Source organism: Pseudomonas sp. B34(2017), assembly GCF_002112915.1.
In the GTDB taxonomy this organism is placed as follows: Bacteria; Pseudomonadota; Gammaproteobacteria; order Pseudomonadales; family Pseudomonadaceae; genus Aquipseudomonas; species Aquipseudomonas pharyngis.
This window is the reverse complement of sequence record NZ_NEJA01000001.1, coordinates 735,161-791,140: the sequence shown is the minus strand read 5'-3', so window position 1 is coordinate 791,140 and position 55,980 is coordinate 735,161. Positions and strand designations below refer to the sequence as shown.

The 55,980-nt window shown below is 61.3% G+C and carries 53 protein-coding genes (2 of these 53 only partly in view); 33 read left to right on the top strand and 20 right to left on the bottom strand.

The window, feature by feature from the left end:
* Together CAF80_RS03830 and CAF80_RS03825 are read right to left on the bottom strand one after the other, a co-directional pair.
* Positions 1-476 carry the 5' portion of a TIGR02285 family protein gene (locus CAF80_RS03830; protein WP_170844890.1) on the bottom strand. It extends 418 nt beyond the left edge of the window, so the window shows 476 of its 894 coding nt (coding positions 1-476); it begins with the start codon at positions 474-476; its stop codon lies beyond the left edge, outside the window.
* Positions 477-489: 13 nt separating this feature from the next.
* Positions 490-1,689, bottom strand: coding sequence for a CaiB/BaiF CoA-transferase family protein (locus CAF80_RS03825; protein WP_039769570.1), 1,200 nt, complete (start codon positions 1,687-1,689; stop codon positions 490-492).
* 146 nt (positions 1,690-1,835) lie between these two features.
* Between CAF80_RS03825 and CAF80_RS03820 the strand changes: the two genes are divergently transcribed.
* From CAF80_RS03820 to CAF80_RS03805, 4 genes are all read left to right on the top strand, one after another.
* On the top strand, positions 1,836-2,378 hold the full coding sequence (locus CAF80_RS03820) for a YaeQ family protein (RefSeq protein ID WP_064593644.1): 543 nt from the start codon (positions 1,836-1,838) through the stop codon (positions 2,376-2,378).
* Positions 2,379-2,432: 54 nt separating this feature from the next.
* The gene (gene recJ / locus CAF80_RS03815) at positions 2,433-4,142 is read left to right on the top strand and encodes a single-stranded-DNA-specific exonuclease RecJ (RefSeq protein ID WP_039769572.1); all 1,710 of its coding nucleotides are present in this window, start codon (positions 2,433-2,435) and stop codon (positions 4,140-4,142) included.
* A gap of 224 nt (positions 4,143-4,366) precedes the next feature.
* Positions 4,367-5,473 carry an NADH:flavin oxidoreductase/NADH oxidase gene (locus tag CAF80_RS03810; RefSeq protein WP_039769573.1) on the top strand — a complete coding sequence of 369 codons (1,107 nt, stop codon included), beginning with the start codon at positions 4,367-4,369 and terminating at the stop codon, positions 5,471-5,473.
* A gap of 88 nt (positions 5,474-5,561) precedes the next feature.
* Positions 5,562-6,095, top strand: a complete 534-nt coding sequence (locus tag CAF80_RS03805; protein WP_085666859.1) for a GNAT family N-acetyltransferase — start codon at positions 5,562-5,564, stop codon at positions 6,093-6,095.
* A 12-nt stretch (positions 6,096-6,107) separates the two neighbouring features.
* Here CAF80_RS03805 and CAF80_RS03800 read toward each other — a convergent pair whose 3' ends face one another.
* Positions 6,108-7,736: a glucan biosynthesis protein D gene (locus CAF80_RS03800; RefSeq protein WP_085666858.1), complete on the bottom strand. Its 1,629-nt coding sequence runs from the start codon at positions 7,734-7,736 to the stop codon at positions 6,108-6,110.
* Positions 7,737-8,140: 404 nt separating this feature from the next.
* Between CAF80_RS03800 and CAF80_RS03795 the strand changes: the two genes are divergently transcribed.
* On the top strand, positions 8,141-8,326 hold the full coding sequence (locus tag CAF80_RS03795) for a hypothetical protein (RefSeq protein ID WP_085647767.1): 186 nt from the start codon (positions 8,141-8,143) through the stop codon (positions 8,324-8,326).
* Positions 8,327-8,336: 10 nt separating this feature from the next.
* Here the strand turns inward: CAF80_RS03795 and CAF80_RS03790 are convergent, their stop codons facing one another.
* Together CAF80_RS03790 and CAF80_RS03785 are read right to left on the bottom strand one after the other, a co-directional pair.
* The gene (locus tag CAF80_RS03790; RefSeq protein ID WP_085611443.1) at positions 8,337-8,540 is read right to left on the bottom strand and encodes a hypothetical protein; all 204 of its coding nucleotides are present in this window, start codon (positions 8,538-8,540) and stop codon (positions 8,337-8,339) included.
* Positions 8,541-8,640: 100 nt separating this feature from the next.
* Positions 8,641-9,147: a Bro-N domain-containing protein gene (locus tag CAF80_RS03785; protein ID WP_085666857.1), complete on the bottom strand. Its 507-nt coding sequence runs from the start codon at positions 9,145-9,147 to the stop codon at positions 8,641-8,643.
* A gap of 488 nt (positions 9,148-9,635) precedes the next feature.
* Between CAF80_RS03785 and CAF80_RS03780 the strand changes: the two genes are divergently transcribed.
* Both CAF80_RS03780 and CAF80_RS03775 read left to right on the top strand, forming a co-directional pair.
* Positions 9,636-10,217 (top strand): ComF family protein, encoded by a 582-nt coding sequence (locus tag CAF80_RS03780; RefSeq protein ID WP_085666856.1) that lies wholly within the window; start codon positions 9,636-9,638, stop codon positions 10,215-10,217.
* 5 nt (positions 10,218-10,222) lie between these two features.
* Positions 10,223-10,780, top strand: coding sequence for a hypothetical protein (locus tag CAF80_RS03775; protein WP_039769587.1), 558 nt, complete (start codon positions 10,223-10,225; stop codon positions 10,778-10,780).
* A gap of 58 nt (positions 10,781-10,838) precedes the next feature.
* Here the strand turns inward: CAF80_RS03775 and CAF80_RS03770 are convergent, their stop codons facing one another.
* From CAF80_RS03770 to CAF80_RS03735, 8 genes are all read right to left on the bottom strand, one after another.
* Positions 10,839-12,323 (bottom strand): APC family permease, encoded by a 1,485-nt coding sequence (locus CAF80_RS03770; protein ID WP_085666855.1) that lies wholly within the window; start codon positions 12,321-12,323, stop codon positions 10,839-10,841.
* Between the two features lie 212 nt (positions 12,324-12,535).
* On the bottom strand, positions 12,536-13,960 hold the full coding sequence (locus CAF80_RS03765) for a gamma-aminobutyraldehyde dehydrogenase (RefSeq protein ID WP_085666854.1): 1,425 nt from the start codon (positions 13,958-13,960) through the stop codon (positions 12,536-12,538).
* Positions 13,961-14,010: 50 nt separating this feature from the next.
* Complete coding sequence (locus CAF80_RS03760; RefSeq protein WP_074691237.1) at positions 14,011-14,820, bottom strand: ABC transporter permease; 810 nt, start codon at positions 14,818-14,820, stop codon at positions 14,011-14,013.
* Complete coding sequence (locus CAF80_RS03755; protein ID WP_039769593.1) at positions 14,810-15,745, bottom strand: ABC transporter permease; 936 nt, start codon at positions 15,743-15,745, stop codon at positions 14,810-14,812. The genes CAF80_RS03760 and CAF80_RS03755 overlap by 11 nt, the downstream gene beginning before the upstream one ends.
* A gap of 1 nt (position 15,746) precedes the next feature.
* Complete coding sequence (locus CAF80_RS03750; protein WP_074691239.1) at positions 15,747-16,784, bottom strand: ABC transporter ATP-binding protein; 1,038 nt, start codon at positions 16,782-16,784, stop codon at positions 15,747-15,749.
* Between the two features lie 212 nt (positions 16,785-16,996).
* Positions 16,997-18,148 (bottom strand): putative ABC transporter substrate-binding protein YdcS, encoded by a 1,152-nt coding sequence (gene ydcS, locus CAF80_RS03745; protein ID WP_039769598.1) that lies wholly within the window; start codon positions 18,146-18,148, stop codon positions 16,997-16,999.
* Between the two features lie 111 nt (positions 18,149-18,259).
* A complete protein-coding gene (locus tag CAF80_RS03740) occupies positions 18,260-19,747 on the bottom strand; it encodes a gamma-aminobutyraldehyde dehydrogenase (RefSeq protein WP_085666853.1) in 1,488 nt (495 codons plus the stop codon).
* A 99-nt stretch (positions 19,748-19,846) separates the two neighbouring features.
* On the bottom strand, positions 19,847-20,761 hold the full coding sequence (locus CAF80_RS03735; RefSeq protein WP_007954670.1) for a LysR family transcriptional regulator: 915 nt from the start codon (positions 20,759-20,761) through the stop codon (positions 19,847-19,849).
* Between the two features lie 176 nt (positions 20,762-20,937).
* Here CAF80_RS03735 and CAF80_RS03730 point away from each other — a divergent pair, with 176 nt between their 5' ends.
* From CAF80_RS03730 to CAF80_RS03660, 15 genes are all read left to right on the top strand, one after another.
* Positions 20,938-21,660: a tellurite resistance TerB family protein gene (locus tag CAF80_RS03730; protein WP_074691245.1), complete on the top strand. Its 723-nt coding sequence runs from the start codon at positions 20,938-20,940 to the stop codon at positions 21,658-21,660.
* Between the two features lie 259 nt (positions 21,661-21,919).
* Positions 21,920-23,542, top strand: a complete 1,623-nt coding sequence (locus CAF80_RS03725) for a methyl-accepting chemotaxis protein (RefSeq protein ID WP_085666852.1) — start codon at positions 21,920-21,922, stop codon at positions 23,540-23,542.
* On the top strand, positions 23,542-24,078 hold the full coding sequence (locus tag CAF80_RS03720) for a chemotaxis protein CheW (RefSeq protein WP_074691249.1): 537 nt from the start codon (positions 23,542-23,544) through the stop codon (positions 24,076-24,078). The genes CAF80_RS03725 and CAF80_RS03720 overlap by 1 nt, the downstream gene beginning before the upstream one ends.
* Complete coding sequence (locus CAF80_RS03715; RefSeq protein ID WP_085666851.1) at positions 24,075-25,352, top strand: protein-glutamate O-methyltransferase CheR; 1,278 nt, start codon at positions 24,075-24,077, stop codon at positions 25,350-25,352. Before CAF80_RS03720 ends, CAF80_RS03715 begins: the two co-directional genes overlap by 4 nt.
* Positions 25,349-26,032: a chemotaxis protein CheW gene (locus tag CAF80_RS03710; protein ID WP_007954679.1), complete on the top strand. Its 684-nt coding sequence runs from the start codon at positions 25,349-25,351 to the stop codon at positions 26,030-26,032. Before CAF80_RS03715 ends, CAF80_RS03710 begins: the two co-directional genes overlap by 4 nt.
* On the top strand, positions 26,029-28,323 hold the full coding sequence (locus tag CAF80_RS03705) for a hybrid sensor histidine kinase/response regulator (protein ID WP_039769609.1): 2,295 nt from the start codon (positions 26,029-26,031) through the stop codon (positions 28,321-28,323). The genes CAF80_RS03710 and CAF80_RS03705 overlap by 4 nt, the downstream gene beginning before the upstream one ends.
* Positions 28,320-29,330 (top strand): chemotaxis response regulator protein-glutamate methylesterase, encoded by a 1,011-nt coding sequence (locus CAF80_RS03700; protein ID WP_074691255.1) that lies wholly within the window; start codon positions 28,320-28,322, stop codon positions 29,328-29,330. The genes CAF80_RS03705 and CAF80_RS03700 overlap by 4 nt, the downstream gene beginning before the upstream one ends.
* A gap of 48 nt (positions 29,331-29,378) precedes the next feature.
* Positions 29,379-30,380, top strand: a complete 1,002-nt coding sequence (locus CAF80_RS03695) for a PleD family two-component system response regulator (protein WP_039769610.1) — start codon at positions 29,379-29,381, stop codon at positions 30,378-30,380.
* A 106-nt stretch (positions 30,381-30,486) separates the two neighbouring features.
* A protein-coding gene (gene prfB / locus CAF80_RS03690) for a peptide chain release factor 2 (protein WP_102621447.1) occupies positions 30,487-31,582 on the top strand; the annotation gives its coding sequence in 2 pieces (ribosomal slippage) (positions 30,487-30,558 and positions 30,560-31,582; 1,095 coding nt in all).
* Positions 31,583-31,651: 69 nt separating this feature from the next.
* Positions 31,652-33,154, top strand: a complete 1,503-nt coding sequence (gene lysS, locus CAF80_RS03685) for a lysine--tRNA ligase (protein ID WP_039769614.1) — start codon at positions 31,652-31,654, stop codon at positions 33,152-33,154.
* Positions 33,155-33,272: 118 nt separating this feature from the next.
* Entirely contained in the window at positions 33,273-33,977 is a 705-nt protein-coding gene (locus tag CAF80_RS03680; protein ID WP_011332647.1) for a TetR/AcrR family transcriptional regulator, read from the top strand.
* Between the two features lie 145 nt (positions 33,978-34,122).
* Complete coding sequence (locus CAF80_RS03675; RefSeq protein WP_064593709.1) at positions 34,123-34,677, top strand: hypothetical protein; 555 nt, start codon at positions 34,123-34,125, stop codon at positions 34,675-34,677.
* Between the two features lie 33 nt (positions 34,678-34,710).
* Complete coding sequence (locus CAF80_RS03670; protein WP_039769617.1) at positions 34,711-35,988, top strand: flavohemoglobin expression-modulating QEGLA motif protein; 1,278 nt, start codon at positions 34,711-34,713, stop codon at positions 35,986-35,988.
* 165 nt (positions 35,989-36,153) lie between these two features.
* Positions 36,154-37,068 (top strand): alpha/beta hydrolase, encoded by a 915-nt coding sequence (locus tag CAF80_RS03665; RefSeq protein WP_007954702.1) that lies wholly within the window; start codon positions 36,154-36,156, stop codon positions 37,066-37,068.
* Positions 37,065-37,394: a hypothetical protein gene (locus tag CAF80_RS03660; RefSeq protein WP_074691261.1), complete on the top strand. Its 330-nt coding sequence runs from the start codon at positions 37,065-37,067 to the stop codon at positions 37,392-37,394. Before CAF80_RS03665 ends, CAF80_RS03660 begins: the two co-directional genes overlap by 4 nt.
* 67 nt (positions 37,395-37,461) lie before the next feature.
* On the opposite strand, the gene CAF80_RS03655 is transcribed toward CAF80_RS03660, so the two are convergent.
* The 3 genes from CAF80_RS03655 to CAF80_RS03645 form a co-directional block, all read right to left on the bottom strand.
* Positions 37,462-38,256, bottom strand: coding sequence for an OmpA family protein (locus CAF80_RS03655; protein ID WP_074691263.1), 795 nt, complete (start codon positions 38,254-38,256; stop codon positions 37,462-37,464).
* Between the two features lie 55 nt (positions 38,257-38,311).
* Positions 38,312-38,716, bottom strand: coding sequence for a DUF4398 domain-containing protein (locus CAF80_RS03650; RefSeq protein WP_011332653.1), 405 nt, complete (start codon positions 38,714-38,716; stop codon positions 38,312-38,314).
* 365 nt (positions 38,717-39,081) lie between these two features.
* On the bottom strand, positions 39,082-39,426 hold the full coding sequence (locus CAF80_RS03645; RefSeq protein ID WP_011332654.1) for a hypothetical protein: 345 nt from the start codon (positions 39,424-39,426) through the stop codon (positions 39,082-39,084).
* A gap of 214 nt (positions 39,427-39,640) precedes the next feature.
* Between CAF80_RS03645 and ppc the strand changes: the two genes are divergently transcribed.
* The 7 genes from ppc to CAF80_RS03610 all read left to right on the top strand — a co-directional run bounded on the left by ppc (position 39,641) and on the right by CAF80_RS03610 (position 46,884).
* A complete protein-coding gene (ppc, locus tag CAF80_RS03640; RefSeq protein ID WP_074691433.1) occupies positions 39,641-42,271 on the top strand; it encodes a phosphoenolpyruvate carboxylase in 2,631 nt (876 codons plus the stop codon).
* A 288-nt stretch (positions 42,272-42,559) separates the two neighbouring features.
* Positions 42,560-43,210, top strand: coding sequence for an adenylate kinase (gene adk / locus CAF80_RS03635; protein WP_064593717.1), 651 nt, complete (start codon positions 42,560-42,562; stop codon positions 43,208-43,210).
* A 95-nt stretch (positions 43,211-43,305) separates the two neighbouring features.
* Complete coding sequence (gene tsaB, locus CAF80_RS03630) at positions 43,306-43,980, top strand: tRNA (adenosine(37)-N6)-threonylcarbamoyltransferase complex dimerization subunit type 1 TsaB (RefSeq protein WP_074691266.1); 675 nt, start codon at positions 43,306-43,308, stop codon at positions 43,978-43,980.
* 172 nt (positions 43,981-44,152) lie between these two features.
* Positions 44,153-44,461, top strand: coding sequence for a hypothetical protein (locus CAF80_RS03625; protein ID WP_007954720.1), 309 nt, complete (start codon positions 44,153-44,155; stop codon positions 44,459-44,461).
* Positions 44,461-45,321, top strand: a complete 861-nt coding sequence (locus tag CAF80_RS03620; RefSeq protein WP_039769627.1) for a DUF72 domain-containing protein — start codon at positions 44,461-44,463, stop codon at positions 45,319-45,321. Before CAF80_RS03625 ends, CAF80_RS03620 begins: the two co-directional genes overlap by 1 nt.
* Positions 45,322-45,352: 31 nt before the next feature.
* Entirely contained in the window at positions 45,353-46,189 is an 837-nt protein-coding gene (locus CAF80_RS03615) for an oxaloacetate decarboxylase (RefSeq protein WP_074691268.1), read from the top strand.
* Between the two features lie 2 nt (positions 46,190-46,191).
* Positions 46,192-46,884: an extensin family protein gene (locus CAF80_RS03610; protein WP_074691270.1), complete on the top strand. Its 693-nt coding sequence runs from the start codon at positions 46,192-46,194 to the stop codon at positions 46,882-46,884.
* 4 nt (positions 46,885-46,888) lie between these two features.
* On the opposite strand, the gene CAF80_RS03605 is transcribed toward CAF80_RS03610, so the two are convergent.
* Positions 46,889-47,503, bottom strand: a complete 615-nt coding sequence (locus CAF80_RS03605) for an energy transducer TonB (protein WP_074691272.1) — start codon at positions 47,501-47,503, stop codon at positions 46,889-46,891.
* Between the two features lie 93 nt (positions 47,504-47,596).
* Between CAF80_RS03605 and CAF80_RS03600 the strand changes: the two genes are divergently transcribed.
* On the top strand, positions 47,597-48,379 hold the full coding sequence (locus CAF80_RS03600; protein WP_074691274.1) for a class I SAM-dependent methyltransferase: 783 nt from the start codon (positions 47,597-47,599) through the stop codon (positions 48,377-48,379).
* 45 nt (positions 48,380-48,424) lie between these two features.
* Here CAF80_RS03600 and CAF80_RS03595 read toward each other — a convergent pair whose 3' ends face one another.
* Complete coding sequence (locus CAF80_RS03595; protein WP_074691276.1) at positions 48,425-49,060, bottom strand: TetR/AcrR family transcriptional regulator; 636 nt, start codon at positions 49,058-49,060, stop codon at positions 48,425-48,427.
* Between the two features lie 94 nt (positions 49,061-49,154).
* Here CAF80_RS03595 and CAF80_RS03590 point away from each other — a divergent pair, with 94 nt between their 5' ends.
* The 3 genes from CAF80_RS03590 (at position 49,155) to CAF80_RS03580 (ending at position 55,219) form a co-directional block, all read left to right on the top strand.
* Complete coding sequence (locus CAF80_RS03590; RefSeq protein WP_074691278.1) at positions 49,155-50,255, top strand: efflux RND transporter periplasmic adaptor subunit; 1,101 nt, start codon at positions 49,155-49,157, stop codon at positions 50,253-50,255.
* A 6-nt stretch (positions 50,256-50,261) separates the two neighbouring features.
* Positions 50,262-53,330: an efflux RND transporter permease subunit gene (locus CAF80_RS03585; RefSeq protein ID WP_074691280.1), complete on the top strand. Its 3,069-nt coding sequence runs from the start codon at positions 50,262-50,264 to the stop codon at positions 53,328-53,330.
* A gap of 494 nt (positions 53,331-53,824) precedes the next feature.
* Positions 53,825-55,219 carry a Fic family protein gene (locus CAF80_RS03580; protein WP_074691282.1) on the top strand — a complete coding sequence of 465 codons (1,395 nt, stop codon included), beginning with the start codon at positions 53,825-53,827 and terminating at the stop codon, positions 55,217-55,219.
* On the opposite strand, the gene CAF80_RS03575 is transcribed toward CAF80_RS03580, so the two are convergent.
* A complete protein-coding gene (locus tag CAF80_RS03575; RefSeq protein ID WP_011332665.1) occupies positions 55,216-55,905 on the bottom strand; it encodes a DUF4197 domain-containing protein in 690 nt (229 codons plus the stop codon). The genes CAF80_RS03580 and CAF80_RS03575 overlap by 4 nt on opposite strands.
* A gap of 24 nt (positions 55,906-55,929) precedes the next feature.
* Positions 55,930-55,980: the 3' end of a YbaY family lipoprotein gene (locus CAF80_RS03570; RefSeq protein ID WP_039769644.1), read on the bottom strand. Its footprint extends 348 nt past the window's final position; only the last 51 of its 399 coding nucleotides appear in the window; the start codon falls outside the window, past its right edge; the stop codon is at positions 55,930-55,932.

The following is a 55,980-nucleotide window of genomic DNA, read 5'->3' as shown; positions in this document are numbered from 1 at the left end:
GCTACCACGCCGACTTTTCGCTCGCCGTTGGCCAGAAATGCCGACAGATCGACTTCATCTTCGACCAGAAACGGCTCCAGCACTTCGCGATCTCTCTGACGCACCACTAGGCCATTGCTGACAGCACGAAACGCGGGAATGGAGAAGGCGATCCATTGCGCCCTCTCCTTGTTCCAGATCAGCGACGGATCGCAGGCGAAGGGATGTTCATGAAGCATTTGAATGCCACGGGCGCGATTGACCCGCAGCAAGGTGTGTTCGTATTGCGGCATGCCGGCAATCAGCATCGGCATCAATTGATCGATAACGCCCTGGCCCTTTTTCGGGCCTTCGAAAATCGTCAGCGGCGGCAGGTCGCGCAACAGCCAGATCAGCGTCGGTTTGGCCTGCGCCCACGCCGGCAGCACCAGCAGGAACAGCAGGCCGAACAACCGCCAGGTCCACCAATGGTGGGCGCGGTTCGAGGCCGAGGGCATCAGGGGCTTCAGCTCAGATGGCTCCGTCTTCGCGCAACCGGGCGATCTGCTTCTCGTCGTAGCCAAGATCGTGGAGTACCTGCGCATTGTGCTCACCGAGCTGCGGTCCGACCCATTCGGACGTGCCGGGTGTCTCAGAGAGTTTTGGCACGATGCCCGGCATCTTGAAAGGTTTGCCGTCCGGCAGTTTGGCGTGGAGGAACATTTCCCGGGCCAGGTACTGCGGATCGTTGAACATGTCTTCGGCGCTGAAGATCCGGCTGGCCGGCACTTCGGCCTGATTCAGCAGATCCAGCACGGTTTGCAGCGGCAGCGACTTGACCCAGCGGTCGATCACCCCGTACAACTCATCGCGGCGAGTATCGCGCCCGTCATTGCTGGCCAGCGCCGGGTCATTGGCCAGATCTTCACGGCCGATGATCAGCATGAAGCGCTTGAAGATCGCATCGCCGTTGGCGCCGATCTGCACGTGTTTGCCGTCGGCACTGGTGTGAATCGACGACGGGGTGATGCCCGGCATGATGTTACCGGTGCGCTCACGAATGAAGCCGAAGACATCGAACTCCGGCACCATGCTTTCCATCATGGCGAAGATCGCTTCGTACAGCGCCACATCGACCACCTGGCCGAGGCCGCCGTTGACCTCGCGATGACGCAAGGCCATCAACGCGCCGATCACGCCCCACAAAGCCGCAATCGAATCGCCGATGGAAATCCCGGTGCGTACCGGCGGGCGGTCTTCGAAACCGGTGATGTAGCGCAGGCCGCCCATGGATTCGCCGACCGCACCGAAACCTGGCTGATCTTTCATTGGCCCGGTCTGGCCGAAACCGGACAGGCGCACCATCACTAGTTTCGGGTTCAGCGCGTGCAGGGTTTCCCAGCCCAGGCCGAGTTTTTCCAGCACGCCGGGGCGGAAGTTCTCGATCAGGATGTCGGCTTCACCCAGCAGTTTTTTCAGGATCGCCAGGCCATCGGGGTGTTTCAGGTTCAGCGTCAGGGACTTTTTGTTGCGCGCCTGGACGAACCACCACAACGAGGTGCCTTCGTACAGCTTGCGCCATTTGCGCAATGGATCACCGCCGTCCGGCGATTCGATCTTGATCACTTCGGCGCCGAACTCGCCGCAGATGCGCGAAGCAAACGGCCCGGCAATCAAAGTACCCAATTCAATGACTTTCAGACCGCTGAGCGGTTTGTTGGCGAACGGCATGCGAGATCCTGTAGGACAAGGCTGAGCAGATACAGCGTTTTAACATAGCCGGCTGTCAGTCGCGCAAGGTTGATCGCCATCAATTCGTGGATTGCCTACAGCATCGGTTAGACTTGCCGACTTTCCTCGTATCAAGAAGCCCGTTCATGGCCCAGCCGTCCACTACCTACAAATTCGAACTGAACCTCACCGACCTTGACCGCAGCGTCTACGAGAACGTGAAGCAGACCATCGCCCGCCATCCTTCGGAAACCGAAGAACGCATGACCGTGCGGCTGTTGGCCTACGCGCTCTGGTACAACGAGCAACTGTCGTTCGGGCGTGGTCTGTCGGACGTGGATGAACCTGCGCTGTGGGAAAAGAGCCTGGACGACCGCGTCCTGCACTGGATCGAAGTCGGCCAGCCGGATGCCGATCGCCTGACCTGGTGCTCGCGCCGCACCGAACGCACCAGCCTGCTGGCCTACGGCAGCCTGCGCGTCTGGGAAGGCAAGGTGATTCCGGCGATCAAGAACCTGAAGAACGTCAACATTGCCGCTGTTCCGCAGGAAGTGCTGGAAACCCTGGCCAAGGACATGCCCCGCGTCATCAAGTGGGACGTGATGATCAGCGAAGGCACGATCTTCGTCACCGACGACCGTGGCCAGCACGAAGTCCAGCTCAGCTGGCTGCAAGGCGAGCGCGGTTAAGTCCGCGCTACTCCCGAAAAATCCCACGTATCCAAGAGAAGCTCCTGTCACCCCATGCGTATCGATCCTCGCCCGTTGCCCGCCACTCTGCCGTTTCTCGGTGAACTGCCACCGCTACTGACCCGCCTGTACGCGGCGCGGGGCGTGCAGTCCGAGGCGGAGCTGGACAAGAGCCTGGCGCGGCTGATTCCGTTCCAGCAGCTCAAAGGGATCGATGCGGCGGTCGATCTGCTGGTGACGGCGCTGGAGCAGCGTCAGCGGATCCTGATCGTCGGCGACTTTGACGCCGACGGCGCGACGGCCAGCACCGTGGGCGTGCTCGGTCTGCGCCTGCTGGGCGCGGCGCACGTCGATTATCTGGTGCCCAACCGCTTCGAATACGGCTACGGCCTGACCCCGGAAATCGTCGAAGTCGCAATGACCCGCGAGCCGCAGCTGCTGATCACCGTCGACAACGGTATTTCCAGCGTTGAAGGTGTCGCGGCCGCGAAGCGCCATGGCCTGAAGGTCTTGATTACTGACCACCACTTGCCCGGCGATGAACTGCCGCAAGCTGATGCACTGGTCAATCCGAACCAGCCCGGCTGCGAGTTTCCGAGCAAGGCGCTGGCCGGGGTCGGGGTGATTTTCTATGTGTTGATGGCCTTGCGCGCACGCCTGCGCAGCCTCGGCTGGTACGAGAGCAAACCGCAACCGAACATCGGCGAACTGCTGGATCTGGTGGCGCTGGGCAGCGTTGCCGACGTGGTGCCGCTGGATGCCAACAACCGGATTCTGGTGCACCAGGGCCTGGAACGAATTCGCGCCGGACGTGCGCGGCCGGGGATCAAGGCGATCCTGGAAGTGGCCAAGCGTGAAGCTTCGCGCATTACGTCTACCGACCTCGGTTTTATCGTCGGCCCGCGTCTGAACGCGGCGGGGCGTCTGGATGACATGAGCCTGGGCATCGAATGCCTGCTGACCCACGACCCTGCGCTGGCGCGGGAAATGGCCGCACAACTGGACGGCATGAATCAGGACCGCAAATCCATCGAGCAAGGCATGCAGCGCGAAGCGCTGGCCCAGCTCAAGGACTTGCCGGTCGAGTCGATGCCGTTCGGTTTGTGCCTGTTCGATCCGGAATGGCATCAGGGTGTCATCGGTATTCTGGCGTCGCGGATGAAGGAGCGTTATTTCCGCCCGACCATCGCCTTCGCCGATGCCGGTGACGGTCTGCTCAAGGGCTCTGGGCGTTCGGTTCAGGGCTTTCATATTCGTGATGCGCTGAGTGTGGTGGCAGCGCAGCATCCGGACCTGATCAGCAAGTATGGCGGCCACGCGATGGCGGCTGGCCTGACTTTGCCGCAGGAGAATTTTCCGTTGTTCGCCGAGGCATTTGACGCCGAGGTGCGCAGGCAGCTTCGTGAAGAAGACCTGACCGGGCGCCTGCTGTCGGACGGCACGCTGGCGGTCGAGGAGTTTCATCTGGAACTGGCTCGGGCCCTGCGTCACGCCGGGCCGTGGGGCCAGCATTTCCCGGAGCCGCTGTTTCATGGTGTGTTCCAGTTGGTCGAGCAGCGAGTGGTCGGCGAGCGGCACCTTAAAGTGGTGCTGAAAACCGAATGCGGCTCGGTGAAGCTGGATGGCATCGCCTTCGGCATCGATCGCGATATCTGGCCGAACCCGACAATCAAATGGGTCGAACTGGCGTACAAGCTCGATCTGAACGAGTTTCGCGGCAATGAAACCGTGCAACTGATGATTGCCCACATCGAACCGCGTTGACGCCTTCGCGAGCAAGCTCGCGCAGGCGGACTTACATACACAGAATTACTCTGAACCCTCCCTCATCCCCGGATGTCGACTAGGCTCTAAGCACTGCTTGATTGGCCTTGTGACGTCTTGTCGAATTTTTTGCCCGCGGGGGCGGGTGCTGCACCTTTTTCCTGTCACTCGTCGACTTTTCAAACAGAACCCTGGAGCCTGCCCACTGATTTGAGAGGTGCCCCATGAGTCTGCTGCTTGAACCCTTTACCCTTCGCCAACTGACCCTGCCCAACCGCATCGCCGTGTCGCCCATGTGCCAGTACTCCAGCGTCGATGGCCTGGCCAACGACTGGCATCTGGTGCACCTCGGCAGCCGTGCCGTGGGCGGCGCTGGCCTGGTATTCACCGAAGCCACGGCAATCACGGCCGACGGGCGGATCACCGCCGAAGACCTGGGCCTGTGGAACGACGAACAGATCGCACCACTGCAACGCATCACCCGTTTCATCACCGCCCAAGGTGCAGTGGCCGGCATTCAACTGGCCCACGCCGGGCGCAAGGCCAGCACCCACCGGCCGTGGATCGGCAAGCACGGAAGCGTCAAACCGGAGGACGGTGGCTGGACGCCGGTCGGGCCTTCGCCGATTGCCTTTGACCCGCAACACACCCAGCCGAAACAACTGGATGAAGGGCAGATCGCCCAGGTCATTCAGGACTTCGTGGCCGCAGCCAAACGCGCGCTGACCGCCGGTTTCAGTGTGGTCGAGGTGCATGCGGCGCACGGTTATCTGTTGCACCAGTTTCTGTCACCGCTGAGCAACCAACGCCGTGATCAATACGGCGGTTCGTTCGAAAACCGCATTCGTCTGGTGCTGCAAGTGACCGAGGCGGTGCGCGCGGTGTGGCCGGAAGAATTGCCGGTGTTTGTGCGCCTTTCGGCTACCGACTGGGTCGAGGACGGCTGGAATCCGGATGAAACAGTGGAGCTGGCGCGACGCCTGAAAGCCTTGGGGGCTGATTTGATCGATGTGTCATCGGGCGGCACGGCAGCCAACGCGGAAATCCCCGTGGGTCCGGGATATCAGACGCGCTTCGCCGAACGGGTACGCAAGGAGTCAGGCATCGCCACCGGCACCGTGGGCATGATTACCGAGCCGGCCCAGGCCGAGCACATCCTGCGGACCTGTCAGGCCGACATCATCTTCCTCGCCCGTGAGCTGCTGCGTGATCCGTACTGGCCGCTGCACGCCGACGATGACCTGGGCGGGCGCAAAGCGGTGTGGCCGGCGCAGTATCAACGTGCGACCCATCGTGATCAGCCGATTCATGAGTCTGATCTGCGGGATTGATCCGACCTGTCGCAGCGCCTATAAAACCCGCCATTGAAAAGGCGGGTTTTTTCTTGCCTATCGTTTGGAATGCAAAGGAATGGATCGCATGTTGATCGAACGAGAGTTGACGGAATCCGACTTGCCGCTGCTGGCGTTGATCGACCGCAGTGAACTGGTCGAGGAGTGTTATCGCGTGGAAAACGGTGAGTTGATTCTGTATACGGCGCGTTTCGACATGCGCGGGTGGCCCGAAGGGGAGGCGGAGGAGAATGCGCGGGTATTGGAAAAATGCTGGCGCAGCGGCGGTTGGCTACACGGGCTTTTCGATGGGGAGACACTGGTGGCAGCGGTGGTTGTGGATAACCGGGTTATTCACAATCAGGGCCTGAAGATGCGGCAGTTGAAGTTTCTGCACATCAGCCGTGCCTGGCGCGGGCAGGGATTGGGCGGGCGATTGTTTGCACTGGCTTGCGAGCATGGCCGAGAGGTCGGCGCCGAGGCGTTGTACGTCTCGGCGACCGAGTCGCGCAATACCGTGGAGTTTTATCAGCGCCAGGGCTGCTGGTTGCTGAAGCAACCGGATCCCGAGCTGTTTGATCTGGAACCCCACGATATTCACTTGTACTGCCCGTTGGCCTGACGGCTCAACGCATCAAGGGTACTTGCGCTTGTCCGGCGCCGGCGGGAAGTACTGGTACAACCAGGTCTCGCTCAGCGTGCGGTCATTGGTGCGTATGAACAGTCGCAGCTCAACTGGCTCCACGCTGTCATTGGTCGGGTACCAGTCGAACAGGATCCGGTAACCCTTGATGTCATCCAGCACCAGCACGCTGAAGTCTTGTACCTTGCCGTTGGAGCAAGTCACCACCGGTTCGATCCCGGTGCCCTGCGGCAGGCGATCCAGGCCGCCACCGGTGAAGTCCACGGCAAAACGACGGGCCCAGACCGGCGGGTAATGCTCACCCGGTGCCCAACCCTCGACAAATCCACCCATGCCCGAACGGGTCGCATGCACCCGCGCCAGCGGCGTACCGACCGGCGGCAGGGCACTCCAGTAGAGCTTGTAGCCGTAGTTCAGCGAATCCCCGGCGGCTACCGGTTTCTTCGGCGTCCAGAACGCAACGATGTTGTCCAGGGTTTCGCCGGTTGTAGGAATTTCCAGCAGATCGATAGAGCCTTCGCCCCACGCGGTTGTAGGTTCTACCCACAGGCTCGGACGTTTGCTGTACCAGTCGACGGTGTCCTGATAGTTGGCGAATTCGTGGTCGGTCTGCACCAGACCGAACCCTTTCGGATCGGTGTCGGCGAAGGCGTTGAATTGCAGGGTCGCCGGGTTGTTCAGCGGGCGGCAGATCCACTCGCCGTTGCCGCGCCACATGGCCAGACGATCCGAGTCATGAATTTGCGGGTGAATGGTGTCGCACATCCGGCGCTCGTGGGTGCCGCAGCTGAACATGCTGGTCATCGGCGCGATGCCCAGTTGTTCGATGGCGGTGCGGGCGTTGATGTGGGCGTCGACTTCCATCACCACGCGCTCAGCCTGGCAATCGATGTCGAAGCGATAGGCGCCGGTCGCGCTCGGCGAGTCGAGCAGGGCGTAGACCACAAAGCGGGTCGCGTTCTGATCCGGAGTTTCGAACCAGAATTTGGTGAAGTCGGGGAATTCTTCGCGTTTCTTGGCGTAGGTGTCGACGGCCAGGCCACGGGCGGAGAGGCCATATTGGCCAGTGGCATCCACCGCGCGGAAGTAGCTGGCGCCGAGGAACGACACCACGTCATGCCGATCCAGTTCCGGCGCCTTGAACAGCTTGAAGCCGGCAAAACCCAGGTCGCCCTTGAGCTGCTGGGTGTCGACCGAAGTGTTTTCATAGTTGAACAACTGAGGGCGGAAATGCACCTCGCGGGCCGTGCGGGTCTTGGGATCGACGCTGTACATGCGCACCGGCTGACGGAAACCCATGCCGACGTGGAAGAACTGCACATCGAGCTGACCCTTGTTTTCCTTCCACAGCGAATGCTCGCCGTCATAGCGGATCGCATTGAAGTTCTGCGGGGTCATGGTCGCCAGGGTCGGCGGCAGCACCTGTTTGGTGTCCTGATACGCGCTGCCGGCCAGTTGCTTGGCCTGGCGCTTCAGCGTGTCAAAGTCGAAGGCCTGTGCTTCACCGTCGGCGGCACCGCCAGAGGCGGCCCAGGCGCGTGCGGCGAGCAGGCCGGAGGCGGAAAGGCCGGTGTAAGCCGCAATGGCCATGGACGCTTTGAGCAAATTCCTGCGGTGCATAAATACAACCTGTCGTGGACAATCCCGCGCCGTTCCTGGCACGTACTGGATCAGAAATTACGGTTCGGACAAGCCTTCGGCCAAACGCTACGGACTAGTAACAGATGCCCGCTAGCTTAATCGGTTCGCCGATTTTGCAAAATTCATTGATAGCACGGCGACAGCGTCTCAATGAAACAAGACGTTACGGTTATTTATCTCACAGACTTTTCTGATTTATAGGGCATATCTGCTTTTTTCGACTAATTACTCTAAAAACAGCTTTTCAGCGCCGATTTAATTTCTATTCTATGGGCATCGCCGGTCACGACCCATCCGACCGGCAGGGCTCAAATCGCTGCTTAAAGGAGCAGGGCGATGCGGTTTTCGAGAAATTTCTGACGTACTGGAAAAGGACATCGTCCATGACAAAAGGACAAGGCATCACCGAAATGTTGGGCATCTTTCCCTGCCTCTCCAACGTCCGGCGAAGACGCCGGCTCAGTCCCGACGAACTGAAACTGGTGGAGCGTTACCGGGAGTTGTCGGAGAGCGACCGGATTGCGATGCGGTATCTGGTGGATGCGATGAGGAGTGTTTCGCGGTTTTGAAACAGGAGGTTCACCGTGAAAGCCATTTGGCTTTCACGGTGGCCAGATCAATCAACTTACCCGCGTCAGCGTCGGCGATGCCGACATGGATTGCGTGCAGATGCTCGGCAACCGCACATTGTTTGACGAGTTTTTGCAGGTAGTCTTCAGCAAAATTCTCGTCACTCGGGATGATTTCGAGAATGGGCTGAAGTGCGGGGATGGCGTTGCGCATCAGTTAGGGACTCGCTCAGAAATGTGTCGAGGTTGATGGTGAACATTGAAGGGGCTGACTCTTGAGTCCGCCCCTTTTTTCATTGGGCCAAGTGAGGCCGTCAGCTACATGTCCCCGATACCTGATAGGGCTGCTGACTGAGCACCAACTCCGGCATATCACGCCATTTCACCCAAGCCTGTTGTTGCCAGTGCAACAGCGGCACGGTGACGCCTGCCCAATGCACCGAGCTCAGGCTAGGGCAGTTTTCCGCTGTTGCTGAGCTGGTTTCCCGCAGGATGGGAATCACCTCATTGCTCAGCCATTGTCGAAGGTTGCGGTTTTCCGGGATGAAATGGTGGACGAGCAGCGCGTACATGCCGGATTCGCTGACCATCGGTGTCTCGACAACTTTGCCGTACTTGCGCAGCCGAACGGTGTGGCGTTGGTCGGGGTCGAGTTTGAGCGTGACGCGTGGGTTCAAGGGATGGCCCATCATGCGGCCCAGATCTTGAGCGCAGAACCAGGCTTGATGATCAAGCAGGAGGGCGTGGAGGAAGCGGTTGTGGCGGGTGAAAACCGTAGGGATAAAGTGCGTCTGGGTCTCTGGTGAATTTGGCGCGTGCATAGTCAATTTCTACTCCATGTTGAAATGAGAGCCGCCACTAATCCTTCGACAGATTTGGGTGGCGAACCGTGCGGCGTTCGAAGTCGGAACATTCTCGATCAACATGGAAGCCGAGAGGCCCGCGCCACACGGTCCGCCATAACGCGAATCCGAAAGGCAAAAAAGCCTCGGTTTCTATGGAGGACGCAGTTGCGCCATGTTGATGATGTACCGGCTTCGACCCCGGGCCGCTGATTGGGCAGCGACGGGGTAAAGCCTATCGGTCAGGCGCTAGCGGCGCCAAGTCTACGCTGTGGACGCGTAGCGTAGGAAATGTGGCTTCTTCTTGAAGCCTGCATCTGTAGGAATTTCCTGTTTTTGTAAGGCGGTCAGCCAGACTGCACCTGAAGCGTGATTTTTCCTTTATTTATTTGAATCTAAGGCATCCCCCAGGTGCTCGGCCCTTGGTCTCAGGGCTTAAAGGATTTTTGTGAATAATGGAGAATTCAATGAAGGTGTCCCTCAAACAGATCAACGGCCCGTGGGATCAGGGATGGGTGTTGGACAAGCACATGGTAAGTAGTACCTTTCTCGGCAACGATGATCGCGGAAACCCTTGTTTCGATAATCAGCGCACAGAGATTGGTCAGGCGACCTACCAGCTCAAATACCAGAAGGATTGGACTCAGGTCGGCCCACTGGCCCAAGCGGTAGCGACAAATGTGTTCCCTATGTTGGATCAAGTAGGATTTGTGCTGCCCATGCCTGCTTCAAATATCCGTCAGCGACAACCGGTAACTGAGGTCGCTCTGGAGTTGGGACGAATTGTCGGGCGGCCGGTTTTTTCGGATTTGCTTCGAAAGGCGACTACGGGAAAGTCGCTGAAGGATCTGCACTCCAAAGCAGAAAAGGTTGCTGCGATTGGAAACAGTTTCAGCGTCAATGACGAAATTACGACAGAGGGATGCTGGAATTTTTTGGTCGTAGATGATTTGTTTGACAGCGGAGCGTCGATGGACGCGGCTTGTGCTGTCTTGCGTGAATATCCGAAGGTGGGGAAGATCTACGTAGCGGCGCTAACCTGGAAGTGAATTCAATGACGACTGTATTTATTGCTGGCTCTATCAATATCAAGAACCTTGATCCGAAGGTTAAGGAGCGTATCAGTAATATCGTTGCGTCTGAATTCGATGTGGTCGTTGGTGATGCAGGTGGTGCCGATACCTCCATTCAGGAATATCTGCTGAGTCTTGAGCGATCCAAAACTACAGTGTTCTGTAGTGGTCCCGCACCGCGGAACAACCTCGGACAGTGGCCCGCCAGAACAGTGGACTCCAAACACTCCAAAGGATCGAGGGCCTTCTTCACTGAGAAAGACGTGGTGATGGCCGAAGCCGCTGACTACGGCTTGATGATATGGGATGCGAAGAGCACCGGTACGCTCAGCAACGTCATAGAACTGTTGTCGAGAAAGAAGAAGTCCCTTGTCTTCGTCAACAAGGAGAAGGAATTCAAAGTGGTGGGAGACGTCAATCAGCTCGAAGAGTTGATTGCATTCATGTCTGACCACGCCAAGCAAAAAGCCAACGAAAAAATCAAACTGTTCGATCGTATTTCCTCGCTGAAATACGATCAGTCCGAGCTTTTCTTTTGATGTTTTGCGTCGGCTTTCTTGAACCCCGGCACTCTATCGGTGCCGGGGCCAAAATTTTTTAGCGACTCACCTTCCAGGCATCCCCAGCCGGCGCCTTCCCATGGTCATACGGCTTGCCAATCCACATGTAAACCAGCCCCAGCCCAATCACGATCGCCGTGCTCAGCACCATCGCGTAGTTGATGTACCACGCTGCATCCGGTGTGCGGGGCCAGGCCATGTTGATGATTGCGCCGACGCCGTAGACCAGCGCGCCGATGTTCACCGGCCAGCCCCAGGCGCCGAGGGTGAATTTGCCGCTGGGTTTCCAGCCTTTGCTGCGGGCGTACAGGGCGGCGAGGACGATCATCTGGAATGCGAGGTAGATGCCGATGGCGGCGAAGCTGACGATGGTCGCCACGGCGTCTTGCAGGAAGAAGCCGAGGGCGATGATCAGGCCGGGCAGGACGCCGGACACGAACAGCGCGGCAACCGGCACCTGGGTCGTAGGAGAAATCTTTTTGAGCAGTCGGCTGCCGATGACCATTTCATCGCGAGCGTAGGAATACAGCAGACGACTCGCCGCAGCTTGCAAGCTGATGACGCAGGAGATGAAGGAAATCATCACCACGCCCATCACCACTTTCGAGCCGACCGGGCCGAAGGCGTTGTTGAGGATGGTGGTGACCGGGTCCTTGTCGGTGCCGTTGATCACCGCTTGCATGTCCGGCACGGCGAGGATCAGCGCCAGGCAAGCGAACATCGCTGCGATGCCGCCGATGTAGATGGTCATGCGCATGGCCACCGGGATTTTCTTGCTCGGGTTCGGGGTTTCTTCGGCTACATCACCGCAGGCCTCGAAGCCGTAGTAGAGGAACATCCCCGCCAGCGACGCGGTGAGGAAGGCCGGCAGGTAGGAGCCGTCGACGCTGATATCGAAAGTGTTGAACAGCACGCTGATCGGCTGGTGACGCTCGAAAATCAGCAGGTACACGCCGACGATCACCGCGCCCACCAGTTCGCAGAGGAAGCCGAACATGGCGATCCGCGCCAGCACTTTGGTGCCGCTGAGGTTCACCAGTGTGGCGAACAGCGTCAGCACCAGGGCGATGACGATGTTGGTGTTGTTACTCGGCTCAAAACCCAGCATGGCGGCGAGGTACGGGCCGGCACCGACTGCCACGGCGGCGATGGTCACGCACAGGGCGATGGAGTAGATCCAGCCGACCATCCATGCCCATTTCTTGCCCACCAAGCGACGCGCCCAAGGATAAACGCCGCCGGAAATCGGGAACTGCGACACCACTTCGCCGAAGATCAGGCACACCAGCAATTGACCGCAACCGACCAGCAAATAGGCCCAGAACATCGGCGGCCCGCGAGCGGCCAGGCACAGGCCGAACAGGGTATAAACCCCTACGACCGGCGACAGATAAGTGAAGCCCAGCGCGAAGTTTTCCCACAGGCTCATGCTGCGGTTGAAGTTGGAGGTGTAGCCCAGTTGACGCAGTTGTTCGGCATCGCTGTCGGCAACGGCGGCTGAGAGATCGGGTGATGCACTCATGTGTGTTTGCTCCGTGAAATCGGCAGATTTCGGATGGCCGAAACCGTGGCGGTGCCTGGTGAGCGCCGCCCGGATCGGTAGTTATTGTTTTGAATGCCTGGTGGTGCGTAATGCCGGTTTCCTTCCTGAAACCGAGGTGACGCCATCGCCAGCAGGCTGGCTCCCACAAGGACTGTATTGAACCTGTGGAAGCCAGCCTGCTGGCGATGCCTTTAGTGCTTGAACATCACATGCCGAACCGTGGTGTAGTCCTCCAGCCCGTACATGGACATGTCCTTGCCGTAGCCGGACAGTTTCTGACCGCCGTGAGGCATTTCGCTGACGAGCATGAAGTGTGTATTCACCCAGGTGCAGCCGTACTGCAACCGCGCAGACAGTCGATGCGCACGTCCGACATCCGCTGTCCACACCGAGGACGCCAGGCCGTAGTCCGAATCGTTGGCCCACTCCAGCGCCTGGGCCTCATCGGTGAATTTGGTCACCGAGACCACCGGCCCGAACACTTCGCGACGGACGATTTCGTCGTCCTGCTGGGCGTCGGCCAGCACGGTCGGCTCGAAGAAGAAACCATTGCCTTCGACAGCCTTGCCGCCAGTGATCAAGCGAATGTGCGGTTGCGCCACGGCGCGTTCGACAAACCCGGCCACGCGGTCGCGATGCTGGGCGGTGATCAACGGCCCGAGCTCGGTCGACGGATCATCCTGCAAGCCGTACTTGATGCTGCTGACCGCTGCACCGAGCTTCTCGACGAATTTGTCGTAGATGCCTTGCTGGGCGTAGATCCGGCACGCCGCGGTGCAGTCCTGGCCGGCGTTGTAGAAGCCGAAGGTGCGAATACCTTCGACCGCCGCATCAATGTCGGCGTCGTCGAAGATGATCACCGGGGCCTTGCCGCCCAATTCCATGTGCATGCGTTTGACGCTGTCGGCGGTGCTGGAAATGATGTTCGAACCAGTGGCGATGGAGCCGGTCAGCGACACCATGCGCACTTTCGGATGGGTCACCAGCGGGCTGCCTACGCTCGGCCCACGCCCGAACACCAGATTGAGTACACCGGCCGGGAAAATATCCGACGCTAGTTCGGCCAGACGCAACGCAGTCAGCGGGGTTTGTTCCGACGGCTTGAGCACCACGGTATTACCGGCGGCGAGGGCCGGGGCGATTTTCCAGGCAACCATCATCAGCGGGTAGTTCCACGGCGCGATGGAGGCGATTACGCCCACCGGGTCGCGGCGGATCATCGAGGTGTGGCCGGGCAGGTATTCGCCGCCGGCCGAACCGCTCATGCAACGGCTGGCGCCGGCGAAGAAACGGAACACGTCGGCAATCGCCGGGATCTCGTCATTCAGCGCGGCGCTGTAGGGTTTGCCGCAGTTGTCCGATTCCAGTTTGGCCAGTTCTTCACCGTGGGCTTCGATGGCGTCGGCGAGTTTGAGCAGCAGCAGCGAACGGTCTTTCGGCGTGGTCTGCGACCATTCGGCGAAGGCACTGTCGGCGGCGCGCACGGCGGCATCGACCTGGGTTTCGGTGGCCTCGTTGATTTCCACCAGCACTTCACCGCGTGCCGGGTTGAGCACCGGTTGCGCCGGGCCTTCGCCGTTGACCAGTTGGCCGTTGATCAAGAGTTTGGTTTGCATGTTGTTGTCCTCTTTCTACTGCAAATTCAGGGTGGGAAAAGTCAGGGAAATCATTTGCCGCCGCTGCCGGCCACGCTCTCGCCACCCCGGGTCAGGTAGTAGGCGCCGAGGATCGGCAGCATGGTCACCAGCATCACCAGCATCGCCACGACGTTGGTCACCGGCACGTCCCGTGGGCGGCTCAACTGGTTGAGCAACCACAGTGGCAAGGTGCGTTCATGACCGGCGGTGAAAGTGGTGACGATGATTTCGTCGAACGACAGCGCAAACGCCAGCATGCCGCCGGCGAGCAGCGCCGAGCCGAGATTCGGCAGGATGATGTAGCGGAAGGTCTGCCAGCCGTCGGCACCGAGATCCATCGACGCTTCGATCAGGCTGTGCGAAGTACGGCGCAGACGGGCGATGACGTTGTTGTAGACGATCACCACGCAGAAGGTCGCGTGGCCGACGACGATGGTGAACATCCCCGGCTCGATCCCCAGCGTCTTGAAGGTCGCCAGCAGCGCAATCCCGGTGATGATCCCTGGCAGTGCAATCGGCAGGATCAGCATCAGCGAAATACCCTGTTTGCCGAAGAAGTCCCGGCGGTACAACGCAGCGGAAGCGAGGGTGCCGAGCACCATCGCGATCAGCGTGGCGATGGCCGCGATCTGCAACGACAGCTTGATCGCTTCCAGCACATCCGGCCGGGAAAACGCCACACTGAACCAGTGCAGCGTGAAGCCTTTCGGTGGAAAGCTGAACGCCGCGTCTTCGGTGTTGAAGGCGTAGAGGAAGATGATCAGGATCGGGAAGTGCAGAAACACCAGCCCGCCCCAGGCTGCAATGCGCAAGCCTATTGAAGCCTTTTCAGAGTGCATCGAAGGCCCCCAGACGTTTGACGATGGACAGGTAAATGGCGATCAGCACGATCGGCACCAGCGTGAACGCTGCGGCCATCGGCATGTTGCCGATTGCACCCTGTTGCGCGTAGACCATGCTGCCGACGAAGTAGCCCGGCGGGCCCACCAGTTGCGGCACGATGAAGTCGCCCAAGGTCAGCGAAAAGGTGAAGATCGAACCGGCCGCGATGCCCGGCACCGACAGCGGCAGAATCACCTGCATGAAGGTCTGGCGCGGCTTGGCCCCGAGGTCGGCGGAGGCTTGCAGCAACGACGGCGGCAGGCGTTCCAGCGAGGCCTGGATCGGCAGGATCATGAACGGCAGCCAGATGTAGACGAACACCATGAACCGGCCCAGATGCGAGGTCGACAGGGTGCTGCCACCAACACCGGGAATCCCCAGAATGAACTGCAGCACCGGCTCCAGCCCCAAGTGCTGAACGAACCACTGCGCCACGCCGCCCTTGGCCAGCAGCAGCGTCCAGGCGTAAGCCTTGACGATGTAACTGGCCCACATCGGCATCATTACGGCGATGTAGAAAAATGCCTTGGTCTTGCCGGTGGTGTAGCGCGCCATGTAGTAGGCAATCGGGAACGCGACGATGGCGCTGGCGATCGACACCACGACCGCCATGCTCAGGGTGCGCAGGATGATGTCGAAATTCGATGGCTGAAACAGCGCGGCGAAGTTGGCCAGGGTCAGGTCCGGAGTGACTGCCATGGTGAAGTCGTCGAAGGTGTAGAAACCTTGCCACAACAACATCAGCAGCGAGCCCAGATAGATCGCGCCAAACCACAAAAGCGGCGGCACCAGCAGCATCGACAGGTACAGGTTCGGCTTGCGATAGAGCAGGTTGGAAAACCTGCGCAACGGCGCCGATTGAGGGAGGGCGAGGGCGGTCATGTCACACCCCGCTCGCAACGGTGTCGTGCAACGGAATCATCGCTTCCCGCGCCCAGCGTGCGCTGATGCGCTGACCGGTCTGGTGCTGCGCGCTGCTGTCGATCCACTGATTGTTGGCCTGGCTGATGCTCAGGGTCTGACCGTTTTCCAGGGTCAGTTCATAGCGCGTGGCGCTGCCCTGATACTGGATGTCGTGGAGCAGACCGCTGACTTCAATCTCGTGGCTGGCCAATGGGCCTTCGGCGAATCGCACGTGTTCCGGACGGATCGAAAACGGCTGCGGATGACCACTGAGCTGGCGCGCCAGATCGCCACGAATCACGTTCGAGGTGCCGACGAATTCGGCGACGAAAGTCGTGGTGGGTTTCATGTACAGATTGCGCGGCGTGTCGACCTGCTCGATGCGGCCCTTGTTGAACACGGCCACGCGGTCGGACATCGACAGCGCTTCGGTCTGATCGTGAGTGACGAAGATGAAAGTGATGCCGAGTTGGCGTTGCAGCTTCTTCAGTTCGCTCTGCATCTGTTCGCGCAGCTTCAGGTCGAGAGCGCCCAACGGTTCGTCGAGCAACAGCACTCGCGGGCGATTGACCAGCGCGCGGGCGAGGGCAACACGCTGGCGCTGACCACCGGACAACTGCACCGGTTTACGGGCACCGTAGCCGCCGAGGGCGACCATGTCCAAGGCTTCTTCGGCGCGTTTGTGGCGCTCGGTTTTGTTTACGCCTTTGACTTTCAAACCGTAGGCGACGTTGTCCAACACGTTCATGTGCGGGAACAGCGCGTAATCCTGAAACACCGTGTTGACGTCGCGTTGATAGGGCGGCAGACCGGCGGCTTCGGCGCCGTGAATGCGGATGGAGCCAGCGCTCGGTTGCTCGAACCCGGCGATCAGGCGCAGGCAAGTGGTCTTGCCCGAACCGGAGGGGCCGAGCATGGAAAAGAACTCGCCGTCCTGGATATCGATGGAAACCCGGTCAACGGCTTTCACTTCGCCGAACTGCCGGGAAACGTTGGTGAACTGGACTGCAAGCGTCATGGTGCGGTGCTCCAAAAAGGCGAGGGCCGTCGCAGCGGCCCTGCCTGGACTTCTGAAAAACAGTGTTCGAGTTGATCGTTCCCACGCTCTGCGTGGGAATGCAGCCCGTGACGCTCTGCGTCAGCTCTTGCGAATGGACGCGGAGCGTCCGGTGATGTATTCCCACGCGGACGGTTCGACGCCTCGACGTGGGAACGATCGGTGTGTGGGTATTACCTACCGCCCATAATCGCAATGTAGTCCTGCGTCCACCGGCTATACGGCACAAACTTGCCACCCTCAGCCTGCGGGGTTTTCCAGAAAGCGATCTTGTCGAACTGATCGAACCCGTTGGTTTTGCACCCCTCGGCACCCAGCAGTTCACTACCCTGGCAAGCCGCCGGAACCGCCGGCAACGAACCGAACCATGCCGCCACATCACCCTGGACTTTCGGCTGCAGCGACCAGTCCATCCATTTGTAGGCGCAGTTCGGGTGCTTGGCCTCGGCGTGCAGCATGGTGGTGTCGGCCCAGCCGGTGGCGCCTTCTTTCGGCACGGTCGAAGCGATCGGCTGTTTCTCGTTGATCAGCCCGTTGACCTGGTACGGCCAGGCGCTGGACGCGACCACGCCTTCGTTCTTGAAGTCGCTCATCTGCACGGTGGTGTCGTGCCAGTAGCGGTGGATCAGCTTCTGCTGGGCGCGCAACAGTTCCAGCACAGCCTTGTACTGATCTTCGGTGAGCTGGTACGGATCCTTGATCCCCAGCTCAGGCTTGGTGGATTTCAGGTAAAGCGCCGCATCGGCGATGTAGATCGGGCCGTCGTAAGCCTGCACGCGGCCCTTGTTCGGCTTGCCATCGGGCAGGTTCTGCGCGTCGAACACCACGTTCCAGCTGGTCGGCGCGGTCTTGAAGACGTTGGTGTTGTACATCAGCACGTTCGGGCCCCACTGGTACGGGGTGCCGTAGGTCTGGCTGTTGACCACGTACCACGGCGCGTCTTTCAGGCGTGGGTCGAGGGACTTCCAGTTCGGGATCAACGCGGTGTTGATCGGCTGCACACGCTTGCCGACGATCAACCGCAACGAGGCATCGCCCGACGCGGTCACCAGGTCGTAACCGCCCTTGGCCATCAGGCTGACCATTTCGTCAGAGGTGGCGGCGGTTTTCACATTGACCTTGCAGCCGGTTTCCTTCTCGAAACCGGTCACCCAGTCGTAGGCCTTGTCGCTTTCACCGCGTTCGATGTAGCCGGGCCAGGCGACGATATCCAGCTGGCCTTCGCCGGCGCCGACGGCTTTCAGCGGCTCGGCGGCCTGCAGGCTGGCGCTGGCCAGCAGGGCCATGGTGATTGCACTGAGCAGTGCGGTCTTGTGCACGAACATGAGACACACCTCTTTGTTTTTTAGGTTTTTGTTAAGAGTAGTCGCAAGCGACGAGCTTCAAGCTGCAAGAAACAGCGATCTGCTTTGGGCTTGCGGCTTGTAGCTCGCCGCTTAAAGCTCCCGGCTGTGCCGGGCCATGATGTGCCGCACCACGCTGTAGTCCTGTAGCGAATCGCTGGATAAGTCTTTGCCGTAACCGGAGCGTTTCAACCCGCCGTGGGGCATTTCGCTGACCAGCATGAAATGGCTGTTGATCCAGGTGCAGCCGTATTGCAGCCGCGCGGCGACCTGCATCGCCTTGTCCAGGTTCTGGGTCCAGACCGATGAGGCGAGGCCGTATTCCGAGTCGTTGGCCCAGTCCACCGCTTGCGCCAGTTCGTCGAAGCGGGTCACGGTCACCACCGGGCCGAACACTTCGCGCTGGACGATTTCATCGCTCTGTTTGCAACCGGCCAGCAGGGTTGGCTGATAGAAGAACCCGGCGCCGGAATGCACTGCCGCGCCGGTTACCCGCTCGATGTGTGGCTGACCGAGGGCGCGCTCGACGAAACTGGCCACGCGGTCGCGCTGACGGGTGCTGATCAGCGGGCCGATTTCGTTGTCGGCATCGCGTTTGCCAGCGAAGCGCAGGCTGCTGACCGCCGCGCCGAGTTCGGCCACCAACTTGTCGTGAATTCCGGCCTGGGCGTAGATCCGGCACGCGGCGGTGCAATCCTGCCCGGCGTTGTAATAGCCATAAGTGCGCACGCCTTCGACCACCGCTTTCAGATCCGCATCGTTACAAACAATCACCGGCGCCTTGCCACCGAGTTCGAGGTGCGTGCGTTTCAGGGTTTTGGCAGCGGCCTGGAGGATTTTCTGGCCGGTGACGATATCGCCGGTCAGCGACACCATGCGTACTTTCGGGTGGCCAACCAAGTGACTGCCGACGCCTTCGCCGCCACCGCAGACGATGTTGATCACCCCGCGCGGTAGGATCTCGGCCAGGGCTGGCGCCAGCGCCAGAATCGACAGCGGCGTGTGCTCGGACGGCTTGAACACCAGCGTATTGCCGGCGGCGAGAGCCGGGGCGATCTTCCACGCGGCCATCATGATCGGGTAGTTCCACGGTGCAATCGAGGCGACAACACCGATCGGATCGCGGCGCACCATGCTGGTGTAGCCCGGCACGTATTCGCCGCTGAGCTGCCCGGTCTGGCAGCGCACGGCGCCGGCGAAGAAGCGGAATACATCGACGGTGGCGGTCAAGTCGTCTTGCCGCGCCAGATGCAAAGGCTTGCCGCAGTTCAGGGCTTCGAGGCGGGCGAGGTGGTCAGCGTGTTTTTCGACGGCGTTGGCGATTTCCAGCAAGAAGTTCGAGCGTTGTTGCGGGGTGGTGCGCGACCATTCGGCAAAGGCGCGGTGGGCGGCGAGGATGGCGGCTTCGACTTGCTCGGTGCTGGCCTCGGCGATCTGGGTCAGGACTTCGCCGGTGGCCGGGTTGAGGATCGGTTCGACAAAACCCTGTCCTGCGACCAGTTCGCCGTCGATCAGCAACGCGGTATGCATGTGGGTCTGCGCGCCAGCCATTTTCCGTGATCTCTTTTCTTGTATGGCCATGTTGCTCCCTGTTCCGGGAGCCGACCGTCTTATCGATGCAGCAAGACTAGTGCGCGGCTCCGGGGTCGACAAATTCTAAATACTGAAGGTGGCATTCGATTAAATAGATGGCTTGCGTCCGCCGTGGGGCTGCTCGCGGGCCACGGTCAGGAAAGGATCGACCAGCGCGGGGCGGGCGGTGCCACGACGCCAGGCCAGACCGACGTCAAGGGTCTGGTTGAGATCGGCAATCGGCCGCGCTTCGATGATGTCGCCTTCGAGCGACCATGGGCGATACGTCATGTCCGGCTGGATCGAAACGCCGAGGCCCGCCGCAACCAGACTTCGTACGGCCTCGGTGGACGCGGTTCTGAGGGTGATTTTTGGTTGCAGTCCGGCGCCACGCCACAGACGTTGGGCGTTGCGATCCATCTCGTCGACGTTCAGCTGAATCAACGGCTCCCGGGCGACGTCGGCGAGGTTGATGCTGTCGTGTTCCAGCAGCGGATGCTGGGCCGGCAGCCACAAACGGTGCGGCGAGTGGGTCAATACTTCGGTCTGCAAGGCGTGGCGGTCTTCGAGGTTGGAGAGGATCAGCACACCGACATCGATCTCGCCACTGACCAGCAAATGCTCGATGTACGGTCGCTCGTCCTCCATCACCCGGATCTCGACATTGGGGTAGGCGCGCTGGAAACGGGTCAGCAAATCCGCCAGGTAATAACCGGCCACCAGACTGGTCACCCCGACGATCAACTGCCCGGCGACCTGATCGGTGCTTTGTTGCAGGCTGCGTTTGGCGTTGTCCACGGTGGCCAGAATCAGGTGTGCCTGGCGCAGGAATTGATGCCCCTGATGGGTAAGGGTCATGCCCTTGGCGTGGCGATTGAACAGGCTGACGCCGATTTCTTCCTCCAGTTGCTGGATGGCCAGGGTCAGGGTCGATTGGGAAATGAACGCGGTTTGCGCAGCGGCAGAGATCGAGCCGGTCTCGGCCACGGCGATGAAATGGCGGATCTGACGCAAGGTCATCATGGAAGGTTTACCCGGTGGGCGGTTTTTATAGATTGCCTCGAGTGTATATCTATTTTCGCGAAGGGCTGCGGTGGGCCAGGCAACATCTGGAAGCACACTCGCACCCAGGTGACGGGCACTTTCGAACTAGGCTGAGGGCCTTATTGATCCGGATAACCCCTGTTTGGAGACGGAACATGAACACCCGTGGATTGCTCGATCAACTCCTCAAGTCCGGCCAGGATCTGTTGCAGAACAAGGCGGGCGGGGCGCAGAACAAACCGGCTGCCGGTGGTTTGGGCGGCTTGCTGGGCGGATCTTCCAGTAACGGCGCACTCGGCGGCTTGCTGTCAGGCGCAGGCGGCGGTGCCCTGGCGGCCGGCGCCATGGGTTTGCTGCTGGGCAGTAAAAAGGCCCGCAAGGTCGGCGGTAAAGTCGCCCTCTACGGCGGCCTCGCCGCACTGGGCGTGATCGCCTACAAAGCTTACGGCAACTGGAACGCCCAGAAAGGCACCGCCCCACAAAGCGAACCGCAAACCCTCGATCGCCTGCCACCGGCGCAAGTCGAACAACACAGCCAGGCCATCCTCAAGGCCCTGGTCGCCGCCGCCAAGGCCGACGGCCACATCGACGACCGCGAACGCCAACTGATCGAAGGCGAATTCACCAAACTCGACAACGATCAGGAACTCAAGCACTGGCTCCACGCCGAACTCAACAAACCCCTCGACCCCACCGATGTCGCCCGCGCGGCAAGCACACCGGAGATGGCCGCTGAGATGTACGTGGCGAGCGTGATGATGGTGGATGAGGAAAACTTCATGGAGAAGAGCTATCTGGATGAACTGGCGCGGCAGTTGAAGCTGGAACCGGGGTTGAAGGTGGAGCTTGAGAAGCAGGTTCGTGTAGCTACCCAGTAAAACTGTTGTCAGCGATATCAGAACCCGCAATCCCGCACAGGATGGCGGGTTCTTTCGTTGCAGCAGCTGAAATGACCAATCCATCGCCCCTTTTTGCCATTGCGTCACTGGCACGCCGACCGCCGATTGCCGGAAAGTCCCTGTCCAGAGCCCGTCGTGTTTTATGACCGGAAGGCCTGGGCGCGGCAAACCGTCTTATAAATGAAACACCGCCCTCAGCTATACTCCCCCGCATTTCGACCCGCCCCGAGGACTGACTGTGAAGAACTGGACGTTGCGCCAACGCATTTTGGCGAGCTTTGCGGTGATTATCGCCATCATGCTGTTGATGGTGGTCGTCTCGTATTCGCGGCTGCTGAAGATCGAGGCCAGTGAAAACAGCGTCCGTGACGACGCGATTCCCGGCGTCTATTACAGCTCGATGATTCGTGGCGCGTGGGTCGACAGCTACCTGCAGACCCAGGAACTGCTGGGGCTCAAGGAAGGGCAGGGCGTCAGCAGCGAAGACGCGGCCGATTACAAGGCTTTCGAATCTCGGCTTCAGGAACAGATGGCCAATTATCGTGGCACGGTGGTGACGGACGAGGACAGGCTCGAATTCGCGGCGTTCGAGAAATATCACGATGCCTACCTGAAAATTCAGGATGCGGTGCTCGATTTGCACAAGCGCAATCTGGAAGCCGACGCCGTCAAGCTGTTCCATGAGCAATTGACTCCGACCTGGTACTCGGGCCGGATGAAGCTCAACGACATCATTGGCGAGAACAAGAAAGTCGCCGACAAGGCCATGGCCAACATTGATGAGGCCGTGGCGGCGGCCAAGGTCAGCATGTTTGTCTCGCTGCTGGTGGCCGTGCTGGCGGCCGGTTTCTGCGGTCTGCTGCTGATGCGCGCGATCATGGCGCCGATGAACCGCATCGTGCAGATCCTCGACATCATGCGCACCGGCGATCTGAGCAGCCGCTTGAACCTCGACCGCAAGGACGAGTTCGGCGCCGTGGAAACCGGCTTCAACGACATGATGACCGAGCTCACCTCGCTGGTGTCCCAGGCCCAGCGCTCGTCGGTGCAGGTCACCACCTCGGTGACCGAGATCGCCGCCACTTCCAAACAACAGCAAGCCACCGCCACCGAAACCGCTGCGACCACGACTGAGATCGGCGCGACGTCCCGAGAAATCGCCGCGACCTCCCGCGACCTGGTGCGCACCATGACCGAAGTCTCCACCGCCGCCGATCAGGCCTCGGTGCTGGCGGGTTCCGGGCAGCAAGGCCTGGCGCGGATGGAAGACACCATGCACTCGGTGATGGGCGCGGCGGATCTGGTGAACGCCAAACTGGCGATCCTCAACGAGAAGGCCGGCAACATCAATCAGGTGGTCGTGACCATCGTCAAGGTCGCCGACCAGACCAACCTGCTGTCCCTGAACGCCGCGATCGAAGCGGAGAAGGCCGGCGAATACGGTCGCGGTTTCGCCGTGGTCGCCACTGAAGTGCGGCGTCTGGCGGATCAGACCGCTGTCGCCACCTATGACATCGAACAGATGGTCCGCGAGATCCAGTCGGCGGTGTCCGCCGGGGTGATGGGCATGGACAAGTTCTCCGAGGAAGTGCGGCGCGGCATGGCTGAGGTGCAGCAAGTCGGCGAGCAGCTGTCGCAGATCATCCATCAGGTGCAGGCGCTGGCGCCGCGGGTGTTGATGGTCAACGAAGGCATGCAGGCCCAGGCCACCGGCGCCGAGCAGATCAACCACGCGCTGGTGCAACTGGGTGATGCCAGCAGCCAGACGGTCGAGTCGTTGCGTCAGGCCAGTTTCGCCATCGACGAACTGAGCCAGGTGGCCGTGGGCCTGCGCAGCGGCGTTTCGCGATTCAAAGTCTGATGAGCGAAATCACCGCCAAACGCAGCGCTGCACCGGTGGCGAAGCAGGCGTTGTTCCTGCTGTTTCGCATCGGCAGCGAACGCTACGCCTTGCGCGCCACGGAAGTGGCCGAAGTGCTGCCGCGCCTGCCGTTGAAACCGATTGCCCGGGCGCCGCACTGGGTGGCGGGGGTGTTCGCCTACCGTGGCACAGTGGTGCCGGTGATCGACCTCAGTGCCCTGACCTTCGGCCATCCTGCGCAAGCGCGTACCAGCACGCGACTGGTGCTGGTGCATTATCGCGTGGATGACTCGCAACCCTCGCAATGGCTGGGCCTGATCCTCGAACAGGCCACCGATACCCTGCGCTGCAACCCGGCTGATTTCCAGCCGTACGGCCTCGACAATCGTCAGGCGCCGTACCTGGGCCCGGTGCGTGAGGATGCGCAGGGGTTGGTGCAGTGGGTGCGGGTCAACGACTTGCTCGACGAGTCGGTGCGCACGCTGTTGTTCCCGACCCCGCCGCTGGATCCGGCGCGGCTTGAGGAGCAGCCATGAGCAGCGACCAGCGCTTCTTCGACTTCCTCAAGGAACGCATCGGCCTCGACGTCGCTTCGGTCGGGCCGGCGATCATCGAACGGGCCGTGCGCCAGCGCATCACCCTGTCGCAAACGGTGAATGCCGATGAGTACTGGCAGATGCTGCAAGGCTCGCGGGATGAACAGCAGGCGCTGATCGAAGCGGTGATCGTCCCCGAGACCTGGTTCTTCCGTTACCCGGAATCCTTCGCCACCCTGGGCAAACTGGCGCGCAAACGCCTGGGCGAATTGAATAACATGCGCGCGCTGCGCATCCTCAGCCTGCCGTGTTCCACTGGCGAAGAACCCTATTCGATTGCCATGGCCTTGCTCGATGCCGGCCTCAAGCCCCATCAATTCAAGGTGGATGGCATGGACGTCAGCCCCTTGTCAGTGGACAAGGCGCGGCGGGCGCTGTACGGCAAGAACTCATTTCGCGGCCAGGAGCTGGACTTTCGCGAGCGGCATTTTTTCGCCGAGAACGAAGGCTATCGGGTGAATGAAATCGTCCGCGAGCAGGTGCGCCTGCAGGTCGGCAACGTGCTCGATCCGGCATTGCTGGTCAACGAGCCGCCGTTCGATTTCGTGTTCTGCCGCAACCTGCTGATCTATTTCGATCAGCCGACCCAGCAGCAGGTGTTCGCCGTGCTCAAGCGCCTGACCCATGTCGATGGCGTGCTGTTTATCGGCCCGGCCGAGGGCAGTCTGCTTGGGCGGCTCGGCATGCGTTCGATCGGGATTCCACAGTCTTTCGCCTTCAGCCGTCACAGCGATCCACAACCCGAACCGTTACCGATGCCGACCGCGATTCCGCTGCCGTTGCCTGTGCGCCAGCCGCTGCGCAGCACGCCACCGCCGCCGGTGCGCAATCGTCCGTTTGCTGGCGTGACGCCTTTGCCGGTGACGGCTAAAAGCACCAACCCCGAAGCGGCGACCTTGCTGGCCAACATCGCCGCCCTGGCCAACGAAGGCAAAAGCGCCGAAGCCCGGTCCGCGTGCGAACAGTATTTGCGCAGCCATGAGCCGGTGGCCCAGGTGTTTTACTGGCTCGGCCTGCTCAGCGATGTCGCCGGCAGCGCCTTCGAAGCCCAGGGCTTTTACCGCAAAGCGTTGTACCTCGAGCCGCAACACCCCGAAGCCTTGATGCACCTGGCCGCGCTGTTGCAGGCCCAGGGCGACACGGCCGGCGCCAGACGATTGCAGGAGCGCGCCGCCCGCAGCGACCGCACCGCCGACAGTGAGCGTAAACGATGATCCCGTCCGACACCTTGAACGTCACCCACGAAGACGCCCGGGCCATCGACGATTGCTGGAACCGCATCGGCATCCATGGCGACAAGTCCTGCCCGCTGCTGGACGAGCACATCCATTGCCGCAATTGCTCGGTGTATTCCGCCGCGGCCACGCGCCTGCTCGACCGCTATGCGTTGCAGCAGGACGAGCGCGATCCGGTGGCGACCCAGGTCGAAACCGAGCTGAAAACCCGGTCGTTGCTGATGTTCCGCCTCGGCGAAGAATGGCTCGGCCTGGCCACCCGCAGCCTGGTGGAGGTCGCGCCGTTGCAGGCGATTCACTCGCTGCCGCACCAGCGCTCCCGGGCCTTGCTAGGCGTGGCGAACGTGCGTGGGGCGTTGGTGGCGTGCCTGTCGCTGGTCGAACTGCTCGACCTCGACAGTAACGCGGCCCCGGCGACCGGCGCGCGGATCATGCCGCGCATGCTGATCATCTCGGCTCAGGGCGGACCAGTGGTGGTGCCGGTGGACGAAGTCGACGGGATTCACGCCATCGACGAGCGAATCCTCGATGCCGCGTCGCGGTCCGGCGCACAGGCCAGCGCCAAATACACCCGAGGCGTGTTGCCTTTCAAAGGTCGCAGCCTGCGTTGGCTGGATGAAGAACAGTTGCTGTCCGCCGTGTCCCGGAGCCTCACATGACCCCCGAGCAAATGCGCGACGCCTCCTTGCTCGAGCTGTTCAGCCTCGAAGCCGAAGCCCAGACCCAGGTGCTCAGCGCCGGGCTGCTGGCGTTGGAGCGCAACCCGACCCAGGCCGATCAGCTCGAGTCGTGCATGCGTGCGGCGCACTCCTTGAAAGGCGCGGCGCGGATCGTCGGTATCGACAGCGGCGTCAGCGTCGCCCACGTGATGGAAGATTGTCTGGTCAGCGCTCAGGAAGGACGGTTGTTCCTGCGCCCGGAACATATCGACGCGCTGTTGCAGGGCACCGACTTGCTGATGCGCATCGCCACCCCGGCCAACGGCCCGCAACCGGCGGACATCGAGGCTTACGTGGCGTTGATGGGCGGATTGCTCGATCCGACGGCGCCGCCACTAGTGCCCGCCGCTGCGAGTGCGCCGCTGATGGCCGAGTTGCAGCTTCAGCCACCGTCGGTGGCGGAGCCTGCGCCGGTTGAAATCCCGGTCGAGGTTGCCGAACCGGAACCCGCGCCGCGCAAGAGCAAACGCGCCACCGAAGGTGGCGAGCGGGTGCTGCGGGTCACCGCCGAACGTCTGAACAGCCTGCTCGACCTGTCGAGCAAATCCCTGGTGGAAACCCAGCGCCTCAAGCCGCACCTGGCCACGATGCAGCGCCTCAAACGCATGCAGAACAACGGCCTGCGGGCGCTGGAAAGTCTCAACGTTCATCTCAAGGAACACGCCCTGAGCCTTGAGGCTCAAGAGGCACTGGAAGACGCGCGCCGTTTGCTCGCCGAATCCCAGCAACTGCTGGCAGAGAAAAATGCCGAACTCGACGAGTTTGCCTGGCAAGCGAGCCAGCGCGCGCAAGTGCTTTACGACACCGCACTGGCCTGCCGCATGCGGCCGTTCGCCGATGTGCTGTCCGGGCAGGTGCGGATGGTGCGCGACCTCGGTCGCAGCCTCGGCAAACAGGTGCGGCTGGAGATCGAGGGCGAGAAGACCCAGGTCGACCGCGATGTGCTGGAAAAACTTGAAGCGCCGCTGACGCACCTGCTGCGCAATGCGGTCGATCACGGCATTGAAACCCCACAGGAACGCCTGCTCAAGGGCAAGTCCGAGGAAGGCCTGATCCGTCTGCGCGCCTCGCATCAGGCTGGTCTGCTGGTGCTCGAACTGAGCGACGACGGCAACGGCGTGGATCTGGAAAAGGTCCGGCGCAGCATCGTCGAACGCCAGTTGTCGCCGGCCGAAACCGCCGCCCAGTTGAGTGAAGAAGAACTGCTGACCTTCCTGTTTCTGCCGGGTTTCAGCCTGCGGGACAAGGTCACCGAGGTCTCCGGTCGTGGCGTCGGCCTCGATGCCGTGCAGCACATGGTTCGCCAGCTGCGCGGCGCGGTGGTGCTGGAACAGACGGCGGGCGAGGGCAGCCGTTTCCATCTGGAGGTGCCGCTGACTCTGTCGGTGGTGCGCAGCCTGGTGGTGGAAGTCGGTGACGAGGCCTACGCCTTCCCGCTGGCGCACATCGAGCGCATGTGCGACCTGGCGCCGGAGGACATCGTGCAGGTCGAAGGGCGCCAGCATTTCTGGCACGAGGGCCGACATGTCGGGCTCGTCGCGGCCAGTCAGTTATTGCAACGTCCGGCCAGTCAGAACAGCGGCGATACGCTGAAAGTCGTGGTCATCCGCGAGCGCGATGCGATCTACGGCGTGGCGGTCGAGCGCTTCATTGGCGAGCGCACGCTGGTGGTGCTGCCGCTGGACGAGCGGCTGGGCAAGGTGCAGGACATTTCCGCCGGGGCCTTGCTCGACGATGGCTCGGTGGTGCTGATCGTCGACGTCGAAGACATGCTGCGTTCGGTGGACAAACTGCTCAACACCGGGCGTCTGGAGCGCATTGCCCGCCACGGCAATCAGGCCGCAGAAGCCGCGCGCAAACGGATTCTGGTGGTCGACGACTCGCTGACAGTGCGCGAGCTGCAACGCAAGCTGCTGCTCAATCGCGGTTACGACGTGGCCGTTGCGGTGGATGGCATGGACGGCTGGAACGCCCTGCGCTCCGAGGATTTCGATCTGCTGATCACCGACATCGACATGCCGCGCATGGACGGCATCGAGCTGGTTTCGCTGCTGCGCCGCGACAACCGTCTGCAATCGCTGCCGGTGATGGTGGTGTCCTACAAGGATCGCGAGGAAGATCGCCGCCGTGGACTGGACGCCGGGGCCGACTATTATCTGGCCAAGGCCAGTTTTCATGACGACGCCCTGCTCGACGCAGTGGTTGAGCTCATCGGAGGAGCGCGGGCATGAAGATCGCAATCGTCAACGACATGCCTTTGGCAGTGGAGGCCCTGCGCCGCGCGCTGGCCTTCGAGCCGGCGCATCAGGTGCTGTGGGTCGCCAACAACGGCGCCGAAGCGGTACGGCTGTGCGCGGAGAACACCCCGGACCTGATCCTGATGGACCTGATCATGCCGGTGATGGATGGCGTCGAGGCCACCCGCCGGATCATGGCCGAGAGCCCGTGTGCGATCGTCATCGTCACCGTGGACCGCCAGCAGAACGTGCACCGGGTGTTCGAAGCCATGGGCCACGGCGCGCTGGACGTGGTCGACACCCCGGCCATCGGCGCCGGCAATGCACAGGAAGCGGCGGCGCCGCTGCTGCGCAAGATCCTCAACATCGGCTGGCTGATCGGCGAGAAAACCGCCCGCTCACGTCCGGCACCTGCGACACCGCGCAGTACCGCCTCGCGCCAGCGACTGGTGGCGATCGGCTCTTCGGCCGGTGGTCCGGCGGCGCTGGAAGTCTTGCTCAAAGGCCTGCCGCGCCACTTTTCGGCGGCCATCGTGCTGGTGCAGCATGTCGACCAGGTGTTTGCCGCTGGCATGGCTGAATGGCTGGCCAGCGCCAGCGGCCTGGATGTGCGTCTGGCCCGCGAAGGCGAACCGCCGCAGGCCGGCGCAGTGCTGCTGGCCGGCACCAACCACCACATTCGTTTGCTCAAGAACGGCACGCTGGCCTACACCGCCGAGCCGGTCAACGAGATCTACCGCCCCTCGATCGACGTGTTTTTCGAAAGCGTCGCCAATTACTGGAACGGTGACGCAGTAGGGGTTTTATTGACAGGGATGGGACGCGACGGGGCGCAAGGGCTTAAGCTCATGCGCCAACAGGGTTACCTGACCATCGCGCAGGATCAGCAGAGCAGTGCGGTGTACGGCATGCCCAAGGCCGCAGCGGCCATCGATGCGGCCGTAGAAATCCGTCCACTGGAAAAGATAGCGCCACGGTTGCTGGAGATTTTCCCAAAATGAATACGTCCATCGGCAATCCTGGCCCCCGCAGCACTCAGGTGACCGCCCATGAATGACTTACAGATCGATGACATCAAAACCGACGAGAACGCCGCCATGGTGTTGTTGGTGGACGATCAGGCGATGATCGGCGAGGCCGTGCGCCGTGGGCTGTCGAATGAAGAGAACATCGACTTCCACTTCTGCTCCGACCCGCATCAGGCCGTGGCCCACGCGGTGCGGATCAAGCCGACCGTGATCCTGCAGGATCTGGTGATGCCGGGCCTCGACGGCCTGAGCCTGGTGCGCGAATACCGCAATCACCCGGCGACCAAAGACATTCCGATCATTGTCCTGTCGACCAAGGAAGACCCGTTGATCAAGAGCGCGGCGTTCTCCGCCGGGGCCAACGATTACCTGGTGAAACTGCCGGACAACATCGAGCTGGTGGCGCGCATCCGCTATCACTCGCGCTCCTACATGACATTGCTGCAACGGGACGCGGCCTACCGCGCGTTGCGGGTCAGCCAGCAGCAATTGCTCGACACCAACCTCGTCCTGCAACGGCTGATGAACTCCGACGGCCTGACCGGGCTGTCCAACCGCCGGCACTTCGACGAATACCTGGAACTGGAATGGCGCCGTTCGTTGCGCGACCAGAGCCAGTTGTCGTTGCTGATGATCGACGTCGATTACTTCAAGTCCTACAACGACACCTTCGGCCACGTTGAAGGCGACGAGGCCTTGCGCAAGGTCGCCACGGCAATCCGCGAGGCCAGCGCCCGGCCGTCCGATCTGCCGGCGCGTTATGGCGGCGAAGAATTTGCGCTGGTGCTGCCCAACACCTCGCCGGGCGGGGCCCGACTGGTGGCGGAAAAGCTGCGCCAGACGGTCGCGGCGCTGAAGATTCCGCACAATGCCCCGGCCGAAGGCTCGAGCCTGACCATCAGCATCGGCCTGGCGACCATGGTGCCGGAGTCGGGCAGCGACTGCCGGTTGCTGATCTCGGCGGCGGACCGTGGCCTGTACCTGGCCAAGAACAACGGGCGCAATCAGGTGGGGATCGAATGAACCATTGGGTTCATTCGCCTCAAGAGCCGCCAGACGGGCTGCCGTGACAGCTTGATTACGTTATACTCGCCGGCTTTCAAAAGTTCGCCAACGAGTGCTGCCCGTCATGGAAATCAACCCGATCCTGAACACCATCAAGGACCTGTCCGAGCGCTCCGAAACTATTCGGGGGTATCTTTGACTACGATCAAAAGCATGAGCGCCTGATCGAAGTCAATCGCGAGCTTGAAGATCCTGCCGTCTGGAACAAACCTGAATACGCCCAGGAACTGGGCCGCGAGCGCGCTGCGCTGGCGCAGATCGTCGACACCCTCGACGAACTGAACGGTGGCCTGGCCGATTGCCGCGAGCTGCTGGACATGGCCGTTGAAGAGAACGACGAGGGCGCGGTCAACGACGTCGTCGAAGTCCTTCAAGGTCTCGAAGAGTCCCTGTCCAAGCTCGAATTCCGCCGTATGTTCAGCCACGAGATGGACCCGAACAACGCCTACCTGGACATCCAGGCCGGTTCCGGCGGCACCGAAGCCCAGGACTGGGCCAACATCCTGCTGCGCATGTACCTGCGCTGGGCCGACAAACGCGGTTTCGACGCGACCATCATGGAGCTGTCGGCCGGTGAAGTCGCCGGGATCAAGGGTGCGACCGTGCACATCAAGGGCGAATACGCCTTTGGCTGGCTGCGTACCGAGATCGGCGTGCACCGTCTGGTGCGCAAGAGCCCGTTCGACTCCGGCAACCGTCGCCACACCTCGTTCTCCGCGGTTTTCGTCTCGCCAGAGATCGATGACAAGGTGGAAATCGAAATCAACCCGGCAGACCTGCGGATCGACACCTATCGTTCCTCCGGTGCCGGTGGTCAGCACGTAAACACCACCGACTCGGCCGTACGTATCACCCACGTACCGACCAACACCGTGGTGAGCTGCCAGAACGAACGTTCCCAGCACGCCAACAAGGACACCGCCATGAAAATGCTGCGGGCCAAGTTGTACGAGCAGGAAATGCAGAAGCGCAACGCGGCGTCCCAGGCGCTGGAAGACACCAAGTCGGATATCGGCTGGGGGCACCAGATCCGTTCGTACGTGCTCGATGCGTCGCGGATCAAGGATCTGCGCACCAACATCGAACGCAGTGACTGCGACAAGGTACTCGACGGCGACATCGACGAATACCTGGAAGCCAGCCTGAAATCGGGGCTGTAAGCTTTCAACCGACCTCAAGTCCCCCGTCGCCGGCGGGGGCAACGAACCTGTGATGGAAAATTTAAAGACATGAGCGACCTACAACTCGATCCGCAAGCCCTGCAACAGGAAGAAAACTCCCTGATCGCTCTGCGCAAGGAAAAGCTTGCTGCCGAGCGCGCCAAGGGCAACGCCTTCCCGAACGACTTCCGCCGCGACAACTACTGCGATGCGTTGCAGAAACAGTACGCGGACAAGACCAAGGAAGAGCTGGCAGAGGCTGCGATCCCGGTCAAGGTTGCAGGTCGCATCATGCTCAACCGTGGCTCGTTCATGGTGATCCAGGACATGACCGGTCGCATCCAGGTCTACGTCAACCGCAAGACCCTGTCCGAAGAAACCCTGGCCGCGGTGAAAACCTGGGACATGGGCGACATCATCGCCGCCGAAGGCACCCTGGCCCGTTCCGGCAAGGGCGACCTGTACGTCGAAATGACCAGCGTGCGCCTGCTGACCAAATCCCTGCGCCCGCTGCCGGACAAGCACCACGGCCTGACCGACACCGAACAGCGCTACCGTCAGCGCTACGTTGACCTGATCGTCAACGAAGACGTGCGCCAGACCTTCCGCGTCCGTTCGCAAGTGATCGCGCACATCCGCAGCTTCCTGATGAAGCGCGACTTCCTCGAAGTCGAAACGCCGATGCTGCAGACCATTCCTGGCGGTGCCGCGGCCAAGCCGTTCGAAACCCATCACAACGCGCTGGACATGGAAATGTTCCTGCGTATCGCGCCGGAGCTGTACCTCAAGCGCCTGGTGGTTGGCGGCTTCGAAAAAGTGTTCGAGATCAACCGCAACTTCCGTAACGAAGGCGTTTCGACTCGTCATAACCCAGAATTCACCATGTTGGAGTTCTACCAGGCTTACGCCGACTACGAAGACAACATGGACCTGACCGAAGAACTGTTCCGCGAACTGGCGCAGCTGGTTCTGGGCAGCACCGACGTGCCGTACGGCGACAAGGTGTTCCACTTCGGCGAGCCGTTCGTGCGCCTGTCGGTGTTCGACTCGATCCTCAAGTACAACCCTGAGCTGACCGCCGATGACCTGAACGACATCGACAAGGCGCGCGCCATCGCCAAGAAGGCCGGCGCCAAGGTGCTGGGCTTCGAAGGTCTGGGCAAACTGCAGGTGATGATTTTCGAAGAGCTGGTCGAGCACAAGCTGGAACAGCCGCACTTCATCACCCAGTACCCGTTCGAAGTGTCGCCGCTGGCCCGTCGCAACGATGACAACCCGAACGTCACCGACCGCTTCGAGCTGTTCATCGGCGGCCGTGAAATCGCCAACGCCTACTCCGAGCTGAACGACGCGGAAGACCAGGCCGAGCGCTTCATGGCGCAGGTGGCCGACAAGGACGCCGGCGACGACGAAGCCATGCACTACGACGCCGACTTCGTTCGTGCGCTGGAGTACGGCATGCCGCCGACGGCCGGTGAAGGTATCGGCATCGACCGTCTGGTGATGCTGCTGACCAACTCCCCGTCGATCCGCGACGTGATCCTGTTCCCGCACATGCGGCCACAAGCGTAAGTGTTTCAATAAAAAAGCCGCCTGAAATGGGCGGCTTTTTATTGCCTGTCTGGTACAAACGTATCAAATGGTTAATTTTGAAGAAAACAACAGAGGTATGCCTGTCGTGATCGGTGCAATGGCTCAAGAGGGTGCAGCGGGAATCGCCACTGCGGTCGCTGAAAGTGTTCAGTACCAGGGCCGCAAGGCCAGCCGGCAGGGCAGTGAACAGCGTCGACAGGACATTCTCGATGCGGCGATGCGCATTGTCGTACGCGACGGCGTACGCGCCGTGCGTCACCGTGCGGTGGCGGCCGAGGCCGGTGTGCCGCTGTCGGCCACCACGTATTACTTCAAGGACATCGATGACCTGCTCACCGATACCTTCGCCCAGTACGTCGAACGCAGCGCGGCCTATATGGCCAAGCTGTGGATCAACAACGAAGGCCTGCTGCGCGAAATGGTAGTCAGCGGGGACGGCAGCCCGGAGTCCCGTTCGCAACTGGCCGACGATATCGCGCGTTTGATGGCTGATTACGTGCATCGGCAACTGGTCAACCGTCGCGAGCATTTGATGGCTGAACAGGCATTCCGCCAGGAAGCGCTGCTCAACCCGCGTCTGGCGGAACTGGTGCGTTCCCATCAGCAGATTCTGTTGCAGGGCACCTGCCAGTTGTTCCAGGTATTGGGCTCGCGCGAACCGCAGCAGGATGCCAAGGTGTTGACGGCGATTATCGGACGGATGGAATATCAGGGCCTGCTCAACGACGCCGAGCCTTTGGCCGAAGAGGACATGCTCGGCATTCTGACGCGCTATATGCACCTGGTACTCGCGTCGGTGTAATTCTCGACCCTGATCGTTCCCGCGCTCTGCGTGGGAATGCATCCCGTGACGCTCCGCGTCACAGTGGACGCGGAGCGTCCATGGCGGCATTCCCACGCGGAGCGTCGGAACGATCAGAAGAAACGGGTGTTCAAGGGAGTGTCGAATGAAAGCCTGGCGTGGCGTGCTGATCGCCTTGTCGTTCCTGCTGCTCAGCGGATGTCTGGTGACCTTCAAGGAGCCGCTGCCCGCCAGTGAACCGGCGCCCAAGGGCCTGCTCGGCCAATGGTCGAGCACCAATGCCTGGGGCGAGCCGATGAATCTGGAGCTGACGCGCCTGGGCAACGACCGCTATCAGGCGGTTGCGTATTTCAAAGCCAAACCCCGGGAGCGTGAAGCCTATCCGTTCACGGTGTCGCGCCACGGCAACCGCTGGTACCTGTCGGCGAAGGTGCCGGCGCAATACGGCGGGCACTTCACCATCGCCGGCTTCGAGATCACCGACAAGCGCGAGCTGGTGATCTACAACCTCGACCTCGAACAGATCAACCAGGCCATCGCCCAGAAAGCCCTCGACGGCCAGGGCTTCCAGACCGATGACGGCGAGGGCGTGCAGGTCGACAGCCCGCTTGAAAAGGTCTTTGCTTACCTCGACGACCCGGCCAATTCCGACGTTTTCGTCGAAGCGGCGCGCTATCAGCATCAGGCCAAAGCCAAATAATTCAGTTCGTCACGTTTTCTACAGGAGTTTCGGGTGGACGATTACCAGCAGACGATACGCATTCTGTCCGATCGCATAGTGCTGGCGCAGACGCCGATCCGCGTGCTCGACGCGGTCAAGTGGGACGAGAACATCCGCAAGGGCTTCCTCAAGGCCAAGGGCAAGGAATTGCCGGCGGTGGATCGTGACTACTACCTCAACCGGCCGCTGTCCTTCGATTCGAGCAAGGTCAAACTGGAATTCCAGAACATCGAGCGCGACATCACCCGTCAGCTCGGCCAGTTCAACCCGGTCGGCCAGATCATGCGTCGCATGTGCAAGGAATACCGGATGGTGGTGCGCATGCTCGAAGCGCGCGGCACCGAGGATTTCGGCCTGATTTCCCAGGAACTGTACGGCGCCGCGTCCGATGCGTTCCACGCCGGTGACCCGACCCTGGCCGACCTCGGCCTGATGATGTCGGACTATCTGAACAACATCGACGGCCGTGGCGACCTGAAGGACGAACCGAAGATCCTCACCGCCAAAGACGCCGTGCACCTGCTGCAAACTCGCCTGAACAAGGTGTTCGGCGAGGCCGAGGAAACCATCCGCGTGTTCGAGTCCGACGGTATCGTCGCCGACGCGGCGGCGGGCGCCGACTACATCAAGATCCGCACCGACGCGATGTTCAACGACCGCGACGTGCGCGCGCTGGAAGTTCACGAAGGCCTGGTGCACGTCGGCACCACGCTCAACGGTCTGAACCAGCCGATCTGCACCTTCCTGTCCAAGGGCCCGCCCTCGTCGACCGTGACTCAGGAAGGCCTGGCGATCCTGATGGAAATCATCGCGTTCGCTTCCTACCCAAGCCGCCTGCGCAAACTGACCAACCGCACCCGCGCCATTCACATGGTCGAGGAGGGCGCGGACTTCCTGCAGATTTTCGAGTTCTTTCGCGAGCAGGGCTTCGAGATGGCGGAAAGCTACGGCAACGCCAGTCGGGTTTTCCGTGGCTCGACGCCGACCGGTCTGCCATTCACCAAAGACTTGTCCTACCTCAAGGGCTTCATCATGGTTTACAACTACATTCAGTTGGCCGTGCGCAAGGGCAAGCTCGAGCAGATCCCGTTGTTGTTCTGTGGCAAGACCACGTTGGAAGACATGCGAACCCTGCGTCAGCTGGTGGACGAAGGCCTGGTGGTGCCGCCGAAGTACCTGCCGGACCAGTTCCGCGACATGAATGCGTTGTCGGCGTGGATGTGCTTCTCCAACTTCCTCAATCACTTGAGCCTGGACCGGATCGAGGCGGATTACTCCAACATCCTGTAACCACACCGATTGATCGTTCCCACGCTCTGCGTGGGAATGCATCCCGTGACGCTCCGTGTCACAGTGGACGCGGAGCGTCCATGGCGGCGTTCCCACGCGGACGGTTCGACGCCTCGACGTGGGAACGATCTAATTCCAACTCAAAATTTTGCGAGGTTTCACCGGATGAGAATCCTCGGCATCCTTTGCCTGCTCCTGACCCTCGGCGGTTGCAGTTCCTTGCTGTTCTACCCAGAGCCGGGGCAGATCTTCACCCCGGAAAAGGCCAAGCTCGAATACCGCACCGTCACCCTGACCACCGCCGACGGCCTCAAGCTGAATGCCTGGTGGCTGCCGGCCAAACCGGGTGTCGAGGTCAAGGGTACGGTGCTGCACCTGCACGGCAACGGCGGCAATTTGCCGATGCACTTGGGCGGGAGCTGGTGGTTGCCGAAGAACGGCTATCAGGTGCTGCTGGTGGACTATCGCGGTTACGGTTTGTCCGAGGGCGAACCGAGCCTGCCGGCGATCTATCAGGACATCGATGCCGCCTTCGCCTGGCTGGACAAGGCGCCGGAGGTCAAAGGCAAGCCGCTGGTGCTGCTGGGCCAGAGTCTCGGCGGGGCGATGGCGGTGCATTGGCTGGTGCAACATCCGCAAAGGCAAAAACAGCTCAAGGCCCTGGTGCTCGACGGCGTGCCCGCCAGTTACCGCAGCGTCGGCCAATACGCCCTCAGCACCTCATGGCTGACCTGGCCGTTTCAGGTGCCGCTGTCGTGGCTGGTGCCGGACGGCGACAGTGCGATCAACGCCATGCCGCAGCTCAACGGCGTGCCGAAACTGATCTTCCACAGCCTCGATGATCCGCTGGTGCCCCTTTCCAACGGCATCCGTCTGTATCAAGCTGCGCCGCCACCGCGTGTGCTGCAGCTGACCCGGGGCGGGCATGTGCAGACCTTCGGCGACCCGGTCTGGCGTCAGGTGATGCTGCGCTACCTCGATGATCCCGAACACTTCAACGGCCTGCGCCGCCTCGGCGAGATCCCGAATTATCCAACACCCCCGAATTCTGAAGACGAACCACCAGAGAGTCCGCAATGAGTGAAGAACGTAACGCCATCCCGCTGATCATCACCGGCATCTGCAGCATCCTCGGCACCGTCGGCGCCCTGTGGTACTACGGCTACCTGCACTTCGCCAAACCCGAGGATGCGTTGCTGCTCAACGACTTCACCATGCTCAAGACCGTTCCCGGCGAAGACTACAAGGTCTCCCTGACCCCGGCGCCACAAGTGGCGCAATGCATCGATGGCGTGCTGGTGCTGTTCGACACCGAACAGAAAGGCCTGACCGGGGTGCTGGTCAACAGCCAGAAAAGGGCCGTGCGCTGCATGGGCCAGGAGACGCCGCAGAAGCTCGAAGAGTAAATCTGCGTCAGACAAAAAAGCCCCGCCTGAACACTCAGGCGGGGCTTTTCATTTACCGCTCAGCGAATCAGTGCGAGGTCGAGCTCACGGCCGAACGCGGCATCACTGGCTGGTTGTCGTTGGAAATGGTCACTTCCACGCGACGGTTCATCGCACGGCCCGAGACCGAGGTGTTGTCCGCCACCGGGTATTCCTTGCCATAACCCTGTACGACGATACGCGACGGGTCTACACCCATCTTGATCAGCGCAACCTGCACCGAAGTCGCGCGACGCTCGGACAGCGACTGGTTGTAGCTCGCGGTACCGGTGCTGTCGGTGTAGCCCTCGACGATCACTTTGCGATCAGGGTTTTCCTGGAGGAATTGCGCCAGTTTGTTGATGTTCACCAGACCGCTGGATTTCAGGTCGGCCTTGTTGGTGGCGAACAGCACGTCACCGAAAGTCACCAGCGTGCCGCGGTCGGTCTGCTTGGCGTTGAGACTGTCCTGCAGCTGTTTGATCTGCTGATCGCGGGCATCCAGACGGGCCTGGGCACGTTGGGCGGCGGCGTTCTTCAGGTTGTTTTCAGCGGTGCGCAGAGCGATGGTCTGCTTGGCCACTTCCACGCGCTGGTTGGTCAGATAAGCCAGTTGATCGACCTTGGCGGCGTCTTCTTTATCCAGATAAGCCTTGTCGGCCTTGTCCAGATAGTCGCTGGCGTCCTTGGTTTCCAGCGCAGCGACCTTGCTTGCCTGCGGGTTGGCCTGCAGGCCGGCGTAGTTGGTGCGTGCCTGTTCCAGGTTCGGGTTGGGTGGCGTGGAGCAGGCAGCCAGGGCAACGCTTGCAGCCAGGAGAGCGGGGATCATCAGTTGTTTACGCATAATCGTTCGTCCTTTCTATCGATAAGAGTTTCAGCCTTGCGGTCGGGATGCGCGCTTACTGCACTGGGCGCTGACTTTCCTGACGCAGTTCCTGAACACCTTTCTGGGAATCCTTCACAGCCAGTTCGGCCTTGGCTGCCTGAGCCTTGCGTTCGGCAACGCGGGCATCCCACTCGGCCTGCTCGGACAAGCGACGGGCTTCGTCATACTTCTTGTCGTGCATGGCGATTTCGGCTTGCTTCAGCTTGTCCTGAGCCTGCTTCATCTCCACGGCGGCGAACTCGGTACCGCCAGCGCTGACCGCGCTGTTGACTGCCGATTGAGTGACGGCGTATTGCTCGGTCGGTGGATTGCCGGCACAACCGGCCAGCACGAAGCTGGTGCCGATGGCCAGAGCAGCCAGTTTCAGACCGCGCAGGTGGGAGAACGAGGTTTGGGTCTTCATGGTCTTCAACTCCATTGGTTAACTCCTTGGAAGCTTCGAAATCCATCCTGGTCGAGGAGTGACAACCGTCATGTGTCAGCGCGTTTTGAAACGCTCGTTCCAGGCGTGGTTACCTGTTCCGACCGAAGGCATTTTTCAAAAGTTCAGAAAAGATGGCCCATCGCCAAAAAAAACTTTGACCGAACGGACAGGGCTCTAAACCGGGAACTTTGGCGGTGGGCAGAGGTACGCGCGGGCGAGAAACGGCGCAAAAGCGGAGGGGGGACACAGTCCCTGTGGGAGCTGGCTTGCCAGCGATGAGGCCATCAAATACAGCACATGTGCTGCTGAACTGACGCCATCGAGGGCAAACCATTCCCACCGTTCTGAAGGGTCAGGAATCAGTGTTTCTGCTTCCCGGCAGCAGCCGACAAGTCATGCAGATGACGCCGCGACAACGCGAGAAAACGCGGGGTCGGGCCGACATCCTCATACAGCGGATCGCCTTCCTCGTCGGTGGCGACCACGGTCGAGCCTTTCACATACGGCAGGCTCGCTTCGAACTCTTCGAGGGCGGCGCCGATCAACTCACCGAGCAGTTCTTCGGCGTGACGTTTGGGGTACATCTCGGCGATCGCCGCCAGCCGTGCGGCAGCTTCCACATCCAGATGAATCGTGTAGCCGGTATCGGTCAGGCGACCCTTGGCGGTTTCTTCCCAATGCTGGGCGAGTTCACGGATTTTCATAAAAACCTCATGTCGCACCTGCTCATGGCAGGTCTTGGTGAGTGTCCGGCGTCAGCCGGCGGCAAGCCGTTGTGGGGCTTACCCTTGAGACTAGCTTCAACCCTCAAGGTTTAAAGTCCCTTCGTCGTCTGCTTGTAAGAAGCGTCCCGGAGCGGCACTCTCTGTTCATCCACTCACTTGCGATCCGTCACCGATTACTGCTGGAGAGATGCTGATGACCGATATTGATGCACGCTTGCGCGAAGACGTTCACCTGCTCGGTGAGCTGTTGGGCAACACCATTCGTGACCAGTACGGCGAGGCGTTTCTCGACAAGATCGAGCAGATCCGCAAGGGCGCCAAGGCCGACCGGCGCGGCTCGATGGACGCCGAACTCAGCGCCAGCCTCAATCAATTGAGCGAAGACGAACTGCTGCCGGTGGCGCGAGCCTTCAACCAGTTTCTCAACCTGGCGAACATCGCCGAGCAGTACCAGCTCATCCATCGCCGCGAAGAGACCCAGGCCGCGCCGTTCGAGTCCCGCGTGCTGCCGGAACTGCTCGCCCGCCTGCGCAAGGAAGGGCACAGTGCCGAATCCCTGGCCCGGCAACTGGCGCGGCTGGAAATCGAACTGGTGCTCACCGCGCACCCGACCGAAGTGGCCCGGCGCACGCTGATCCAGAAGTACGACGCGATTGCCGCGCAACTGGCGGCGCAGGATCACCGTGACCTGACCACGGCCGAACGCGAGCAGATCCACAACACCCTGCAACGCCTGATCGCCGAAGCCTGGCACACCGAAGAAATCCGCCGCACCCGCCCGACTCCGGTGGACGAAGCGAAGTGGGGTTTTGCGGTGATCGAACATTCGCTGTGGCAGGCGATTCCCCACCATATGCGCAAGGCCGATCAGGCGCTGTTCGCCGCTACCGGTTTGCGCTTGCCGCTGGAAGCTGCGCCGATCCGCTTCGCTTCGTGGATGGGCGGCGACCGCGACGGTAACCCGAACGTGACCGCTGCCGTGACCCGCGAAGTGCTGTTGCTGGCACGCTGGATGGCGGCGGATCTGTACCTGCGTGACGTCGATCACCTGGCCGCCGAATTGTCGATGCAGCAGGCCAGCGATGCGCTCAAGGCCCGGGCCGGCGACAGTGCCGAGCCGTATCGGGCAGTGCTCAAACAATTGCGTGAACGGCTGCGCGCCACACGTAACTGGGCCCATGCATCGCTGACCGCAACCACCCCGGCACCGGCCGACGTGCTGCACAACAACCGCGACCTGCTCGATCCGCTGGAGCTGTGTTTTAACTCGCTGCACGAATGCGGCATGGGCGTGATCGCCGACGGGCCGTTGCTCGATTGCCTGCGCCGGGCCGTGACCTTCGGTCTGTTCCTGGTGCGACTCGATGTGCGTCAGGATTCGTCGCGCCACAGCGCGGCCATGACTGAAATCACCGATTACCTCGGCCTCGGCAAATACGAGGAGTGGGATGAAGAACAGCGCATCAGCTTCCTGACCCGCGAACTGCAAAACCGTCGGCCGCTGCTGCCGGCGCATTTCAAACCCTCGGCCGACACCGCCGAAGTGCTCGCCACCTGCAAGGAAATCGCCGCCGCGCCGGGCGCTTCGCTGGGCTCCTACGTGATCTCCATGGCCGGTGCCGCTTCCGATGTGCTGGCGGTGCAACTGCTGCTCAAGGAGTCCGGCGTACTGCGGCCGATGCGCGTGGTGCCGCTGTTCGAAACCCTTGCCGACCTCGACAACGCAGGACCTGTGATCGAACGCCTGTTGCTGCTGCCCGGTTACCGCGCGCGGCTGCAAGGCCCGCAGGAAGTGATGATCGGCTATTCCGACTCGGCCAAGGACGCCGGCACCACTGCGGCAGCCTGGGCGCAGTACCGGGCGCAGGAGCGGCTGGTGGAAATCTGCCGTGAGCAGCAAGTCGAACTGCTGCTGTTCCACGGTCGCGGTGGCACCGTGGGCCGTGGCGGCGGCCCGGCGCACGCGGCGATTCTGTCGCAGCCGCCGGGTTCGGTGGCCGGACGTTTCCGCACCACCGAGCAGGGGGAAATGATTCGATTCAAATTCGGCCTGCCGGACATCGCCGAGCAAAACCTCAATCTGTATCTGGCGGCGGTGCTCGAAGCGACCCTGTTGCCTCCGCCGCCACCAACCCCCGAATGGCGGCATCTGATGGACGAACTGGCCGCTGACGGCGTCGCTGCTTACCGTGCGGTAGTGCGGGAGAACCCGCAATTCGTTGAGTATTTCCGTCAATCCACACCGGAGCAGGAGTTGGGCCGCTTGCCATTGGGCAGCCGTCCGGCCAAGCGCCGCGCTGGTGGCATCGAAAGCCTGCGGGCGATTCCGTGGATCTTCGGCTGGACCCAGACTCGCCTGATGCTGCCGGCCTGGCTCGGCTGGGAAACCGCATTGAGCAAAGCATTGGAGCGCGGCGAAGGCGAATTGCTGGGGCAGATGCGCGAGCAGTGGCCGTTCTTCCGCACCCGCATCGACATGCTGGAAATGGTGCTGGCCAAGGCCGACGCCGATATCGCGCTGTCCTACGACGAGCGTCTGGTGGAGCCGGAGTTGCTGCCGTTGGGTGCGCACTTACGCGACCTATTGTCGCAGGCGTGTTCCGTTGTCCTCGGCCTGACCGGTCAGTCGCAGCTACTGGCACATAGCCCGGATACCCTGGAATTCATCCGTCTGCGCAACACCTACCTCGACCCGCTGCATCTATTGCAGGCCGAGTTGCTGGCGCGTTCACGGCAGCAGAATGTCGAGCAGGGCAGCCCGGTGGAACAGGCGTTATTGGTGTCTGTGGCGGGGATTGCCGCCGGTTTGCGAAATACCGGCTAAGGTTTTCTGCGTGGGGCGGGGCACCCGAGGCGAACCTCGGGTGCCGTTTATTGGCCGTGGGAAAAATGCGGTCAGGCGACAGTTAATGATGGGGTTGCGACTTGGGGAACCGCGTCGCAAGGTCGCGGCGGGCGCCGGTTTCTCCGACTTTTGGCGTCTTGTGTGGGCGCAGCCTGCTGTGTATCTTGATCAGCCTTTGGCCGTTTGGGCGGCCACGACCCGTTCTATGAGATTGGCCCCACGAGGCGAATCCATTGTTTTTTATATAAAAAATTGAGGAGCACATCGATGCGCGTCATTCTGCTGGGAGCTCCCGGGGCCGGTAAAGGTACTCAGGCTAAGTTCATCACCGAGAAATTCGGCATTCCGCAAATCTCCACCGGCGACATGCTGCGTGCCGCGGTCAAGGCCGGCACCGAGCTGGGCATCAAGGCCAAGAGCATCATGGATGCCGGCGGCCTGGTGTCGGATGACCTGATCATCGCGCTGGTCAAGGACCGTATCGCTCAAGCCGATTGCGCCAAGGGTTTCCTGTTCGATGGCTTCCCGCGCACCATTCCTCAGGCTGAAGCGCTGGTGACTGCCGGTGTCGAGCTGGACGCCGTGGTCGAAATCGCCGTTGAAGACGAAGAAATCGTTCAGCGTATCGCCGGTCGTCGCGTTCACGAGGCCAGCGGCCGCGTTTACCACATCGTCTACAACCCGCCGAAACTGGCCGGCAAAGACGACATCACCGGCGAAGAGCTGGTGCAGCGCAAGGACGACACCGAAGAAACCGTGCGTCATCGCCTGTCGGTCTACCACTCGCAGACCAAGCCGCTGGTGGAGTTCTACCAGAACCTGTCCGCCAAGAACGGTGGCAAGCCGAAGTACAGCCATATCCCTGGCGTCGGTTCGGTTGAAGCGATCACCGCCAAGGTGCTTGAAGCCCTGAGCTGAAAAACCTGATCCGCTGCATCATCCACGGCCCGCTTGCGGGCCGTAGTTGTTTATACTGGCGCACTTTTTCCCCCACCTGATTTACGGACACATCGATGAGCACCTTGCTGGCCCTGGACACCGCGACTGAAGCTTGCTCCGTTGCCTTGCTGCATGACGGCAAGGTCACGAGCCATTACGAGGTGATCCCGCGCCTGCACGCGCAGAAACTGCTGCCGATGATCCAGCAACTGCTGGCCGACGCCGGCACCACCCTGCAAGCGGTGGACGCCATCGCCTTCGGACGTGGCCCGGGCGCATTCACCGGTGTGCGGATTGCCATTGGCGTGGTGCAAGGCCTGGCCTATGCGCTGGATCGCCCGGTGTTGCCGGTGTCGAACCTGGCCGTGCTGGCGCAACGGGCTTATCGCGAGCACGGCGTGAGCCAGGTCGCGGCCGCCATCGATGCGCGGATGGATGAGGTGTATTGGGGCTGCTATCGCGAGACGGCCGGGGAGATGCGTCTGGTCGGCACCGAAGCGGTGCTGCCGCCGGAAGTCGCTGCGCTGCCGGACGATGCTTCGGGTGACTGGTTCGGAGCCGGCACTGGCTGGGGTTATGGTGAGCGCATCGCTGTAAACCTCACTGGATCTGACGCTGGCATGCTGCCCCACGCCGAAGACCTGCTGACCCTGGCGCGATTTGCCTGGGAGCGCGGTGAAGCGATTCCGGCAGACGACGCCCAGCCGGTTTACCTGCGCGACAAAGTGGCCACCCCGAAAGCCCGCTGAGGCCATTCACCCTGTGGCATTCGCCGCAGGGTCCCACCCGATCTGCCAATCGTCCGTTTCTAACCCCGCGCTTTAAACCTTTTGCCTTTTATGTGTTCTAGTTATCACTCGGCGATTTGCTAAGTCGGTCAGGTGCCGCTAAATTGCCATCATCGATACCGAGCATGACTTTATGCGTATAGACGGCGTTTCCACTCATTCCTACCCCATCAAGCGCAAGCCTCGCAAAGGCAATCCGGCGCTGGATGAGTCCGTCGACGATATCGACGGCGAGCTGGAATTCCCGACCGAAGAGCAACTGGCTGCCCGTGCCGCCAAAGCCACCGCGCAACGCCTGAGCAATCTGCCCGCCCGCCAACAAGACATGATTTATCACCGCGCGATGAAGAAAAGCGTGGCCATGGCCCTGGCCAGCTACCTGAGCACCGCCGGTTTTGTCGATTGGGATGCAGACGTGCTGGGCCTCGATCTGTACATCTGATGGATCTGCCTTACTACCTCGGTTGCCCGTCCTGGAGCGAAAACGCCTGGCGCGAGTATCTGTATCCGGTAGACGCCAAGACCTCCGATTTCCTCGGACTCTATTCGCAAGTGTTCAACGCCGTGGAAGGCAACACGACCTTCTACGCCAGCCCGTCGCCGGCCACCGTGCAGCGTTGGGCCGAGGTCATGCCGGAGCACTTTCGCTTCACCGCCAAGTTTCCCGGTGACATCAGCCACAGCGGCGACCTGCGCGATCAACTGACCGCCGCCGAAACCTTCCTCCAGTTGCTCAAGCCACTCGGTGAGCGTGTCTCGCCAATGTGGCTGCAACTGTCGAAAAGCTTCACGCCGCACCGCTTGCCGGAGCTCGCCGCGTTCATCGACGCGCTGGATTGTCCGCTGGCGGTGGAGGTGCGCCACGAGCAGTTCTTCGCCAAGGGTGAGAGTGAGCGACTGCTCAACCGGCTGTTGCTGGATCGCGGTGTGGAGCGCATCTGTCTTGATCCGCGCGCACTGTTCAGTTGCCTGTCAACCGAGTCGTCGGTGATCCACGCTCAATCGAAAAAGCCCCGCGTTCCGACGCGTCCGGCGGCGTTCACCCAGTTCCCGCAGGTGCGCTTCATCGGCCATCCGGAACTTGAGGCCAACGACCCGTTCCTGGTGCCGTGGGTGGCGAAGATTGCCGAGTGGATCGAAGAGGGCCGCACGCCGTACATCTTCCTGCACACCGCCGATAACATTCTTGCGGCGAAGCTGGCGCAACGTTTTCACGCACAACTGATGCAACGTTTGCCTGGCCTGCGACCTTTGCCTGAGCTATACAGAGAACCCGCCGCCGAGCAACTTGGCCTGCTCTGAGGCGGATTTTTTCCTGCCCAGGAGCCTGCCGATGGATGCCCAAGCCCCTCAACAACAAGCCCGTAAAGCCGAAGCCTTCAAAGCCCTGCACGAACGCCCCGGGATTTTCGTGATTCCCAATCCGTGGGATGCCGGTTCCGCGAAGATGCTCGCCAGTCTCGGCTATCAGGCGCTGGCGACCACCAGCGCCGGTTATGCGTTTTCCCAAGGCAAGCCCGATGTTGGCCTGAGTCTTGACGATACGCTGGCCAATGTCCGGGCGATTGTCGCGGCCACGGATTTGCCGGTGGCAGTGGATCTGGAAAACGGCTTCGCCGACGCCCCGGCCGAATCGGCACAAAGTCTGATCCGCGCAGCCGAGGCGGGCGCCGTGGGTGGCTCGATCGAAGATGCCACCGGCCGGGAAGACTCGCCGATCTACTGCTTCGAACACGCGGTGGCACGGATCGAAGCCGCCGTCGCTGCCGTGCGCACCTTGCCGTTTCCCTTCACCCTGACCGCCCGTGCGGAAAACTATCTGCACGGCAATCCCGATCTCAACGACACCATCCGCCGCTTGCAGGCCTTTGCCGAAGCCGGCGCTGACGTGTTGTACGCGCCGGGCCTGCGCACCGCCGAAGAAGTTCTGGCGGTGGTGCGCGCGGTGGCGCCGAAACCGGTCAATGTGTTGATGTCCGGCGGCTTGAAGCTGACGGTGCAACAGCTGGAAGAAATGGGCGTGAAGCGGATCAGCACCGGCTCGGCGCTGGCACTGGCGGCGTTCGGCGAGTTTTTCCGCGCGGCGGAAGAAATCCAGCAGTCCGGCACTTTCACCTTCACCTCCCGTTCGATGCCGTACGCCAAGGCCAATCAATTCTTCAAGGGATGAGCATGGGGCGCTGGCTGGTGTTGGCAGGGCTGCTGATCATTGGTGGCGGGCTGATCGGCGTCTGGCGCGGCTGGCTCGATGTGCCGCCGCAGTGGAACCCGTGGGCGCCGCTGGATGTGCAAGCCGCGCCCAACTGGCTCACGGGCTACAAGTTGATGCGCCTGCGCAGCGATCCGCTGTTGTGCCAGCAGGCATTGGGCAGCTCCGGCCTGCGGGTTTCGCCACAGGCCGACAGTCCCGATGCCAAATGCCCGCTGATCAGCGCTTTGCGCGTGCAGGGCGGCGGGGTGGGGCTCAGCAGCAGCTTTCTCGCCAGTTGCCCGTTGGCCGTGGCGTTTGCGATGTTCGAGCGCCACACGTTGCAACCGGCGGCGCAGCAGGCCTACGGTCAGCCTGTGGCGCGGGTCGATCACCTCGGCAGCTTCGCCTGCCGCAACGTCTACAACCGCGATAGCGGCGCGCTCAGCCGCCATGCCAGTGCCGATGCGCTGGACATCGCCGGCTTCCGGCTGGCGGATGGTCGTGCGATCAGCGTGCTCAAGGACTGGCCGAAGCAAAACCGGGACGCGCAGTTTCTACGTCAGGTGCGCGATGGCGCCTGCGAGGCGTTCAGTGTGGTGTTGAGTCCGGATTACAACGCCGCTCATCGCAATCACTTTCATGTCGATGTCGGGCGCTGGAGCGTGTGTCGCTGAGGGATCAGGCGGCGATGCGCAGATTCTGCTGAACGATCGGGCGCACCCAGCCGTTATCGAAGTCCAGGGCTTTCTGCTGCTCGACGATGGCTTCCGGCGGGAACGGCGGGTAAGGCTGCAGCAGATCCAGGTCGAACTCGGCAATCGGCAGGTACAGCGGTTTTTTCTGCGGGGCAGGGCCCGGCTCCGGAATCGGCTGGCCGTTGTTGATCACTACCGGGCGAACCCAACTGCTGTCGAAATCCTGCTGCTTTTGCTGAGTCTTGATTTCTTCTGGCGGGAACGGAGGGTACGGCTCGGCCAGTGTCATGTCGATTTCGGCGATCGGCAGGAACAGCGGCTCCGGCGGACGCACCTCGGTTTCCACCACATCGCATTCGCGCTGGCTGACGATGTGCGCATACAGTTCGCTGCCGACAGTCGGTTCTTCAGGGCTTTCCAGGTCAACCGGTGGAAACGTGCCGCACGCCGGCACCACATCACTCGATTGCTCGGCCAGTGCCTGGGCAAAAAAATCCTGCCACAGGTGGCTGACGCCGCCCAATGCTTGAGTGTTATGACGGCTGAAATCGCCTGTGGGCGAAAGGTAGCCAATCGATGTGGGAAGAATGCCTGACATTTTTTTCGGTTGACGCTCAGCTCTGGCAAAATGCGCGTTGATTGGGTTATCGGCGGTTTTTGCCGATCCTTAACTTTTTTGAGCGTGTTTTCCATGATTGAGCAACCCGCGGCCTGCCGCATCCATGTCGAGGCCCTCGGCCCGACGTTCGAAGCGCAGGCCGAGCAGTGGGCGCAGCGCCTGGATCTGCCGTTGCAGGTGGCTGACGGCGAGTTCGCCTTGCAGGTCGGCGAGCAGGGTTTGCAGCTGCAACAGCTGGGGCCGGATGCCCCGGGGCCGGTGCGGGTGGACTTTGTCGAGGGCGGTGCGGCCCATCGCCGGTTGTACGGCGGTGGCAGCGGGCAGATGATCGCCAAGGCGGTCGGCATCGCTCAAGGCGTGCGTCCTCGGGTGCTGGATGCCACGGCAGGGCTGGGCAAGGATGCGTTCGTGCTGGCCAGTCTCGGTTGCGAGATGAGCCTGATCGAGCGCCAGCCATTGATCGGCGCGTTGCTGGAAGATGGTCTGGCCCGTGCGGCTGAAGACTTCGAGGTGGCGCCGATCGTGGCGCGGATGAAGCTGCTCAAGGGCAACTCCATCGACGTGATGCGCAATTGGGAGGGCGAGCCGCCGCAGGTGATCTACCTCGACCCGATGTTCCCGCACCGTGAGAAAACCGCGCTGGTGAAGAAGGAAATGCGCCTGTTCCGCCCGTTGGTAGGCGATGATCCGGATGCACCGGCGTTGCTGGAAGCGGCGTTGGCGCTGGCCACGCACCGGGTGGTGGTCAAGCGCCCGCGCAAGGCGCCGTGCATCGAAGGGCCGAAGCCGAGCCATGCGCTGGATGGCAAATCCAGCCGCTATGACATCTACCCGAAGAAAGCGCTCAAGGCCTGAGCCGTCGCTTAAGAAAATCCCACGCATGGCGTGGGATTTTTGTTTTCAGGGTCGAAAGGCCCGCATGAACAGCCCGACCACTTCCTGCACATGATTTTCCGCCGCCTCGCCGGTCAGCGGCTCACCGCAGCCGTACAACAGACGGAAATTCCCGGCGCCCTTGATCAGGCAAAAGAAGTGTTCGGCGGCGTTGTGCGGGTTGTCGATGCTCAGCACGCCGGTTTCGTGGATCCGCCGCAGCAAACGTTCCATGCCCTGCACCATGCGCTGAGGGCCGGCCTCGAAGAAGATCAGTGACAGGTTGGGATCCTGACTGCCCAAGGCCATGATCAGGCGATGCAGGTTCACCGATTCATCGCTGTTGATCAGGTGATGAAAACCTCGCGCAATGTTCAGCAACACATTTTCCACGGCGATGCCGTCCGGCAATTCGAAGAACAGCGGCGGCAATTGCTCCTCGCATTTGGCCACTACAGCGGCAGAGAACAGCGTCTCCTTGTCGTTGAAATGGCTGTAGACCGTCAGCTTCGACACCCCGGCCTCGGCGGCCACCGCGTCCATGCTGGTGTTGGCATAGCCGTGACTCAGAAACAGGATTTTCGCCGCCTCGAGAATCGCCTGGCGCTTGGCCGGATCCTTCGGTCGGCCCGGGCCGTTTGGAGTGGAAAGATTGTTCGACATTCTTCGCTTTTAATACTGGACTGGTGAGTTTGCTATTAATAACATACCGGCCAGTATAATTATTCCAAGCCTCCTTAGCGAAAGGTCCTTCACCATGTTCCGCCATGCGTTGTCCTTTGCGGTGCCAGTCAGTCTGGCTTTTTTATTGTCGGCGTGTGGCAAGGAAGAGGTGACGCAAGTCAACGTGCGACCGGCCATGGTGGTGCAGCCAGAGCCTTCGGCGCAGGCGATGGAAAGTTATCCGGGCGAGGTTCGCGCCCGCTACGAACCCGATCTGGCGTTCCGCATCGGCGGCAAAGTCAGCCGACGACTGGTCGAGGAAGGCCAGCGCGTGAAGGCCGATCAGCCACTCGCCGAGCTCGATCCGCAGGATGTACGCCTGCAACTGGAAGCCACCCGAGCCCAGGTCGCGGCGGCCGAAGCCAACCTGAACCTGGTGCGTGCCGAGCGTGACCGCTACAAGACCCTGATGGAACGGCAGATGGTCAGCCGCTCGGCCTACGACAATGCCGAGAACCTCTACCGCTCCGGCGAAGCCCGCCTCAAACAGATCAAGGCCGAATTCAACGTCTCGACCAATCAGGCCAGTTACGCCGTGCTGCGCGCGCCCCAGGATGGCGTGGTGGCCAAGCGTTCGGTGGAGGTCGGGCAGGTGGTCGCCGCCGGGCAGACCGTTTTCACTCTCGCCACTGACGGCGAACGGGAAGTGCTGATCAGCCTGCCGGAGCAGAGCTTCGGCCGCTTCAAGGTCGGCCAGCCCGTCTCGGTGGAGTTGTGGACGCAACAGAACCAGCGCTTCGCCGGGCAGATCCGCGAGCTGTCGCCGGCCGCCGATCCGAAATCCCGCACCTTCGCCGCACGCATTGCATTCACCGCCGGCAAAGTCCCGGCGGAACTGGGCCAGAGCGCCCGGGTCTTCGTGCAGACCGCCGATGTCATCCCGCTGTCGGTGCCGCTCTCGGCACTGACCGCCGAAAACGGCGCGACCTACGTCTGGGTCGTCAGCGCCAACAACACCCTGAAAAAGACCCCGGTGCGCGTCGGCCCGTTCGGTGAGAAAACCGTGCCGGTGCTCGAAGGCTTGAACGCCAGCGACTGGGTGGTTGCCGCTGGCGTTCACGTATTGCTGGAAGGGCAGCAGGTGCGTCCGGTGGATCGCTCCAACCGTGTGGTCAATCTGGCGGACAAGGAGTAATCCCCGATGGGTTTCAATCTTTCCGCCTGGGCGCTGCGCAATCGCCAGATCGTACTGTTCCTGATGCTTTTGCTGGCGATTGTCGGTGCCTTGTCCTACACCAAGCTCGGCCAGAGCGAAGACCCGCCGTTCACCTTCAAGGCGATGGTCATCCAGACCCGCTGGCCCGGCGCAACGGCTCAGGAAGTCTCGCGCCAGGTTACCGAACGCATCGAAAAGAAACTGATGGAAACCGGCGAGTACGAGCGGATTGTTTCGTTCTCGCGCCCCGGTGAATCCCAAGTCACGTTCATTGCCCGCGACTCGATGCATTCGGTGGAGATTCCGGATCTCTGGTATCAGGTGCGCAAGAAAGTCAGCGACATTCGCCAGACCCTGCCGCCGGGCATTCAGGGGCCGTTTTTCAACGATGAGTTCGGCACCACCTTCGGCAATATCTATGCGCTGACCGGCGACGGTTTCGACTACGCGGTGCTCAAGGATTACGCCGACCGCATCCAGATCCAGCTGCAACGGGTCAAGGACGTGGGCAAGGTCGATCTGCTCGGTTTGCAGGACGAGAAGGTCTGGGTCGAATTGTCCAACGTCAAGCTCGCCACCCTCGGCTTGCCGCTGGCAGTCGTGCAGCAGGCGCTGGAGGAACAGAACGCGGTGTCCACCGCAGGGTTTTTCGAAACCGGCAGCGAGCGTTTGCAGCTGCGGGTGTCGGGGAATTTTCAGACAGTCGACGAGATCAAGAACTTCCCGATCCGGGTCGGTGATCGTACGTTCCGCATCTCCGATGTCGCTGACGTGCGGCGCGGTTTCAACGATCCTCCGGCACCGCGCATGCGCTTCATGGGCGAGGATGCGATCGGCCTGGCGGTGGCGATGAAGGATGGCGGCGACATTCTGGTGCTGGGCAAGGCCCTGGAAATCGAGTTCGCCCGCATCCAGAAAAACCTGCCGGCCGGCATGCAGTTGCGCAAGGTCTCCGACCAGCCCGCCGCCGTGAAAACCGGTGTCGGCGAGTTCGTCCAGGTGCTTGTCGAGGCACTGGCCATCGTGTTGCTGGTGAGTTTCTTCTCCCTCGGCGTACGCACCGGCATGGTGGTGGCGCTGACCATTCCGCTGGTGCTGGCGATGACCTTCGCCTGCATGTATTACTTCGGCATCGGCCTGCACAAGATTTCCCTCGGTGCGCTGGTGCTGGCGCTGGGCTTGCTGGTGGACGACGCGATCATCGCCGTGGAAATGATGGCGATCAAAATGGAGCAGGGTTTCGACCGGATCAAGGCTGCCAGTTATGCCTGGACCAGCACCGCGTTCCCGATGCTCACCGGTACGCTGATTACGGCCGCAGGCTTCCTGCCGATTGCCACGGCGCAGTCCGGCACCGGCGAATACACCCGCTCGATCTTCCAGGTGGTGACCATCGCCTTGCTCGCATCCTGGGTAGCGGCGGTGGTGTTCGTGCCGTATCTGGGGGAAAAGCTCCTGCCGGATCTGGCGAAAATTCATGCGGCCAAACACGGTACGGCTGACGGCCAAACCGATCCCTATGGCACGCCGTTCTACCAACGGGTACGGCGTCTGGTGGAGTGGTGCGTACGTCGGCGCAAAACCGTGATCGTGCTCACCGTGCTGCTATTTGTTGCGTCGCTGGCGTTGTTCCGGTTCGTGCCGCAGCAGTTCTTTCCGGCTTCCGGGCGACTGGAGCTGATGGTCGATCTGAAGCTTGCCGAAGGCGCTTCGCTGGCCAACACCACCGCCGAGGTCAAACGGCTGGAAGCGATGCTCAAGGATCACGCCGGCATCGACAACTATGTCGCTTACGTCGGCACCGGTTCGCCACGTTTCTACCTGCCGCTGGATCAACAACTGCCGGCGGCGAGCTTCGCCCAGTTTGTCGTTCTGGCGAAAACCATCGAGGAGCGTGAAGCGCTGCGCACTTGGCTGATCGACACGTTGAACGAGCAGTTCCCGGCCTTGCGTTCGCGGGTCACGCGCCTGGAAAACGGTCCTCCGGTTGGCTATCCGGTGCAGTTCCGTGTCACCGGCGAGCACATCGAGGAAGTCCGTGCTTTGGCGCGCAAGGTGGCGGCCAAGGTGCGCGAGAACCCGCATGTGGTGAATGTGCATCTGGACTGGGAAGAGCCGAGCAAGGTCGTGTACCTGAACATTGATCAGGATCGCGCCCGGGCACTGGGTGTGAGCACGGCGAATCTGGCGAAATTCCTCCAGAGTTCGCTGACCGGCTCCAGCGTCAGCCAGTACCGCGAGGACAACGAATTGATCGAAATCCTCCTGCGCGGCACCGTGCACGAGCGCACCGAACTGTCGTTGCTGCCGAGTCTGGCGGTGCCGACCGACAACGGTCGCAGCGTCGCGCTGTCGCAGATTGCCACGCTGGAATATGGCTTCGAGGAAGGCATCATCTGGCACCGCAATCGTCTGCCGAACGTGACCGTGCGGGCGGACATCTATGGCAAGGAACAACCGGCAACGCTGGTGAAGCAGATCATGCCGACGCTTGATCCGATCCGTGCCGAATTGCCGGACGGCTATCTGCTTGATGTGGGCGGCACGGTTGAGGATTCCGAGCGTGGGCAGAAGTCGGTGAACGCCGGGGTGCCGATGTTCATTGTCGTGGTGCTGACGTTGCTGATGGTGCAATTGCGCAGTTTTTCGCGCACGGCGATGGTGTTTCTGACCGCGCCGCTGGGGTTGATCGGGGTAACGCTGTTTCTGCTGGTGTTCCGTCAGCCGTTCGGGTTTGTGGCGATGCTCGGGACGATCGCGCTGTCGGGGATGATCATGCGTAACTCGGTGATTCTGGTGGATCAGATCGAGCAGGACATCGCCGCCGGGCTCAAGCCGTGGCAGGCGATTATCGAGGCGACCGTGCGGCGGTTCCGGCCGATTGTGTTGACGGCTTTGGCGGCGGTGTTGGCGATGATTCCGCTTTCTCGCAGTGTGTTTTTCGGGCCGATGGCGGTGGCGATTATGGGGGGGTTGATTGTTGCTACTGCTCTGACGCTTTTGTTTTTGCCGGCGTTGTATGCGGCTTGGTTCAGGGTTCGCAAGGAGTCTTGATTTGGTTTGGTGAGCTTGGCGGCCTTTGGGCCGACCAGACTCTTGGGGTTTTGGGTGAATATCCGTTTCTGCGGGTGTTGCGACTGGCGGTTTCGCCCTTACGGCGAGTCCCTTTTGCAAACGCCCAAAAGGAACCAAAACGCTGCGCCCCGGCGTTCGGCCCCTCGCTGGGGCTCGGGGTTCCTTCGTTCCGGGATTCATCCGGGGGCATCGCCTCCGGTTTGCTTCGCTGCACCTCCTCTCGATGTGTTCGACTTCGTCGAACGGCGCTACGCGCCTCCCCCCCGGATAAATCCCTCCACTCAGCCGGCCGAAGGGGCCGGCACGTCAAGAGCGGTACTCGAGCTAACGCTCATTGTGGTTTACGCCTTTATTTGCTCGTTGTAGGAGGGGGTGTTCTCTCCTACATGTTTTTCAGACGCCTCCGATATTGAGTCGCTGTGTTTGCAGTGCTGTACTCGAGGCTGTTTTTCAGCCTTGGTTGAGCAGCGTTGATGAAGAAACCGCCGGTATTGAAAGGTCGGGCCGATCCGGTCTTTGAGTTGTTGATGCGCGCGCCTCACAAGCAGCGTCTGGCGGACTATCTTGCGTTGCTCAAGCCGCTGGATGATCAGGGGCGGTATCTGCCTTTTGAGGATCTGCGGTATCGCTGGGCCAGCGGGCTGGATTCGCGATTGTGTTGGGCGTTGGTCAAGAAGGCGCGGGCCGCTCAGTACATTCATCTTCTGCCTTTGGGGGAGCCGGCCCAGTGGGGAAAGTTTGTGCCGACGCCCACCGCGCAGAAGGCCCTTTCAGTGGTTGATCGGCAAACCACGACGGCGTCGCTGGAGTACATGACCAGCCAGATAGGCGAGCGGGCGCATTTCAGTTATTTGCTTAACGATTTGATCGAGGATGAGGCGATCAGCAGCAGTCAGCTGGAAGGCGCCGCGACTACTACCCGTGTTGCCAAGGACATGCTCAAGCAACGGCGCCAGCCCCGGACGCCGGATGAGCGGATGGTCATGGGTAATTTCCGGATGATGAATTTCGCTTGGGAAAAACGTTACGAGCCTTTGAGCGTGGAGTTGATTGCGTCGATGCATCGGGTCGGTGTCGAGGGTATTGATGACGAGCAGTACGACCCCGGGCTTTTCAGGACCAACGATGAAGTGGTGGTGCAGGACGGCGAAGGGAATACCGTCCACTCGCCACCGCCTGCCGCCGGATTAGTGAGGCGACTGGATTTGCTCTCGCAGTGGATCAATCAACCACAGGGTTCACCTCAGCAAAAAAACTACCTGCATCCGCTGATCAAGGCGATCACGCTGCACTTTGCCCTGGGCTATGAACATCCCTTTCGCGATGGCAACGGGCGGGTCGCCAGGGCGCTGTTTTACTGGTTCATGTTCAAGCACGAGTTTTCGGCGTTCCGCTATATCGCGATCAGTCTTTTACTGCGCAACGCGCCGGTAAAGTACGGGCGGTCGTATTTGCACAGCGAGGCTGATGAGCTCGACCTGACGTACTTCATCGAGTTTCAGTGTTCGGTGATTCTGCGGGCGGTGGAGGGGTTTACCGATGTGTACCGCAAGAGTGTGGCGTACAGCGAAGACTTCGAGCGCTGGCTGACCTGTTCGGGCTTTTTTGATCGGCTGACAGAGCGGCAGCGGGCCATTTATCAGGTGGCCAGGAGCGGGGTGGCGAAGGAGTTCACGGCGGGGAACGTCAAGGAGCATCTTGGTTGTGCCTACAACACAGCGGTGTCGACGTTGAGCGGGTTGGTTGAGCTGCAGGTTTTCGAGAAGAAGAAAATGGGGCGCGAGTGGGTGTACTTTTTACGTGTTTCCGCTGGTGGCGGATTGAACAACAGGAGTGAGACAGCTCACTCCCGTGTCGTGTCGGTTTAGAGCGTACCAAACACTTTCTTCGCCAGACTCGTCGCCGCAGCGGCCGGGTTCTTGCGGATGGTTTCTTCCTGTTTGCCGATCATTTCGAACAGGCCGTTGAGCGCTTGTTCGGTCACGTAGCTTTCGATGTTGGCGCTTTTCGCATCCACCACCCCGAAGGTCGCGGCCTGGCCGGCGAAGGCGTTGTATTTCTGGGCTACGCCGACTTTGTCGGTTGCCTGTTTGACGATCGGCAGGAACTTGGTGCGGATCTGTTCGCGGCTGGATTTGTCCAGGTATTGGGTGGCGGAGTCGTTGCCGCCGCTGAGGATGCCTTTGGCGTCTTCCACGCTCATTTTCTTCACGGCGTCGACGAGGATCGGCTGGGCCTGGGTGACAGCGGTTTCCGCGGCCTTGTTCATGGCGGTTTCCAGTTCTTCAACTTGAGCGCCCATGCCGAAGGCTTTCATCTTGCCGGCGACTTTGCCGAGTTTGCCCGGCAGTTCGATCTTCACGTCCGGGTTGTTGCTGAAACCGCCCGGGGTGCCGAGTTGTTTGACGGCCAGTTGCGCGCCCTGGGTCAGGGCGTCCTTGAGGCCGCCGGTGGCGTCGCCTTGCGACAGGTCGCTTAGGGACAGGGCCAGTGCGTTGGCGGAGATCATCAGGCCCGCGCACAGGCCGGCGAAGCGAAGGGTAGGGCGGAGCATGGCGGCTTCCTTGTTCGGAGAGGGTTAGCGTGCGGCGTCGACGCGGATCTTCAGCGGCTGCGGATCCTTGCCATC

What these genes read in the sequence shown, in the direction of transcription:
- CAF80_RS03825 (WP_039769570.1), bottom strand. Translation starts at nt 1,689, where the DNA reads ATGCCGTTCGCCAACAAACCGCTCAGCGGTCTGAAAGTCATTGAATTG.
- CAF80_RS03820 (WP_064593644.1), top strand. Translation starts at nt 1,836, where the DNA reads ATGGCCCAGCCGTCCACTACCTACAAATTCGAACTGAACCTCACCGAC.
- recJ (WP_039769572.1), top strand. Translation starts at nt 2,433, where the DNA reads ATGCGTATCGATCCTCGCCCGTTGCCCGCCACTCTGCCGTTTCTCGGT.
- CAF80_RS03810 (WP_039769573.1), top strand. Translation starts at nt 4,367, where the DNA reads ATGAGTCTGCTGCTTGAACCCTTTACCCTTCGCCAACTGACCCTGCCC.
- CAF80_RS03805 (WP_085666859.1), top strand. Translation starts at nt 5,562, where the DNA reads ATGTTGATCGAACGAGAGTTGACGGAATCCGACTTGCCGCTGCTGGCG.
- CAF80_RS03800 (WP_085666858.1), bottom strand. Translation starts at nt 7,736, where the DNA reads ATGCACCGCAGGAATTTGCTCAAAGCGTCCATGGCCATTGCGGCTTAC.
- CAF80_RS03795 (WP_085647767.1), top strand. Translation starts at nt 8,141, where the DNA reads ATGACAAAAGGACAAGGCATCACCGAAATGTTGGGCATCTTTCCCTGC.
- CAF80_RS03790 (WP_085611443.1), bottom strand. Translation starts at nt 8,540, where the DNA reads ATGCGCAACGCCATCCCCGCACTTCAGCCCATTCTCGAAATCATCCCG.
- CAF80_RS03785 (WP_085666857.1), bottom strand. Translation starts at nt 9,147, where the DNA reads ATGCACGCGCCAAATTCACCAGAGACCCAGACGCACTTTATCCCTACG.
- CAF80_RS03780 (WP_085666856.1), top strand. Translation starts at nt 9,636, where the DNA reads ATGAAGGTGTCCCTCAAACAGATCAACGGCCCGTGGGATCAGGGATGG.
- CAF80_RS03775 (WP_039769587.1), top strand. Translation starts at nt 10,223, where the DNA reads ATGACGACTGTATTTATTGCTGGCTCTATCAATATCAAGAACCTTGAT.
- CAF80_RS03770 (WP_085666855.1), bottom strand. Translation starts at nt 12,323, where the DNA reads ATGAGTGCATCACCCGATCTCTCAGCCGCCGTTGCCGACAGCGATGCC.
- CAF80_RS03765 (WP_085666854.1), bottom strand. Translation starts at nt 13,960, where the DNA reads ATGCAAACCAAACTCTTGATCAACGGCCAACTGGTCAACGGCGAAGGC.
- CAF80_RS03760 (WP_074691237.1), bottom strand. Translation starts at nt 14,820, where the DNA reads ATGCACTCTGAAAAGGCTTCAATAGGCTTGCGCATTGCAGCCTGGGGC.
- CAF80_RS03755 (WP_039769593.1), bottom strand. Translation starts at nt 15,745, where the DNA reads ATGACCGCCCTCGCCCTCCCTCAATCGGCGCCGTTGCGCAGGTTTTCC.
- CAF80_RS03750 (WP_074691239.1), bottom strand. Translation starts at nt 16,784, where the DNA reads ATGACGCTTGCAGTCCAGTTCACCAACGTTTCCCGGCAGTTCGGCGAA.
- ydcS (WP_039769598.1), bottom strand. Translation starts at nt 18,148, where the DNA reads ATGTTCGTGCACAAGACCGCACTGCTCAGTGCAATCACCATGGCCCTG.
- CAF80_RS03740 (WP_085666853.1), bottom strand. Translation starts at nt 19,747, where the DNA reads ATGGCCATACAAGAAAAGAGATCACGGAAAATGGCTGGCGCGCAGACC.
- CAF80_RS03735 (WP_007954670.1), bottom strand. Translation starts at nt 20,761, where the DNA reads ATGATGACCTTGCGTCAGATCCGCCATTTCATCGCCGTGGCCGAGACC.
- CAF80_RS03730 (WP_074691245.1), top strand. Translation starts at nt 20,938, where the DNA reads ATGAACACCCGTGGATTGCTCGATCAACTCCTCAAGTCCGGCCAGGAT.
- CAF80_RS03720 (WP_074691249.1), top strand. Translation starts at nt 23,542, where the DNA reads ATGAGCGAAATCACCGCCAAACGCAGCGCTGCACCGGTGGCGAAGCAG.
- CAF80_RS03715 (WP_085666851.1), top strand. Translation starts at nt 24,075, where the DNA reads ATGAGCAGCGACCAGCGCTTCTTCGACTTCCTCAAGGAACGCATCGGC.
- CAF80_RS03710 (WP_007954679.1), top strand. Translation starts at nt 25,349, where the DNA reads ATGATCCCGTCCGACACCTTGAACGTCACCCACGAAGACGCCCGGGCC.
- CAF80_RS03705 (WP_039769609.1), top strand. Translation starts at nt 26,029, where the DNA reads ATGACCCCCGAGCAAATGCGCGACGCCTCCTTGCTCGAGCTGTTCAGC.
- CAF80_RS03700 (WP_074691255.1), top strand. Translation starts at nt 28,320, where the DNA reads ATGAAGATCGCAATCGTCAACGACATGCCTTTGGCAGTGGAGGCCCTG.
- CAF80_RS03695 (WP_039769610.1), top strand. Translation starts at nt 29,379, where the DNA reads ATGAATGACTTACAGATCGATGACATCAAAACCGACGAGAACGCCGCC.
- lysS (WP_039769614.1), top strand. Translation starts at nt 31,652, where the DNA reads ATGAGCGACCTACAACTCGATCCGCAAGCCCTGCAACAGGAAGAAAAC.
- CAF80_RS03680 (WP_011332647.1), top strand. Translation starts at nt 33,273, where the DNA reads ATGGCTCAAGAGGGTGCAGCGGGAATCGCCACTGCGGTCGCTGAAAGT.
- CAF80_RS03675 (WP_064593709.1), top strand. Translation starts at nt 34,123, where the DNA reads ATGAAAGCCTGGCGTGGCGTGCTGATCGCCTTGTCGTTCCTGCTGCTC.
- CAF80_RS03665 (WP_007954702.1), top strand. Translation starts at nt 36,154, where the DNA reads ATGAGAATCCTCGGCATCCTTTGCCTGCTCCTGACCCTCGGCGGTTGC.
- CAF80_RS03660 (WP_074691261.1), top strand. Translation starts at nt 37,065, where the DNA reads ATGAGTGAAGAACGTAACGCCATCCCGCTGATCATCACCGGCATCTGC.
- CAF80_RS03655 (WP_074691263.1), bottom strand. Translation starts at nt 38,256, where the DNA reads ATGCGTAAACAACTGATGATCCCCGCTCTCCTGGCTGCAAGCGTTGCC.
- CAF80_RS03650 (WP_011332653.1), bottom strand. Translation starts at nt 38,716, where the DNA reads ATGGAGTTGAAGACCATGAAGACCCAAACCTCGTTCTCCCACCTGCGC.
- CAF80_RS03645 (WP_011332654.1), bottom strand. Translation starts at nt 39,426, where the DNA reads ATGAAAATCCGTGAACTCGCCCAGCATTGGGAAGAAACCGCCAAGGGT.
- ppc (WP_074691433.1), top strand. Translation starts at nt 39,641, where the DNA reads ATGACCGATATTGATGCACGCTTGCGCGAAGACGTTCACCTGCTCGGT.
- adk (WP_064593717.1), top strand. Translation starts at nt 42,560, where the DNA reads ATGCGCGTCATTCTGCTGGGAGCTCCCGGGGCCGGTAAAGGTACTCAG.
- tsaB (WP_074691266.1), top strand. Translation starts at nt 43,306, where the DNA reads ATGAGCACCTTGCTGGCCCTGGACACCGCGACTGAAGCTTGCTCCGTT.
- CAF80_RS03625 (WP_007954720.1), top strand. Translation starts at nt 44,153, where the DNA reads ATGCGTATAGACGGCGTTTCCACTCATTCCTACCCCATCAAGCGCAAG.
- CAF80_RS03620 (WP_039769627.1), top strand. Translation starts at nt 44,461, where the DNA reads ATGGATCTGCCTTACTACCTCGGTTGCCCGTCCTGGAGCGAAAACGCC.
- CAF80_RS03615 (WP_074691268.1), top strand. Translation starts at nt 45,353, where the DNA reads ATGGATGCCCAAGCCCCTCAACAACAAGCCCGTAAAGCCGAAGCCTTC.
- CAF80_RS03610 (WP_074691270.1), top strand. Translation starts at nt 46,192, where the DNA reads ATGGGGCGCTGGCTGGTGTTGGCAGGGCTGCTGATCATTGGTGGCGGG.
- CAF80_RS03605 (WP_074691272.1), bottom strand. Translation starts at nt 47,503, where the DNA reads ATGTCAGGCATTCTTCCCACATCGATTGGCTACCTTTCGCCCACAGGC.
- CAF80_RS03600 (WP_074691274.1), top strand. Translation starts at nt 47,597, where the DNA reads ATGATTGAGCAACCCGCGGCCTGCCGCATCCATGTCGAGGCCCTCGGC.
- CAF80_RS03595 (WP_074691276.1), bottom strand. Translation starts at nt 49,060, where the DNA reads ATGTCGAACAATCTTTCCACTCCAAACGGCCCGGGCCGACCGAAGGAT.
- CAF80_RS03590 (WP_074691278.1), top strand. Translation starts at nt 49,155, where the DNA reads ATGTTCCGCCATGCGTTGTCCTTTGCGGTGCCAGTCAGTCTGGCTTTT.
- CAF80_RS03585 (WP_074691280.1), top strand. Translation starts at nt 50,262, where the DNA reads ATGGGTTTCAATCTTTCCGCCTGGGCGCTGCGCAATCGCCAGATCGTA.
- CAF80_RS03580 (WP_074691282.1), top strand. Translation starts at nt 53,825, where the DNA reads ATGAAGAAACCGCCGGTATTGAAAGGTCGGGCCGATCCGGTCTTTGAG.
- CAF80_RS03575 (WP_011332665.1), bottom strand. Translation starts at nt 55,905, where the DNA reads ATGCTCCGCCCTACCCTTCGCTTCGCCGGCCTGTGCGCGGGCCTGATG.